This window comes from Bradyrhizobium sp. URHD0069 (assembly GCF_000701345.1).
Taxonomy (GTDB): Bacteria; Pseudomonadota; Alphaproteobacteria; order Rhizobiales; family Xanthobacteraceae; genus Bradyrhizobium.
This window is the reverse complement of record NZ_JNIJ01000029.1, coordinates 1-57671: the sequence shown is the minus strand read 5'-3', so window position 1 is coordinate 57671 and position 57671 is coordinate 1. Positions and strand designations below refer to the sequence as shown.

The window sequence follows — 57671 nt, the reverse complement described above, 5'->3', positions numbered from 1 at the left end:
GGTGAAGCGCGTGCCTTCCGCCGTGCGGTCGATGAATTGGTGCACCCATGGGCCGGCTCGAAGATCGACAAGGTCGCGGGTATCGAGGCGCGGGGCTTTATTATCGGCGGCGCGGTGGCGCACCAGGTCTCCGCCGGCTTCGTGCCGATCCGTAAAAAAGGCAAGCTGCCGCATACCACCGTGCGCATCGCTTACTCGCTGGAATACGGCCTCGACGAAATGGAGATGCACGCCGACGCCATTCATCCCGGCGAGCGGGTGATCCTGGTTGACGACCTGATCGCCACCGGCGGCACCGCGGAAGGCGCGGTCAAGCTGATGCGTCAGATCGGCGCCGATGTGGTTGCGGCCTGCTTCATCATCGACCTGCCGGACCTCGGCGGCGCGGCCAAATTGCGAGCCATGGATGTGCCGGTGCGCACCCTGATGGCGTTCGAGGGGCATTGAGGGCCGCGTCGTCGCTCTCTCTGTTCGTCGTCCCGGCGAACTTGTCCAGGACGATGATCAAATATTTTGCCTTCACGACCTCTGCAACATCAAATCCAACTCCAGCTCGCGAAAACTGAAGTAGTTCTTGCGGACCCATTGATGCAGTTCCGTCGATGAATCCCTCTCGTTGCGCAGATAGTCGGTGAACGAGAACGTCAGCCGGTCGATATAGGTCTTCAAAAACACCGGCAGCGCGGCGATGCGAAGGACCCGGCTGGACGCCATCGCCTCCGGCAACTCGCCGCGCAGCACATATTCGTTGTCGATGGTCACAAGGGCGGCTGGCGCAAGCTGCTGCTGCAGCATGGCATAGCCGCGGGCCGAGGTACGGTCGGTATCCGCGACGAACAGGATGATCGGCGAGACGCCGCGCCGCGCCGCTTCCTTCATGAATCCGATCTCATCGGACATCTTGAAGAACTCGTCGAAGGCGTGAAAGCCGAGATCGATCACCTTGGCGACCGCGTCGTTGACGATCAGGCGATCCATCAGCGCCATCTTCCCAAAGGTATCACCGACCTCGGCGGTCTCGGTGACCCTCGGCAGGAACTCGAGCAGCGACGGCTCTTTCAAATTGATGTCGAATGCCGCGACCTTGCCGTCCTTCAGCAACAGGAGCTCGCTCAACAGCCGCGCGATCAGCGTCTTGCCGACCAGCGGGCGGGGCGAGCAGATGATGTAGACGGGCGTGCGGCGCATCGGCGCTATATCAGGCGAATTATCCGCCTAATCCAGCCAAAACGCATTCCATAGACAAATTATTTTTATTTTTCGCCAACGCGCGCGCTCGATTTGCCGGAGCCGACGAGGTCGGTCAGCTTGATGCGGTCGAACTCGCTCCAGACATTGGCCAGCCAGTGCCGGACATAGCCGCGCAGCACGAACGAATAATTCGCCGCATCGTCATTCAAGCCCTTGTTGGCGACGAATTTGAGGAACGGCACGGAGGCGACCTCGACCTGCTCGAAGGCCATTTCGTTGAGTTTGGGAATGGTGAGCTCGGTGGCGTCCTTGATACGGTGGAAATAGGAATTGTAGGTCGCCTGGTCCCATTCGAAGAAGCTGGTGTTGTTGATGAAGTTCTTCACCAAATAATATTTCGCGCCCTGCATGAAATTCGCGGTCTCCGCGATTTCGTCCAGCGAGGCGATCGAGGGGCCGAGAATATGGAACACGGCAAACGTGATCTGTCCCGACTTGGCGGCGTCGAGAAAGCCGATATCGCGCAATGAGGCCAGCGATGGCGATAGCAGGCCGGCGCGGACGTCGATCACGGTGACGGAAGGGCTTACGGCATTCAACGTATCGAAGATTTTCATCTGATCCGACGTCGTCGTCATATCGACGATCTCGGTGAGATCAGGATGGAACCGCTTCAGTGTGCCGCGCGGGGATTCGGTATCGAAGGCGCGGGTGGGTACGCTGTTAGCGCTGAAATAATCAAGCAACGTGCGCGAGACCGTGGTCTTGCCGACCCCGCCCTTATCAGCGCCTACCACGATCACTACCGGCTTCGCCATGAGCTTCCCTTACGCACCATTTCTGATTGAAGCATGATTCAAGGTCAAACCTGGCCGTCTTCTGCTGAAAACGGCCTCAGCCCCGGATCATGCCGTTGAATCCACCATCGAGGTGGTCGGAACGTCCCCATCCCTGCTTTGGGCGCGAACATGGCAGAAACAAGGGATAATTCAATTCATTCGACGCTCCTTAGGCCTAATCCTGCCCATGTCGTTAACGAAGAAGCGGGCGAATCAACGTTCCCGGCAGCGCGCCGGGCGGCGCGCCAACCAGCTATCATACCCGGCGAAAGTGGGTATCCGGTAGGCTACGGCCTCGCGGATTGTCATGGGCGCTCTGGAATAACCGATTCGCGGGCGAGCACGCAGCCACATGGAAGCGCGGGGCCGATGCCTCAGGAGCGGCCCGGCGGACCGGGGGGATTGACCCAGGGGACGCTCGGCGAAGCCTCGACAGGCTCTTTAGCATCGCTCCATGGGCCATGGGGCAGTGCCGGCGGGGCCGCCGGTTCTCGCGGCCGGTCGTCGGGCTCGTCGGCTGTATCGGAAGGCAGAGCCAGCCGTCCGGGATCGTGTCCGCCGGCGAATTTCACCAGCGCCTGCACCCGGCCATCCACCGACGGATGGGTGGCAAACAGGTCGGCAAAACCCTCGCGCGGGTTGTCGACGCACAATTCCATCACCGCCGAGGTCGCGCCGGGGAGCTCGCCGCGATTCTCGATCTTGCGCAGCGCCGAGATCATGGCATCCGGGTTCTTCGTCAACTCGACCGATCCGGCGTCGGCGAGCAGTTCGCGCGATCGCGACAGCGCCAGCCGAACCACCTGCGACAACAGCCAGGCCAGCGCGATCAGCGCGACCGCGATAATGGCGGCGACGATCGCACCGCCGGCTCCAGACCCTTTGCTGTCCCTGTCCGACGACGACGAAGAAGAGGATGACGAAGACGACGATCCACCGCCGGTGGAATTCCACTGAAGATTGGAGAAGGTCCTGAAGAACAATTCGGCGAAGAAACCGACCACGCCGGCGATGATCACCGCGATCACCATCAGCTGCACGTCGCCGTTGCGGATGTGGGTGAGCTCGTGGCCCAGCACCGCCTCGATCTCCTGATCGTTGAGCCCTCTTCAACAGGCCCGTGGTGACCGTGACGGCATATTGCCGCCGGTTGAGCCCGGTCGCGAATGCGTTCAGCGCATCGCTTTGCATTATTTTCAGCTTCGGCATCGGGATGCCGCGAGAGATGCAGAGATTTTCCAGCAGATTATAGAGCCGGGGCTGCTGTCGCCGCGTCACGTCCTCGCCGCCGGTAACGGCATCGACGATCGATTGATGAAAAAAATAAGCGATCACGATCCACAGCGCCGCCGCTCCCGTCGCATAGGGAAAAGCCGCAATCAGGTCGCGCGACGCCGCCATCAGGTAGTAGTCGACCGATCGGTCGCTATCGATCACGACTTCGGCGATCAGTGCGCCGGCATAGACCATGACGTAGATCAGGAGGAATAGCCCACCGAGCAGCAGCATCGAACGAAACTTGTTCGATGCGATGTGCGTGTAAAGACCATACGCGGCCATGATGCGGGATTCCGCTACACAGAGTCATTCCGGGGCGTCGCGAAGCGGCGAACCCGGAATCTCGAGATTCCGGGTCTGGTCCTTCGGACCATCCCGGAATGACGGAGACAGGTGGTGGTCACTTCAGAACTTGACCGTCGGCACCGCTTCGACTTCGGTGCGGGTGGCGCCGAGATCGAAGAAATCCCTGCGGGTGAAGCCGAACGTGCCGGCGAACAGCGCGGCCGGCATCTGCTGGATGCCGGTGTTGTATTCCTGAACCGCGTTGTTGAAGAAGCGGCGGCTGGCGGCGATCTTGTTCTCGAGATCGGACAATTCGGCGGCCAGCTGCTGGAAATTGGCGTTGGCCTTGAGGTCCGGATAGGCTTCCGACAGCGCGATCAACCTGCCGAGCGCGCCGCTCAGCTGGTTCTCGGCAGCCGCAACCTGTCCCGGTCCCTGCGCCGACATCGCGGTGTTGCGGGCTTTTATCACGTCGTCGAGCGTACCGCGCTCGTGCGCGGCATAGCCCTTCACGCTCTCGACCAGATTCGGGATCAGGTCGTGGCGTTGCTTGAGCTGCACGTCAATGTCGGCAAAGGCCTGATTGACGCGCTGACTGAGGGTGACGAGGCGGTTGTAGGCCGCAAAAGCGAAAAAAACGAAAATGACAATAATACCGAAAACAATCCAACCCGATGACATGACCGCTGACTCTCGATGAGACGACCGACGCGGACAGCCTAGACAAAAGATCGGCGCGCGTCAGGGCCCCGATAGGGCCGCCTGAGTAAGTCGCTACGGGAGCGGGGAAGTTCAGCGTTTCAAGTCGAAAACTGTCCTGCCGCATGGTTTGAGGCGCGCGCGCGCGGGCACCCTTGGCCATACGGCAGGATCTGTCCTAGCGGATCACGAATCCGCTCTAGTTACGGCTTTGCCATGTGCCAGGCCCCGTTCAGGAAACCATCGCCATTGGTCTCGCCGGCAGCCGTGTCTTTCTTGAAGGTGTAGAGCGGCTTACCTTTATAGGCCCACATCTTCTTGCCATCGTCTCGAACCACAATGGTCATATCGGCGGTCGGCTTGGCGTCGTCGCTGGCCAGCAAGGGCGGCCAGTTCTCGGCGCAGGGTCCATTGCACATGGATTTACCGCCGGCGTCCTTGTCGAACGTATAAAGGGTCATACCCTTGGCATCGACGAACGTCTTGCCCTTTGTCGTGTCGGCTGTCTTCAGCGTCTGCGCCGATGCCGCCGATGACGCGAGAATGAAAGTCAAGGCCGCTACTGCGGCGAATGTCCTGGACATTGCAGCTTTACTCCTGATGGAAATAATGAGGACGCGGATGCGTCACCAAGATAAACGCCGGCGCCGGGGAATTATTCCGCGGATGTTGCGTCGGCCTCGAAAACGCCGTCACCCCAGTTGTATTTTCTGAAGCGCGCATAGTCGATCTTGTTGCGGCGCGGAGCGGCTGTCTCCACGACGCCATGATCGGTGCAGAGTTTTGCGGTGACGGCGACCTTGGTGATTGCCGGCTGAGCCAGCACCCGCGCCGGCCGTCGCGCGACCGGTGCCCGCGTCAGTGCCACGTAAATAAATTTTTCGTCCTCATAGGGAAGTTCTGCGGATTTGAGTTGTTTGTGCGCGCGTGAGCGGGGCAGGCGCTGCGTGAAATGACACCAGTCCGGCGCTGCGAGAGGACACGTGCCGTCATGCGGGCAGGGGGCTGCGACATGCGCGCCCGCCGCGATCAATTTTTGTCGCGCCGCAAGAATCCGCGCGTAGCCCGCCGGCGTCCCGGGTTCGACGATCAGCAGGGTGTCGCGGGTCTTTGCCCATATCAGCTCGGTGAGCGCGCTTCGTTCAGCGTCATCTATCTCGCCAATCGTGTAACTCGCCACCACAAGGTCGGCGGCTTCAACGTCCGCCAGCGCGACGCGGGCTTCGCCGCGCTCGTATCTCATGTCGCGCAGGCGCACGCTGTCGTGCCCGAGATCCAGCGCCAGCGCGCGTAACGCGCTATTGGCATCGATCAACGTAAGGCTTTGCAGTGACCAAAATGCTTCAGTCGCGGCCCAGCTCGCCGTCCCCGGCCCGGCGCCGACATCGAGCAGGCTTCCCGGCACGAAATCCGGCCTGATCTGGCGGAGTGCGTTCAGGCTTGCGGTTACCGCGGCGTAAGTCGCGGGCATCCGCGCCAGCGCATAAGCCAGCGCATCCGTCTCTGACCTGATCGCGCCGGAGCCGCCGCCGTCGCGATAAGTCTGCGAAATCGCTGCGGCGCGTGCGGCGGCGGCGTTGCGCGACAGGCCTTGCAGCTTGCCGTCAAGCGCTGCTTTCAACTCGGCTGGAAGGTCCGGAGCGGTCATCTATCGCGTCATGCCCCGCGAAGGCGGGCATCCAGTATTCAGTGACGATTGAGAGTCATATAGACGCGGCGGCGTACTGGATCATCCGCTTTCGCGGACCATGACATCAATAATTGCGGCGACGCACTACGCCACATGCTGATCGAGAATCTTTACCGCGTCTTCGAGATCGACCGACACAAGTTGCGACACGCCGCGTTCGGCCATGGTGACGCCGAACAGCCGGTTCATCCGCGCCATCGTGATTGGATTGTGCGTGATGATGATGAAGCGCGTCTCGGTCGAGGCAGTCATCTCGTGCAAAAGGTTGCAGAACCGCTCCACATTGTGATCGTCAAGCGGCGCGTCGACCTCGTCCAGCACGCAGATCGGCGACGGATTGGTGAGGAACACCGCGAAGATCAGTGCCAGCGCGGTCAGCGCCTGCTCGCCGCCGGACAACAGTGACAGCGTCTGCGGCTTCTTGCCGGGCGGCTTGGCGATGATTTCGAGCCCGGCCTCCAGCGGATCGTCGCTTTCGATCAGATGCAGCGCGGCTTCGCCGCCGCCGAACAATTCGACGAACAGCCGCTTGAAATGGCCGTTCACGATTTCGAACGAAGTCAGCAAGCGTTCCCGCGCCTCGCGGTTGAGGCTCTGGATGCCCTGGCGCAAGCGCTTGATGGCTTCCACCAGATCGTCGCGCTCGGTGGTGAGCGAGGTGTGCTGGACTTCGACCTCGCGCAGCTCTTCCTCGGCGCGCAGATTGACCGCGCCGATCCGCTCGCGGTCGCGGCGCAGTTTTTCAAGGCTCTCTTCGATCTCCGCAAGCGGCGGCAATTCCGCGCCTTCCTGGATCTCGGCGAGACCGGCCACGCCTTGCGGCTCGACCTCCAGCATATCGTGGATTTCGCGCTCGACGTCGGCGAGGCGGCGCTTGGCGCCATCCATGCGCTCCTCGGCGCGGGCGGTAGCCTCGCGCGCGCTCGATAGCGCCTCGAGCGAAATCTTGGCGGCGCGGTCGGTTTCCGCCATCACGTTCTCGGCGCTCGCAAGCGCATCGGCAGCAATTCGGCGGGCATTTTCGGCCGATTCGATTTCGCTGATCAGCGCGCGGCGCTTTTCCGCGAATATTGCCGGCGCATTGTCGAGCTCGGCGCGCTCGGCTTTGACCTCGGTGAGGCGGGCTTCGATGGTGGCGATCTGCGAGGCCGCGCTCGCTTTGCGGTTTTGCCATTCGGACCGCTCGGCGAGGATCGCCTGCACGCGGCGGTCCGCCAGTTCAGCTTCGCGCGCCAGTGCCTGCGCTTCGGCGCGTACCTGCGCCGCAAGGCGACGATGACCGTCGATGTCGGAGCGAACCGACGCAAGCCTCGTTTCGGTGTCGAGGCTCGGCGGCAATTCGGCAAGCGCCGCCATAGCGCTTTGATGCGCGCCATCCGCCTCGGCGCGATCGGCATTGAGGCGACTGTGGGCCTCGGTCAGCGCCGATTTCCGCGCGACGTGGCGATTGATCTCGCGCTCGGTATCGGCATGACGCCCGCGCGCGGCGTCGGCCTCGCGCTGCGCAGCACGCCAGGAATCGCGCGCGGCGGTCTCCGCGGCGGATGCGGCCCTCAGTTCGGCTTCGGCCGATTCCAGCGCCTGACGTTTGGCGGCGGCGTCGATGCGAGCCTGCTCAAGTTCGTTTTCGATATCGACCAGCCGCGCGCGCTCGGCAAGACGCCGCGCGGCGCCAGTCGGCGCGTGGGCGGCGGCGACAAATCCGTCCCAGCGCCAGACGTCGCCCTCGCGCGACACCAGCCGCTGGCCGGTTTTCAACTGTGATACCAGCTCCGCGCCGCGCTCCCTGGCGACGACGCCGATCTGCGCGAGGCGGCGCGCCAGCTCGGAGGGTGCATCGACATGCGCCGCGAGTGATTCGACCCCGTCGGGCAAAGTCGGGTCGCCCTCGGTCACGCCGGCATTGGTCCAGCGCATCGGCGCCGACGGATCGACCGGCGCGTCGAGATCGTCGCCGAGTGCGGCGCCGAGCGCCTTCTCATAGCCCTTGGCGACGGTGACGCCGTCGATGATCGGCGGCCAGAGATTCTTGGTCTCGCCATTGACGAGCTTCGAGATGGTGCGGGCCTCGGTCTCGAGCCGCTGCACGCGCTTGTCGGCTTCGTTGAGCGGACCGCGGGACGATTCCAGCTTCTGCCGCGCGGCGGCATGGCCGCCTTCGCTAGTCTGCGCTGCGGTTTCGGACTGCGCAAGATTCTGCTGCGCGGTCTCCATGGCCTCAGCGAGGGCGGCGAGGTCGCCCAGAGCGCTGGTGTCCTGCGCCAGCTTGTGCTCCTCGCTTGCGACATTGGCGATGTCCTGATCGAGCCGCGCCAGCCGATCGCGATGGCTGCGCACGCTCGCCTCAAGCTGATTGCGCTTGGCGGTGAGGTCGGCGAGGACAGTCGTCAGTTCGGCGAACAGCCGTTCGGCGCTCGCCAGCGTTGCCTCGGCCTCTGACACGCGCTCATCGACGCCGCTGCGCTTTTCAACGCGCGATTTGATTTCTTCTTTCAGTTCCGAGTCTTCGGTATCGAGCCGTTGCAGCGCCACCTCGGCATCGGAGGTCTGCTGCTGCTCGCGTGCGATATCGGCCGAAAATTGGGTCAGCCGGCGATCGAGCTCGGCAACACGCTCCTTGGCGCGCTCTTCCTCGCGGTCGAGCGTTTCGCGCGCGTTGGTAAGCCGCTGCAGCCCAGCCGCGGCACGCGCCTCGGCCTCGCGCAGCGCCGGCAGTTCGGAAGCGCGCACCGCCTGGATGCGGGCCGCTTCGGCCTGTTCGCGGGTACGTTCGGCCATCTCGCGGACGCTGAGGTCGTGGGTACGGGCAGCTTCCGCGACGTCGGAATTGGCCTCCAGCCAGCGCAGGTGGAACAGCATGGCCTCGGCCTTGCGCACCTTGGCCGCGACTTCACGGTAGCGGATCGCCTGCCGCGCCTGCTTCTTCAACCCGTCGATCTGTCCGGCCAGTTGCCCGATCACGTCCTCGACGCGGGTGAGATTGGTTTCGGCGGCCTTGAGGCGCAATTCGGCTTCGTGGCGGCGAGCGTGAAGGCCGGCGACGCCGGCGGCATCCTCCAGCACGCGTCGGCGCTGTTCCGGTTTGGCCTGAATGATCTCGCCGATCTTGCCCTGGTGAACCAGCGCCGGCGAGCGCGCACCGGTGGCGGCGTCGGCAAACAGGATCTGCACGTCGCGGGCGCGCACGTCGCGGCCGTTGATGCGGTAGACCGAACCCGCCTCGCGCTCGATCCGACGTGAGATTTCCAGAATCTCCCGGTCGTTCACCGCCGCCGGCGCCGAGCGATCGGAATTGTCGATCGTCATCACCACTTCGGCGTGATTGCGCGATGGGCGATTGCCGGAACCGGCAAAGATCACCGCGTCCATGTCGGCGGCGCGCAGCGATTTGTGCGAGGTCTCGCCCATCGCCCAGCGCAACGCCTCCACCAGATTGGACTTCCCACAGCCGTTCGGTCCGACCACGCCGGTGAGGCCGGGTTCGATCATGAAGTCGGTGGGTTCAACGAACGACTTGAAACCGTGGAGGCGAAGGCGGGTCAGCTTCATGGACACGATTCTCTGTTGGCAGGTCGCGAATCTCCCTGCCGGGACAATACCATAGAAGGCAATGTCGGTGTGTGGGCGAGTCGCTCCTGGCGACTCTCATGGCCGCGACAATGGCGAGGCCGGGGCCGGAGGGCAACTGTCGCCGGGGGCTTTTCCCAAGGCTTTTGCGGGGGTTAGTGGCCCCTATGGTTCCCGGCTCGCCGGGAACCATAGACTCAGCTCTTGAGCAGCGGTTTGATCCGCTTATCGAATTCCTCGAACGAGGTCTCGCCCTTGATCATCTCGCCATTGATGAAAAAGGTCGGCGTCGAGTTGACCTTCAGCACGTCGCTGGCGAATTTTTGGTCGGCGGCGATCTTGTCGAGCAGCGCCTGATCCTTGAGGCAAGTCTCGACCGCCTGCTGGCTGAGCCCGGCCTGTTTGCCAATCCGTATCAGGGTTTCGGTGGTATTTTTCGTCACCCAGTCGTTCTGCTGCCTGAACAACATGTCAATCACGGCGAAATATTTCCCGGCATCGTCCTTGGCGATGCAGCGCGCCAGCATCGAACCCGCCGCAGCCTTGATATCGAGCGGGAATTCGCGGAACACGTAACGCACCTTGCCGGTATCGATATATTCCGACTTGATCTTCGGGAACACGTTTTCATTGAAGGCTGCGCAATGCGGGCAAGTCATCGACGCATATTCGGTGATGGTCACCGGCGCATTGGCTGGACCGAGCGCCATGTCCGGCAGCGACACCGGCTTGGCAACATCGGATGCGCTTTGCGCCATCGCGTCGGGGATCAGACGCAGCGGCGAAAAGCCGGTGAGAGCGGCAAGCCCCGTCAGCGTAAGGGCGGCGGTGAAGGCGCGGCGCGTGATGATCAAAGGCATACTCCAAAACCGGCGCTCTCACGCCCCAACAGACTCGCAAAGAACTATTGTCGCTAGCTTGAAACGGCAATTGTGGCAATGGCAGGCCGCGACTCTCGAACGCGGCGGCAGGCTCAATTTCGCTTGATCTGTGCGCCGAGCCGCGCCAGCGCGGCCCGCAATTCCTCGTCCTCGACGGAGGACAGGCTTTCCGCAACTTTCGCCACCGCCTTCGCGTCGGGGGCGCGCGAGGCCGCAGGCCGATTCCGTCGCGACAACGGCGCCTGCCGCAGCGCCAGCCGCCCCACCGCGCTCCAGCCGAAGAAACGGTTGACCCGCTGCAGGATGACATCGGAGGCGTGCTGGATTTCCAGCGCCATCGGGCCCTCCACCCGCAACACCAGCGTCGCCGGTTCCTGCGGCTGCCCCTCCACAGGCCTCGGCCATTGGATTTTCAGGGGCTCGGAATGGGCTGATATTTCTGGGCCGGCGATTTCAGCCCAGCGCGTGACCAGCTCGCGCGCCGCGAATCCCTGCTTGGCATAGGCGTCGGAAAACACGTCGCCGAGCAGGACGGAAAGCGGTTTCGCGCTGATCGGACCGGGTTTGGACATGGGGTCTTTTCTTCCAGTCATTCCGTCTTCCAGTCATTCCGGGGCGCGTGAAACGCGCGAACCGGAATGCCGAAGTTTTCCTCTTGAGATTTCGGGTCTAGATCTTCGGTCCATCCCGGAATGACGTTATATGGCCGCATGACCTTATCAGGCGCGGCCATCAGGCGAAAGAAAGCTTCATCCTTCGATCATGATGACGCGGCCAGCGCCCGTCCGGCCCTGCTGCTCGCATGGTACGACCGTCATCGCCGCCGGCTACCGTGGCGGCCGCTGCCGGGCGAACCGGCCGATCCCTACCGGGTCTGGCTGTCGGAAATTATGCTGCAGCAGACCGGCGTCAAAACGGTCGGGCCCTATTTCGAAAAATTCATCGCGCGCTGGCCTGATGTCGAGGCGCTTGGCAGAGCATCGCTCGACGATGTGCTGCGGATGTGGGCAGGGCTCGGCTATTATTCGCGGGCTCGGAATTTGCACGCCTGCGCGGTGGCGGTGCGGCGCGACCATGGCGGCGTGTTTCCCGACACAGAGGAAGGCCTGCGATCGCTCCCGGGAATCGGGCCCTATACCGCAGCCGCAATTGCCGCAATCGCCTTCGGCCGCCGGACCATGCCGGTCGACGGCAATATCGAGCGCGTGGTGTCGCGGCTATTCGCCGTCGAGGAGCTGCTGCCGCAAGCCAAGCCGTTGATCCAAAGCCTCGCGACCACGCTGCTTGGCGCGACCCGCGCCGGCGACGCGGGGTCGCGGGCCGGCGATAGCGCGCAGGCGCTGATGGATCTCGGCTCCTCGATCTGCACGCCGAAGAAACCGGCCTGCGCGCTGTGCCCGATCAACGACGACTGCGCGGCGCGTGCGCGCAGCGATCAGGAGGCCTTTCCGCGTAAAGCGCTGAAGAAAACCGGCGCGCTGCGCCGAGGTGCGGCATTCGTGGTCACGCGCGGCAATGAGCTCTTAGTCCGGACCCGTCACGAAAAAGGTCTGCTCGGCGGCATGACCGAAGTGCCGACCTCACACTGGCTGGCCGCGCAGGACGACAAGGCGGCGCTGGAGCAGGCGCCGTCCTTGAAGGACAATACGCGCTGGCATCGCAAGGCGGGCGTCGTCACGCATGTCTTCACGCATTTTCCGCTGGAGCTTGTGGTCTACACGGCGAACGTTCCCACCCGCGCCCGCGCGGCGGAGGGAATGCGCTGGGTGCCGATCTCGACGCTTGGGGATGAAGCGCTGCCGAATGTCATGCGCAAGGTGATCTCGCACGGGCTGGGTGACCGATCGCCGCATGCGGATCGCGAACATGATCGGGACGGTGTTACGTCAGCAGCTCAATCGTAACCGCGACGGTGTTGCCTGGCTCGATCTTCTCTTTCGTCCGAACGGCGGCCTTGAGAGGGAGAAGGTAGGCCCCGCGTTTCTTGTCTGGGAAGATCGATGTTTTCCAACTCGTTCGGCCGATCGTCGCGGTCACGCGGATCGAGCCCCACGCGCTCCTGGAATGTGCTGCAAGACAGGCTATCTCGCTTGATTGTTCGCCTGACAGCGTGATGAAATGCCACGCTCCGGGCCCGTCATAGAGCCAAACCTTGCTTCGTGTCTTGTATCGATGAGGCGTTGGTGCAGGCATTTTCTCGCCTCGAAGCACGAAAACATGTAGGGCGCTAACATCACGCCGCGTTGACCGGATCGATGTCACACGATGCGACATGGCCGCAACGATAGGCTGGCATCGGGGCCGATCGCAAGGCAGGGCTGGACCTCTGAGATCGGTTGCACCCCGTGCCTGCTGACACCACGCTGTCAGCAGGCTTGCAGTAAGGCTTGGCCAAACGGAGCAAGGCCATGATTGGCACCGCACTCGACCGTCTCGAAGCGCCGCCATCTTCCAAATTGCTTGGTTGGCGCTTGCTCGATGCCCGGCACGAACAGGGTTGGGTTCGGATTGGCTTCGACGGCAAGAAAGAGTTCTGCAATCCGGCCGGCTTCGTCCAGGGCGGCATCCTCGCAGCCATGCTCGATGACACTATGGGCCCCGCCGTCTTCGTCATGACCGAAGGAAGGCTCTACACGGCCACCATCACCATCACCGTCAATTTTCTGGCGCCGGCGAAGCCGGGGCCGATCGTCGGTGAGGCGAATGTCACGCAACTTGGCAAGACGATTGCCTTCGTCGAGGGAAGGCTGACGGCTGCGGACGGCGCCGTGCTCGCCACGGCCACCACAAGCGCTCGCCTGGTCGAAACGGCGAAGGCAATTCGATAGTTGAGCTGCGCCGCCTCTAGACCGCGCTGACCCGCGGCGCGCCGGTCGGAATCCGCACAATCGGCGGCTTGGCGTTGAGGGCTTCGACCTGGAAGCCGGCGACGCGCTTGTAGTTGGCGGCGATGTCTTCGAGTTCCTGAAGCGACAGCACGTCCGTGACGACGTTGTACCCGTCGGGTGCGCGTTCCTCGACCAGTTGCATCACCTGCTCCGGCCCGTTGCGCCGGTTGAGCATGACAAGATCAGTAGTGGCGGGCCGGCGCTCCGCTTCATACGCGACCAGCGCAGCGTGGGTCACGCCCTGCGCCAGAATTTCGCGAGTGATGACGCGGGCGTCGAGGATCGCCTGCGACGCGCCGTTGGAGCCGATCGGGTACATCGGATGCGCGGCATCGCCCATCAGGGTGGTGCGGCCGAACGTCCATTGTGGGACAGGATCGCGGTCGACCAACGGATATTCGTATGCGTGCGGGCAATTGCGGATCAGGCCTGCCACGTCCAGCCAGTCGAACCGCCAATCCTTGAACCACGGCAGGAACTCTTCGAGTTTTGCGGTGCGGTTGTAGTCCTCACGGCGCCATTGGTAGGTCGGCTGCATGTGCCGCTCGGCGACCCAATTGATCTGATACTTGCCGTTGGCGTCCGCTTCTTTGGAAATCGGGTAGCAGACGAACTTCAGGATTTCGTGGCCGGCCATGATCATGGTGCGGCCGGAGAGGAACGCATCGCTTGCCGTGATGCCGCGCCAGAGGATGCGCCCGTTCCAGATCGGCGGGCCTTCCTGCGGATAGAGTTTTTCGCGGATCGCGGAATGGATGCCATCGGCCGCGATCAGCAGCACGCCCTCATGGGTGCCCGCCGATTTGCCGGTGGCTTTATCGATGAAATCAGCGCGGACGCCATCCGATGTCTCGGTCCAGCCGCTGAGATGATGGCCGGTGAGAATATTCTCAGCGCCCAATCGTTCGATCGCGGCGTCGAGCAGGATCTGTTGCAGCGTGCCGCGATGGATCGAGAATTGCGGCCATTTGTAACCCGCCTCGATGCCGCGCGGCTCGCTCCAGATCGGCTTGCCGTGCTTGGAAAAATACGCGAGCTCTTTGGTTTGCACGCCTGCTGCGTCAAGCTCGCTAAGCAGGCCCAGTTCGATCAGCTCGCGCACCGCGTGCGGCAGCACGTTGACGCCGAGGCCGAGCGGCTTCAACTCGGATACGCTCTCGAACACTTTGGCGGGAATGCCGATCTGGTGCAGGCTAAGCGCCAGCGTCAGCCCGCCGATGCCGCCGCCGGCGATAAGAACGGTCATGACCAAGCCTCTTCAGCTGAGGCGTCATCGCATGGGAGGGCGGCGGGGGCAACTGCGAAAGGGGAGCGTGCAGGAAGGGGGCAGTGTGCAGGGCGAGCAAAGCGAACCGTGCCCACCATGGCGCAACCGGCGCAAAGCGGTCGGCACGGCGCGAAAAGCGCGCCCTTGTCCAGCCTACGCAGCCTTGCGCTTCGGACGATCAAGCCCGCGGCCGGTTTGCAGCATCAGGTTGCGCAGCCAGATTGATCCGGGATCGAACTGGGCCCGTGTCGGATAGAACATGAACTGTTCGTCGATGCCGGGGTCAAGCGGTGGTGTAACTGCGATCAGCGACAATGGTTTTGCGAGCGCGGCGATCAGCCGGCTTGGGACGAATGCCACGAGATCGGTGCGCGCCACGATATGGAGCGCCTCAATATAGCCGGGCACCACGAGCGCGATCCGGCGCTCGATCCCCTTACTACGCAGCCAGCCGTCGATCAGGTCCTCACTTTCGCCGCGGATAATGACGGCGACATGCCGCGCGTTGAGGAAAACATCACGCCGACCAAGCCTAGTAGCCATGGGATGGCCGCGCCGCACCGCGAGCGCGTCGCGATCGGTATAGAGTAGCTGGCGGTGAAATCCCTTGAAGGCGTCGCCAATGCTGATCACGAGATCGATCGTGCGTGCAAACTCCGCGGTAAAGATCGCAGGACCGCGCCACGGCACGACATCGAGCCGGACGTTCGGAGCGAGCCGCGCAATCTGCTTCATCAGCGGCGGCACCAGAAGCTCTACCGCGAGATCGGGCATCATCAAGCGAAAGTGCCGCTCGCTGCTGCCGGCATCGAAATCATCGGGAATGAAAAGCCCGCGCACCTGGTCGAGCGCCTGCGCCAGTGGCCCGCGCAGCGCCTGAGCCCGTGGCGTCAATTCCATGCGCGCGCCAGTGCGAACCAGCAGGGGGTCGCCGAGCACCTCGCGCAGCCGCTGCAGCGCGTGGCTCGCCGCGGGTTGCGACAGCCCGATCCGCATCGCCGCCCGGCTGACGCTGGCTTCCTTGAGCAGCGCGTCGAGCGCGACCAGCAGGTTGAGGTCAAGTGAATGCAAATTCATGAAGTGAATATATATCATACTCACTATCGATTGGAAGAATGCCGACGGGAGCGCCATTGATTTGCAACAGCCAATCAATGGAGAAGCTCGATGAGCACCGAAGCCAACAAGAAACTCGTGCAGCAGGTCTATACCGACTTCGCCAATCGCAGCGGCACGACGTTCGCCGACAATCTCGCTGAAGATGCCATTTGGATCGTCACCGGCCAGTATTCATGGTCGCATGAGTTCAAAGGCCGGGACGCGATCCAGAACGGCCTGATGGGCCATTTCCGTTCGTTCTTCGCGGTACGGCCGCGCACGGTCGCGTTCAATTTCATCGCCGAGGGTGACTATGTCGTGGTCGAGGCGCGCGGCGACAACGTGACCAAGGCCGGCCTGCGCTACGATCAGCAGTATTGCATGGTGTGGCGGATCGAGGACGGCAGGATCAAGCAGATCAAGGAATATTGCGATTCCACGCTGGTCGAGCGCGTGCTCGGGCCGTTTCCGGAAGAGCGGAAACTCGCGGGCTGACACCTTGAGCAGTGCTTGCGCGGACAATAGCCGTCATCCTCAAGCATCGCTCGCAGCTTCAAGGTTTGCCGCCGGCCGCGCTATCGTCGCGGCCGCTCGGCTGTGGCGGGCGCGCAGCCGCGTCCGCATTCACGTCTTGCGAGCCCGGAAGCAGAAGGGCGTGGATGGCCGGGACAAGCCCGGCCATCGCGGGGGGTTCTCGAGCCCGATCAGGCCGCCTTGGTCTTGAGATGGCGGAACATGATGGCGCGCGCCTCGTCGTCCATTTCGGCCTTGAAGACAAACTTGTCTTTCAGCGCGATCGCCCGCGGCGCGGCCGGTCTCGCCGAGACCTCATCGACCAGACGCTTCACGTTGGAATATTTTGTGAACACGTCGTCGCCGAGCACGAACGGCCCCAGCCGCGCCCAGCCCCAGAACGCCATGTCGACGATGGTGTAGGTATCGCCGACCATGTAGCGGCTGTTGGCGAGATGATCGTCGAGGATCTTGTAATGGCGATGCGCTTCGAACTGATAGCGGTTGTGCGGATATTCGAGGGCCTTTCCGAGGTCTCGCGGCGCGAAGTGCTTGAAATGCACCGCCTGTCCCGAATACGGTCCGAGGCCGGTGGCGATGAACATCAGCCATGACAGCAATTCTGCGCGGTTCTTGGGCGTGGCGGCGGGCAGGAATTTGCCGGTCTTCTCGGCGAGGTAAAGCAGGATCGCGTTAGAGTCGAACACGAACACGCCGTCGTCGTCGATCGCCGGCACCTTGCCATTCGGATTCACTTTGAGGAATTCGGGCTTAAACTGATCGCCCGTGCGGGTATCGACCGGCACCAGCTCATAGGGCAGGCCGGACTCTTCCAGAAACAGCGCGACCTTGTTCGGATTCGGCGCGCCGTTGAAGTAGAATTTGAGCATCAAGATTCTCCCTTGCTTCTGTGTGTTGCCGAGAAAATGAGGTCCGGCGACAAATGCCACAGACGGCATGTCCATGCTGAAATTTTGCCGAATGCGCAAGCGATGACTTTGCAAGTAGCGGTTTCAGGCAAAGCCAACGGGTCGCGTACGCGCGCCCGATGACAAACACCGCGTGCCGACCGATAATTTTTGCACTGCGGTGGCATGGCGGGAACCGCGCGAAGCGCGCCCCCTTGCCCGCCTTACGATACGCTGACTTAAGCCGCAGTCATCACAGAAGCCCGCGACAGAAGCCCGCGCGGCTTGTCGATCAGCCGAAGCAGAAAAACCCGATCACTCCGGCAACCACCAATGCGGCGCCGGTTATGTTCATGATGGTGGCAAAACGAATTTCCGAATGCAAATTCGACGCCTGAATGGCCCGTTCCGATCGCCTCGCGTAGCCGTGGACGATGACCTGCTGATTGAAATTACTATTTGCTTCCAAGGCGTCGTCCAAACCGACACAAATCATCAGCACGCCGAGGATGACGAGGCCGGCAAACCCCAGGAAGCTTAGCAGCAACATCGGGAAGACGCCGAGAAAAAAGATCGGCAATAGCGGTAGCCACAACAACGTTTCGGGTTCTCTTGATCGCATCGGACGATTTCATCGCGACCGCAAATCACGGTCTGCACGGATGGCGAACGCTCAACAATACAGCGAATCCAGCCCGAATGGCGCGCAGTCAGCATGCGCAAATTACAGGGCTGCCATCTCCGAGCGGATTTCGGCGCGCAGCTCGTCGATCAGCCGCAGGCCCTTGTTGGTCTCGATGTGCCAGAAGGTCCAGCCGTTGCAGGCACCTGAGCCTTGCGCCACCGCACCGATGCGGTGAATCGAGCCGACCTTGTCGCCGAGCATGATGGCGCCGTCGGCGCGCACCAGGGCACCGTGGCGCTTCCTGGAATCGACCAAGCGGGTTCCGGGCGAAATCATGCCGCGCTCGATCAGCTCGGAGAACGCCACCCGCGGCGCCTCGCGCGCGGTCATGAACGGTGCCAATGTCGCATCCGGCAGCGGTTCGACCGCAGCGATGCGCGCTTCCGCCGCAGCCGCATAGGTCCGATCGCGTTCGAAGCCGATGTAGCGGCGGCCGAGACGCTTGGCGACGGCGCCTGTGGTGCCGGTGCCGTTGAACGGATCGATCACGAGGTCGCCGGGCTTCGAAGACGACAGCAGCACGCGCGCCAGCAGGCCTTCGGGCTTCTGCGTCGGGTGGACCTTTTTGCCGTCCTCGCCCTTCAAGCGTTCGTCGCCGGTGCATAGCGGAATCAGCCAGTCGGAACGTGCCTGCACGTCCTCGTTGGCGGCCTTCAAGGCCTCGTAGTTGAAAGTATAGCCTTTGGCTTTTTCGTCGCGCGCCGCCCAGATCATGGTTTCATGGGCATTGGTGAAGCGGCGGCCGCGGAAATTCGGCATCGGATTGGTCTTGCGCCAGACGATGTCGTTCAGGACCCAGAAGCCCAGGTCCTGCATGATCGCGCCGACGCGAAAAATGTTGTGGTAGGAGCCGATCACCCACAGCGTCGCCGACGGCTTCATGATCCGGCGGCAGGCGAGCAGCCAGGCGCGGGTGAAATCGTCGTATGCGGCGAAGGATGAAAACTTGTCCCAGTCATTATTGACGGCATCGACATGGGATTCGTCGGGACGCTTGAGATCGCCCTTCAGCTGCAGGTTGTACGGCGGATCTGCGAATACCAGGTCGACGGAGCCTGACGGAAGCTTCGACATCTCGGCGACGCAATCGCCTACGACGATACGGGCATCGAAAGAGGACTCAAATTTAGTGCGGGGCGCCTTTGCAGACGCCCCGCGACGCGACACAACCATGATTCAAATACTCTGACTCAGGCGACGCTGTCGGCGACGCGGGACTAAACAACCGACTGGCGATACATTGACTGCGCAAAGTAAAAATCGACTTAATCGGGCAATTCTTTCACGCTAGGCAATTTTTGCCGGGCGGGTTATTGATTAATGGAATGGAAATTTTACGTTCGTACCGCGTTGGGTATCGGCGAGTGCGCTGCCAGCAAGCCGGATGAGGAAAAACCGCCATGCGTTACGATGACTTCCGCCGCAGCGACGAGATCGAGGACCGTCGCGGCGATGATGGCGGCGGAATGGGTGGTGGCGGCGGCTTTGGTCTTCCGATGGGCGGTGGTGGGCTCGGCATCGGCACCATCATCGTGCTCGGTCTCGTCGGCTATGCCTTCGGCATCGACCCGCGCATCCTGATCGGCGGCGCGGAAATTCTTACCGGCGGCGGACAGGCGCCGAGCTATCAAACCGATCGCAGGTCCGCGCCTGCCAAGACCGGCGCGCCGACCGACGAGATGGGCAGCATGATCGCCGGCATCCTCGGCGAGATTGATGATCGCTGGAGCGAAATCTTCAAGGCCAACGGGCAAAACTATACAGGTCCGAAGATCGTATTGTTTCGCAACGCCACCAATGGCGGACGCTGCGGCATGGCACAGTCCGCGATGGGCCCGTTCTACTGCCCGCCGGATAGAACGATTTTCCTCGACACCAGCTTTTTCCGTCAGGTCGAGACGCGGTTTCGCGGCTGCTCGGGCAATGCCTGCAAGTTCACCACCGCCTATATCATCGCCCATGAAGCAGGGCATCACATCCAGAACCTGCTCGGCATCCTGCCGCGCGTGACACGGCTGCAGCAGCAGGTCGGCAGCAAGGCCGAAGCCAATGCGCTGCAAGTGAAGGTCGAGCTGCAGGCGGATTGTCTGTCGGGCGTCTGGGTCAACCGCGAGGAGAAGAAGCGTCCCGGCTTCCTCGAAGCGGGCGACATCGATGCCGCGCTGAGGACGGCGGCCGCGATCGGCGACGACACGCTGCAGCGGCAAGCTACGGGGCGGGTGGTGCCGGATTCGTTTACCCACGGCTCCGCCGCGCAACGAAAGCAATGGTTCATGACCGGCTATCAGCAGGGCACGGTGCAGGCCTGCAATACGTTCGGCGCGAATTCGCTTTAACGGACCGGCGTCTTCCGGGGCGCGCTGAAAGCGCGAAGCTGGAATCCTGGTGCCGAACTCATGAGATTTCCGGATCAGCGCGCTTCGCGGCCTGGCCGGAATGACAGACAAGGTTTCGCAAATGTCCTCTATCGACAAATTGAAAGAATTCGTGCCGCTCAACATCGCGGTGCTGACGATTTCCGACACGCGCACGCTTGAGGATGACAAGTCCGGCACGACGCTGTCGGAGCGGCTCACCGCGGCCGGTCATATGCTCGCGGCGCGCGAGATCAGCGTCGACGACGTCGATGCGATCCGCACCATCATCAAAAGATGGATCGCCGATCCCGGCGTCGATGCCATCATCACTACAGGCGGCACCGGCTTCACCGGTCGCGACGTGACGCCGGAGGCGATCGAGCCGTTGTTCGAAAAACGGATGGATGGTTTTTCCACCGCATTTCACATGCTGAGCTACGCCAAGATCGGCACCTCGACGATCCAGAGCCGCGCCACTGCGGGTGTCGCGGGCGCCACGTTCATCTTCTGCCTGCCGGGATCGCCGGGCGCCTGTCGCGATGCGTGGGATGGCATTCTCGCGGCCCAGCTTGATTACCGCACGCGGCCCTGCAATTTCGTCGAGATCATGCCGAGGCTCGATGAACATTTGCGGCGGCCGAAGGCGAAGGGTGCGTCGGCGTAACCATCGCGACGCCCGGACTTCACAGTTCGCGCTCCCAGGTCTCGCCGATCAGGCTTTGGCCGAAACTGCGGTGCGGCTCGGTGGCCACCAGCACGAAGCCGGCGTTCTGATAAATCTTCCGTGCGGTGACCAGAATGCTCTGGGTCCATAGCGTGATTTTGCGATAGCCGCATTGCCGCGCGAACGAGATGCATTCGGCGACCAGCCGCTGGCCGAGTCCTTGTCCACGCCCGGCCGGCTCTACCAGCAGTAACCGCAGCTTTGCGATGTTGTCGGTATGCCTGACCAGAAACACCGAGCCCACCTGGGCGCCATCGACCTCGGCGATCCAGCAGCGCTCCCGCGAGGCGTCGAACGAGGTCAGGAATTTTGCGGCGATCTCCGCGACCAGCGCTTCGAATGAGGAGTCGAAGCCGTATTCGCGGGCATAAAACGCACCATGGCTCTGCATCACCCATCCCATGTCGCCCGGACCGGGGTCGCGGAGGATCGCGGGTCGGGGAGAACGCTCTGATGCGCCGAGCAGGCGTTCGATCACCGCCATCGCCGCGGTCAGCCGCCCACCTTCGCCGCGCGGCATCGCGGCGAGCATCGCCCCGATATCGTTGTCCGAACTGCGCTCGAGCTTGGCGAACGCCTGGCGCCCCTTGGCCGTCAGGCCGAGCCGGTATTGCCGCCGGTCCGAGGGCAGGGGTTTGCGGGTGATCAGCCCGCCGTCATCGAATTTCTGGACGATCCGGCTGAGATAGCCGGGATCGAGGCCAAGCTCGATTCCGATCTCCTTGGCGGCCGGATCCTCCCGGTGCGCCAGTTCGTACAGCACCCGCGCCTCGCTCAGCGAGAACGGGCTCTTCAGCAGGTGCTGGTCGAGCACGCCGAGCCTGCTTGTGTAGAAGCGGTTGAAGGCGCGGACCGCTGCGATCTGATCGTCGGCATCGTGAGACATGGCACACTTGCCATTGTCAAATAATTATTTGACTTTGGCAAGTATCTCGGCGGGCGCCTCAGGCCACCATGATCCGGCTGCGCAGCAGCGTGCGCGACGAGCGGCCGAGCTGCCGCAGCAGCCTGGCCTCGGAACGGCGGGCGTCGGGCGCGTAGCCTCCGAGCCGGTCGTAATGGTCCCGCGCGATCAATAGTCCCTGATCCGCCGACGGCCCGACAATCATCCGCGCGAGAAACTTGAAACCGTCACGCAACCGCGTATCGGCGTAGGGCGAGCGGGCGTAGCGGAAGATGCCGGCGCGGGGCCGGCCGCTGCCCGAGACGCCCTGGATGAATTGTACGGTTTCATCGATCCAGCCGCTGTCCAGTACCGCGCCGGCATGCAGGAACATCAGCCAGGGGGAGCGGGCCTGCCGGGCGCCGGTCGCGAGCGCCGCTGCATGCGATCCCTCGAACGGCAAGAAGCGGCAGCCCGCGACGTCGGCGACCCGTTCGATCACGCCGGAGCGGGCCCGGTCGACCAGCAACACCTCGCGCACCAAGCCGGCCGCGGCGCCCGGCACCAAAGCAGCAAGGGTAGCGACGGCGGGCTGTTCGACGCCTTCGGTTGGGATAATGACACTCAGCATTGCCGGTTTTTCGACACCTCAAAGGGGTAGGAAAACGCCGCACTGTTATCACCTTGCCACCATCAAATCAGCCTTCCGGATGCAGCTTTTTGTGGCAACGCAGCGAGCCGCCGGCCATCCGACGGCTTCATCTCTCGATCTGGAAGGGGCGATTTTTATGTTCTTGATTTGTTCTCATCGCATGCTATGTTCTGACCATGAGTCGAGCATCCTCTCATGCCCTCAAGCACCCGCCGGTCACGGCGCCCTCCGAGCCGGCGGGTGCACCTTCGCCTTTTCCCGAACTCGAGGTCGCGATCGAGCGCGAGCGGCGGCGCGGCCGTGGCGCGCAATCCAATGACAGCGGCCGCTTCGAGGCTGAAGCGCGGGTCGCGTTCGATGACGGCTGGCAGAGCCTCGATGAATTGCCGCCGTTCAAGACCACCGTCGCGGTCGATACCGCGCGCAAGGTCATCACCCGCAACGATTCTCCCGATATCGGCTTCGACCGTTCGATCAACCCTTATCGGGGCTGCGAGCATGGCTGCGTCTACTGTTTTGCGCGGCCGACCCATGCCTATCTCGGGCTGTCGCCGGGGCTGGACTTCGAATCCAGGCTGTTCGCCAAGCCCGATGCGCCGGCCCTGCTGGAAAAAGAACTGGCGGCGCAGGATTACGAACCACGGATGATCGCGATCGGCACCAACACCGATCCCTATCAGCCGATCGAGCGCGAGCGGAATATCATGCGCGGCATTCTCGAAGTGCTGGAGCGCGCCGGCCATCCCGTCGGCATAGTTACCAAATCGGCGTTGGTGACGCGCGATATCGATATTCTCGCGCGGATGGCAAAACGCAACCTCGCCAAGGTGGCGATTTCGGTCACGACGCTCGATGCAAAACTTGCACGAACCATGGAGCCGCGCGCTTCGACTCCGCCCAAACGGCTGGAAGCGCTGCGACAACTTTCCGAAGCGGGCATTCCGACCACGGTGATGGTAGCGCCTGTCATCCCGGCGCTGAACGATTCCGAGATCGAGCGCATTCTTGACGCAGCGGCGCATGCCGGTGTCAAGGAGGCAAGCTATGTCCTGCTGCGCCTGCCGCTTGAAGTGCGCGACCTTTTCCGCGAATGGCTGATGGCCAATTATCCGGAGCGCTACCGCCACGTCTTTACGCTGATCCGCGACATGCGTGGCGGGCGCGACTATGACTCCCAGTGGGGAACCCGTATGAAAGGCACCGGACCGATGGCCTGGATGATCGGACGGCGGTTCGAGGTCGCCTGCGAGAAGCTTGGGCTCAACAAGCGGCGTTCGAAATTGACCACCGATCATTTCGCGCGGCCGAAGCGCACCGGGCAGCAACTCAGTTTGTTTTGAGGGTGACAAGATTTCGTTGCCGTCATTGCGAGCGAAGCGAAGCAATCCACGGGGCCGCAAAGCAAGATGGATTGCTTCGTCGCGTTGCTCCTCGCAATGACGGATGGAGAGTAGGATGAGTGGCACGTCATCAGCACCGGTTCCGCGACTTACGGTCATCACGCTCGGCGTCAGCAATCTGCGCGCCAGCATCGCATTTTACGAAGCGCTTGGGTTTGCGCGGAAATTGCGTGCAACCGGCGAGGCCGTTGCGTTCTTCGACACTGGCGGCACAGTACTCGCGCTGTTTCCATGGGATCAGCTGGCGCAAGACGTCACGCTTCCCGAAAACCCGCGACCCCAGGCGTTTCGCGGGATGACGCTTGCCTGGAATTGCCGCACGACGGAGGAGGTCGATGCGGTGCTGGATTTTGCAATCTCAAAGGGCGCGTCGCTGCTGAAGCCTGGGCACAAGACCGAATACGGCGGCTACTCCGGATATTTCGCCGATCCCGATAATCATCCGTGGGAGGTCGTGGTGGCTCCGGGCATCGAGGTGGGCGAAGATCGCCGCGTTCATCTGCAGGACTAAACACCAGGATTGAATAGCGGGAATTGCGCCGAGTTCCCGGTTGCGCCGCTGGGCGCGCTTGCGCACCATCCCGGCATGATTCGCGATAAATCCGAGAAAGATCCCGCCACGCTGCCAAAGGGCGTGATCGCGGTCGCGCCGCCTAACTTTCGCCGCGAGCGCGCGCTGATCAAGCGCGGCGTCTGGCCGGTGGCCGGCTGCGATGAGGCCGGCCGCGGTCCGCTGGCGGGGCCGGTCGTGGCGGCGGCTGTGGTGCTCGATCCCAAGCGGATTCCCAAGGGCATCGACGATTCCAAACGGCTGACGCCGGAGCGCCGCGAGGAACTGTTCGAGGAAATTTGCGCTACCGCCTCGTTTGCCGTCGCATTCGGCTCGCCGGCGCGGATCGATCGCGACAATATCCTGCGTGCGTCGCTGTGGGCGCTGGCGCGCGCGGTGCACGCGCTCCCCGAAATGCCGAAGCATGTGTTCGTCGACGGCCGCGACCGGCTCGATACGCCGTGCGACTGCGACGCCGTGATCGGCGGCGACGGGCTGGTGGTCTCGATCGCGGCGGCGTCGATCATCGCCAAAGTCACGCGCGACCGACTGATGTGCGCCTTGGCGCAGGATTGTCCGGGCTATGGCTTCGAGTCGCACAAGGGCTATGGCGTGCCGGAACATCTCGATGCGCTGCATCGCCTTGGACCCACGGTGCATCACCGCCGTTTCTTCGCACCCGTCGTCGCCGCGCGGGAAAAACATCAGCCGGCGACAATCGAACGCGACCTTATCACGGGGGAAACGCCGCTCGACGCCGAGGTTTCGGCCGCAATTCAACTCTAGTTGCCTCCGCGGCTGACGCGCTTTATCACACGTTCGGGATCGAATAGGGCCGTCTTGCGGGCTGGTTGAGGCATTTCGGACGGTTCATGCGTTTCACCTCCCTGATCATCGAACTGATCCGCGCCCGGCCCCGGCTGGTGGTTTGGCTTGTGGTGATGCTTCAGGCAGCGCTGTGGCTGATCCTGCCGGTTGTGCTGTATCGAAGCCCTCCCGACGACCTTGCTATGCTGCTCGCCTTTGGCCGGGAATACCAGGTGGGGACCGATCTCGGCCCGCCGCTGGCGTTCTGGCTCGCCGACCTCGCGTTCCGCGCCGGGGGCATGTTCGGCGTCTATCTGCTGGCGCAGCTTTGCTCGATCACGACGTTCTCCGCGCTGTATCTGCTGGCGCGCGCCATTGTCGGCGGACAACAGGCGGTGCTCGCGGTCCTGCTGACGATGACGGTCACGGCGTTCAGTTCGCCCGGCGTCGAGTTCGGTCCCCTGGTGCTCGCACGTCCGCTCTGGGCACTGCTGCTGCTGCATTCCTGGCAACTGATCGGCCAGGGCCGCCGCAACGCCTGGTTCGCATGGTCCATCGAAGCCGGACTGTTGTTGCTGACGACCTCCGCCGCAATCGGCCTGTTGCTGCCGATCATCGTATTTGCCCTTGCGACCCCACGCCGACGGCGCTCGCTGATGTCGTTCGATCCGCTGTTTGCGCTGTTGGTGATTGTCGTGCTGGCGCTGCCATATCTGATTTGGTTGATCCGCGCCGACACTTTGGCGCTGCCGCCATGGCCGGCGATTGCGGATTTAAGCGGAAGGGCGCTGCATTGGGCCGCATTGCTCGGCGGCCTGCTGTTCGCGATATCCGGCATCGTGCTGCTGGCGGCGCTCAACTCTGGCTGGTTCGGCCGCAAGCCGGAAGAGGCGCCGATCATCTATCGGTCGAAGCTCGATCCGCTGGCGCGCGATTTCGTTTATTTCTTTGCCGTTGCTCCCGCGCTCGTGGGAAGCGTGATCTCTGGCCTGTTCGATCTTGAGCAGGTCGCGGGCGGGGCGGGCGTCGCGCTGTTGATGTCCGGACTGGCGGTGATCGTCGCGGCCGGCGATCTGATTCATCTGCGGCGTCAGCGGGTGCTTCGCTCGGTCTGGGCGGCAGCCGTCATTGCGCCCGCGCTCCCAGTCATCGCGATCACGGTTTTTCTGCCCTGGACCGCCAGCGGTGAGGTGGCGACGTCGCTGCCTGCGCCTGCGATCGCGCATTTTTTTGGCGACAGTTTTGAGCGGCGCACCAACCAGCCGCTGCCGGCGGTGGCAGGCGATCCGCGGCTGGCGGCTTTGATCTCACTGGGTGCCGGGCGTCCTCATCTGTTTCTCGACGCGGCGCCGGAACGCACGCCGTGGTTTACGCTGGCGAAGTTCAACGAAACCGGCGGCGTCGTGGTCTGGCGCGCCTCCGACACGATCGGTACCCCGCCGGCCGATATTGCAAAGCGGTTTCCCGGCCTGGTCCCGGAAGTGCCGCGGGCGTTCGAACGCCTGATAACCGGACGGCAGCCGCTGTTGCGGATCGGCTGGGCCATCGTGCGGCCGAAGACGCCGTAGTCAGTGCCTCAGGGCGACTTTGCCTGCTCAAGTGCTTTTGCGATCGAGCGCAAGTCTTGCCACGCCATGCGCTTGTAGGAGGGCGAGCGTAACAGATAGGCCGGATGGAAGGTGGCAAGCGCGCGGATCACCCGGGTGCCGGTGTCGTAATCGGACCACCTGCCGCGGGTTTTCATGATGCCCTCGCGCGTCGACAGCAAGGTTTGGGTCGAGGGATTGCCGAGCGTCACCAGCACATCGGGATTCACCAGCTCGATTTGCCGCTGGATGAACGGCAGGCAGATCTGCGTCTCTTGCGGCGTCGGCGTGCGGTTGCCGGGCGGCCGCCACGGAATGACATTGGCGATGTAGGCGCTGGCGCGGTCGAGCCCGATCGCCGCGATCATCCGGTCGAGCAACTTGCCCGAACGACCGACGAACGGCAGTCCCTCGATGTCTTCCTCGCGCCCCGGAGCCTCGCCGACGAACATGATGCGCGCCTGCGGGTTGCCGTCGGCAAACACCAGGCGAGTGGCGGTCGCTTTCAACGCGCAGCCGTCGAAATTTTCCAAAAGCGTACGCAGTGCCTCGAGCGTAGGCGCGGTCCGCGCGGCTTCCCGCGCCGACAGGATCGCCGCCTCGGGCGCTAGCGCCGCCTCCACGCGCACAGGCGGAGTTGCGGCCGCGATCGTCCTGACCGGTTGGGGGGTCGTTGTTTCAGGGGCTGCAGGAATGATGTCGGGATCCGACAGCCGATTGACGGGCTCTTCGGTCAGGGCACAGTCGACCCCGGCCTCCAGATAAAAGGCCAGCAATTGCCGAACGGTTGGGACGGGATCAGGCGTCATGGGACGGTGTCATGGGCATTGTTGCAATCTAGGCCGGATCGGGTCGCAACGAAACGCCTCAAGAATCATTTCCATGGTTGTTCTTCCCTTAAAAATCGGAAACAAACGCCCCCAGGGGCGACCCATAGAAGAGAAGCTTTCCCAACCGGGCCGAGAGCAGATCATGAGCACCGAACCATTGCCGCCGCGCGAATCCATGGAATTCGACGTCGTCATCGTCGGCGCCGGGCCGTCCGGCCTGGCCGCCGCAATCCGGCTGAAGCAGCTCAATGCCGATCTCGGGATTGTGGTGGTGGAGAAGGGGTCCGAGGTCGGCGCGCACATTTTGTCCGGCGCGGTGATCGATCCGGTGGCGCTCGACAAACTTGTTCCGGATTGGCGCGAGGACGCCGACTGTCCACTGAAGACGCGGGTCACGGCGGATAAGTTCTACTGGATGACAGCGGGTACCGCGATCCCGCTGCCGAATATCATGATGCCGCCGCTGATGAATAATCATCATTGCTATGTCGGCTCGCTCGGCAATGTGTGCCGCTGGCTGGCGCGAAAGGCTGAGGCGCTCGGCGTCGAGATTTACCCGGGCTTCGCCGCCACGGAAGTGCTCTACGACGAAAAAGGCGCGGTGCGCGGCATCGCGACCGGCGACATGGGCGTGGCCAAGGATGGCTCGCACAAGTCGTCGTATACGCGCGGTATGGAACTGCTCGGCAAGTACACGCTGTTCGCCGAAGGCGCGCGCGGCAGCCTCACCAAGCAACTGATCGCGAAATTTTCCCTCGACGCCAACTGCGAGCCTGCGAAATTCGGCATCGGCCTCAAGGAGGTCTGGCAGATCGACCCGGCCAAGCACAAAAAGGGTCTGATCCAGCATTCTTTCGGCTGGCCGTTGAACAATTCAACCGGCGGCGGCTCCTTCCTCTACCACTACGACGACAATCTGGTGGCGGTCGGTTTCGTCGTGCATCTCAATTATGACGATCCATATTTGTCGCCGTTCGATGAGTTCCAGCGCTTCAAGACCCATCCCTCGATTAGCGGCCTGTTCGAAGGCGGCAAGCGCCTGGGCTATGGCGCGCGGGCCATCACCGAGGGCGGTTATCAATCGGTTCCGCGCCTGACCTTCGCCGGCGGCGCGCTGATCGGCTGCGCGGCGGGCTTTGTGAATGTGCCGCGCATCAAGGGCGTGCACAATGCGATTGGCAGCGGCACCCTCGCGGCCGAACATGTCGCCGCCGCGCTCGGCGCCGGCCGCGCCAACGATGAACTGGTTGAGTATGAGAATTCGTGGCGCGGTTCGGTGGTCGGCAAGGATTTGTATCCGGTCCGCAATGTCAAACCGTTATGGTCGAAGTTCGGCACCATCATAGGCGTCGCGCTCGGCGGCATCGATATGTGGTGCAATACGCTCGGCTTCTCGCTGTTCGGAACCCAGTCGCATGCCAAGCTCGACCGCGGCACGCTCGACCCGGCGAAAGAGCATGCCCCGATCGTGTATCCGAAACCGGACGGCAAGCTGACTTTCGACAAGCTGTCCTCGGTGTTTCTCTCCAATACCAATCACGAGGAGGACCAGCCGGTCCACCTGAAGGTCGCCGACACGAATCTGCAGAAGACCTCCGAGCACGATGTCTATGCGGGCCCGTCCAACCGTTATTGCCCGGCAGGCGTCTATGAATGGGTCGAGGAGACAACCGGGCCGCGCTTTGTCATCAATGCCCAGAATTGCGTCCACTGCAAAACCTGCGACGTGAAGGATCCGAACGCCAACATCACCTGGGTTCCGCCGGAGGGCGGTGGCGGACCCAATTATGAGGCGATGTGACCACGATCGCGTGAGCCGGCTGGAGCGAAGCGGGTACCGGTTCGCACCAAGAAAGCGCAACAGCAAAGGGATGAGCGGCAGTTCCGATTCAATCGAAACGGCGGTTCTAGCGACCGCTGGCCACGATACCGCCACACTGAAAGCGTCTTCAGGCGGGATTGACGGGTACCGGGGCGTTTCCTGCAATCGATTCGCCAACCCGTATCCTTGCGGTTGAACGCCAAACGCGGCATTGTCGCAGGCCTTGATGCTGCCGCTTGGTTTCGCATCCGAGACGATCCGTAAATCCTGGAGCTAAGGCGAACCGTGATGTTTTCCATTCGTTTCAATCGGCAGACGGTTGCCGCAGTCGCCTTCATCGCGCTGACAGCGCCTGGCTCGCTTTCGGCACAGACGCCTGATCATCCGGCCGGCAACTCGGCGCAATTTCCCTCAAGCCGCGATTTGAAATCGCTGACCACGGCGGGCAGCTATCTGGCCGCCCGCCATGCCAGCGTGGAGCGGGACGCCACTTCGGCGGCGACGTTCTATCGCTCGGCGCTTCGCACCGATCCGAAGAACAACGAATTGCTGGATCGCGCTTTCATTTCATCGCTGGCGGATGGCGACATCGACGAGGCCGTGAAGCTCGCCGACCGCATCTTGACGATGGACAAGTCCAATCGCGTCGCCCGGCTGGTCATCGGCGTGCGCGATCTGAAGGCGAAGAAATATCCGGCCGCGCAACTGAACATCAATCAGTCGATCCGCGGGCCGATCACGGATCTGGTGGCGACGCTGCTGTCGGGCTGGGCCAGCTACGGCGCCGGCGACAGCAAGGCGGCGGTCGCCAATATCGACAAGCTGACCGGTCCGGAATGGTATCCGCTGTTCAAGGATCTGCACGCCGGCATGATCCTCGAGCTCGCGGGCAAGGAAAAGGATGCCGGTGCGCGTCTTGAGCGGGCCTACAAGCTCGATGATTCCATGCTCCGCATCGCCGATGACTATGCGCGCTGGCTGTCGCGCAACAAGGATGCGGCGGCGGCGAGCGCCATTTACGAGGCGTTCGACAAGAAGCTTCCGCGACATCCGCTGGTGCAGGAAGGCCTGCGCGAGACGAGGGCCGGCAAGAAGCTGCCGCCGCTGGTCGATTCGGCGCAAGCCGGCGCGGCCGAGGCGCTTTACGGCATCGGTGCAACGCTGACACGCCGCGGCGGCGAGGACCTCGCGCTGGTCTATTTGCAGCTCTCGCTGTACCTCGCGCCCAATCATCCGCTGGCGCTATTGTCGCTGGCCGACCTCTACGAGTCGGTGAAGAAGCCGGCGATGGCGATCAAGGTGTACGAGCGGATGCCGGCGAATTCGCCGCTGAAGCGCAATGCGCAGATTCAGCTCGCAACCAATCTGGACGCCGCGGACCGCAGCGAGGAGGCGATCAAGCTCTTGAAATCCGTAACGGCCGAGGATTCCAAGGATATCGAAGCCACCATGGCGCTCGGCAATATCGAGCGGGGCCGCAAGAAGTTCGCCGACTGCGCACAAACCTACTCGCAGGGCATCGCTGCATTGCCGGCGGCCAGCGAGAAGACCAGCTGGGTGTATTACTATTACCGCGGCATCTGCGAAGAGCGCTCCAAGCAGTGGAGCAAGGCGGAAGCCGATATGCGCAAGGCGCTTGAGCTGCAGCCCGAGCAACCCCACGTGCTGAACTATCTCGGCTATTCGTGGATCGATCAGGGCGTCAATCTCGACGAAGGCATGAAGATGATCAAGCGGGCCGTCGATCAGCGCCCGGACGACGGCTACATCGTGGATTCGCTGGGCTGGGCCTATTACCGCATCGGCAACTACGAGGACGCGGTGAAAAATCTCGAGCGTGCGATCGATCTCAAGCCCGAGGATCCGACGATCAACGACCATCTCGGTGACGCGTATTGGCGCGTCGGCCGCACGCTGGAAGCAAAATTCCAGTGGGCCCACGCCCGCGATCTGAAACCCGAGCCGGAAGAACTGCCCAAGATCGAAGCCAAGCTCGAAAACGGGCTGCCTGAGGACACTTCGTCCGCAGCTTCCGCGGACAAGAAAAAAGAAGACGGCAAGGGCGGCTGATCAAGGACTGGTCGCCGATGCTAGCGTCCCGGCTCTAACATTCGCATCCGGTTGCGGCTAACTCACTTGCGAATGTTAGAGCCGGGACGCTAGCAAACTATAAATTTCAGTGCGGCTTTGGATTTGACATTTGCTATGGCGACTCGTGGAAATGCTGGAGCGAATGTCCAATCCACCGCACTAGCGCTGATTGAGAACGCGTGTGCCAAGGTCAACCTGACCCTTCGGGTGGTTGGGCGGCGGGTCGATGGCTATCACGATCTTGAAAGCGTGGTTGCGTTCGCCGATTGCGCCGACCACCTGAATCTGACGCCCGGGTCCACACTGACCCTCAAGACCACCGGGCCGCTTGCACCGGACTGCGGCGAGACCGGCGATAACCTCGTGTTCAAGGCCGCGCAATTGCTCGGCGAACGTGTGCCTGGTCTCAAGCTCGGCGATTTCACCCTCGACAAGGTGCTTCCCGTTGCAGCCGGGATCGGCGGCGGTTCGGCTGACGCCGCCGCGGCGTTGCGGTTGCTGGCGCGGGCGAACGGCCTTGCCCTCGACGACAAGCGGCTGATCGAGGTCGCGAAACAGACCGGCGCCGACGTGCCGGTCTGCCTGTCTTCGGGCGCCTGCGTCATGACCGGGGTGGGCGAAACGCTGCTGCCGCTAAGCCTGCCAAAGATGCCGTGCGTGATGGTCAATCCGCGCATTCCCGTGCCGACCAAGGACGTGTTTGAAGCGCTGGGTCTGCGTCACGGGGAATTGCTGGTGGGTGTTACCGACGTGATCCAGGCGACAGCCTGGCCGGGAGACGGGGCGTCGATCGAAGAATGGGTTGAAGCACTCGCTGCTGCTTCTAACGATCTCGAAGCCCCGGCCATGCGCATTCAGCCCGTGATTGGCGAAGTATTGTCGGCGCTCAACGCCACCAATGGGGCGTGGCTGGCGCGGATGTCGGGGTCGGGCGCTACCTGCTTTGCGATCTTTGAGAACACCGCGGAGGCGCAGCGCGCGTCACAGAAAATACAGATCGAGCACCCGCAGTGGTGGGTGCATGCGGGCGTGTTGAGCTAGGCCTCGCTGTCATCGCCCGGCTTGATGTCGCATACTTGGCCGGGCGGCCCAGTACTCCGAGACGTCAGTGATAGAATGGAAAGGCCGCGGTGTACCGGATACCCCGCATGCGGGGTATGACGACGGAGGACCCTCAATAGGACCTTGCCAGGCAGAACGCCACCACCTGCTCAAGTGCGGTCTTCATGGGCGAAGCCGGAAACAGCGCCAGCGCGTCGACGGCCATCGCGCCGTAGTGCTGAGCGCGGTTGAGGGTATCCTCCAGCGCGCGGTGTTTGGTCATCAGGCCGACGGCGTGATCGAGATCACCGTCGGAGATCTCGCCGCGCTCCAGCGCGTTGATCCAGAAGGCGCGCTCGCCGTCATTGCCGCGACGGAAAGCCAGCACCACCGGCAGCGTGATCTTGCCCTCGCGAAAATCGTCGCCGATATTCTTGCCGAGCTTGGCGGCCTTGCCGCCATAGTCCAGCACGTCGTCCACCAGCTGAAACGCGATACCCAGATTCATGCCGACCGAGCGGCACGCGGTCTGCTCGGCCTTCGGCCGATTGGCGATGACGGGTCCGACCTCGCAGGCCGCGGCGAACAGCTCAGCCGTCTTGCCGCGGATCACCGCGAGATATTCATCTTCCGTGGTGGCGGTATTTTTCGCCGCCGCAAGCTGCATCACTTCACCCTCGGCGATGGTTGCCGCGGCGGATGAGAGAATATCGAGGGCGCGTAGCGAGCCGACCTCGACCATCATGCGAAACGCCTGGCCGAGCAGGAAGTCGCCAACCAGAACGCTGGCCTCGTTGCCCCACAGCATCCGCGCGGACAGCTTGCCGCGGCGCAATTCACTTTCGTCGACCACGTCGTCATGCAGCAAGGTCGCGGTATGCATGAACTCGACCGAGGCCGCGAGCTTGATATGGCCGTCGCCGGAATAGCCGGTGAGATTTGCCATGGCGAGCGTCAGCATCGGGCGCAGCCGCTTCCCCCCTGAGGAAATCAGATGATTGGCGACCTCGGGGATCATGGTAACTTCCGAGCCGGTCCGCGACAGAATGGTGCTGTTGACGCGCTCCATATCGGCGGCGACCAGCGCGACCAGCTCATCTATCGATGTGTTCGAGGGACTCTCGAAGGGTACAATAACCGCCACGCCGGTCTCCAGATTTGCCCAATTCACTCTATCCTCAGGTATAACAATAGAAACTGCCAGGGAACGCGGCAAGGGCATCAGGCGGCTGACACGGCTGGCGCTGCCGTCACGTCGGGTCGGCGAAGGAGAGCCAAAGTTGCGGGAATTGGTACGGACCAACGATATGGTGCTGGTTTCGGCCATCGGCGCGCTGCTCGATGGTGCGAACATCCACCATCTGGTGCTGGACCAGAACATGAGCATTATCGAAGGCTCGCTCGGAGTCCTACCGCGCCGGATCCTGGTCCATGAGGACGACAACCGCGAGGCCCGCCAGGTTCTGATCGATGCCGGCTTGGCCCACGAACTGCGACCCGATGACTGACCCCGGCGAACTTACCGAGGATGCGTTTTTCGGTGGACAATTGCGCCTGCGGCAACCGAAATCGGGCCATCGCGCCGGCCATGACGCCCTGCTGTTGGCTGCGGCGACGCCGGCCCGTTCAGGCGATCGCGTGGTTGACTTGGGCGCCGGGGTCGGCGCCGCCGGCCTTGCCGTCGCCAAACGTGTGGCCGGCATAGAACTTTTCCTCGTTGAGATCGATGCGGCGCTGGCGCTTCTCGCGCGCGGCAACGCTGCCGCAAATGCCATCTCGGCTGAGGTCATCGTGCTCGACGTCGCATCTGCCGCCGAGACGTTTGCGACGGCTGGCCTGTCTCCCGACAGTGTCGATGTCGTCCTGATGAACCCGCCGTTCAATGATCCCGCGCGGCACCGCGCCTCGCCGGATAAGGCCCGCGAAATCGCTCATGTCTCGACGGCTGCGACGCTCGAGACATGGGTTCACGCGGCGCGACGGATTTTGAAATCCGGCGGCGTCCTCAGTTTGATCTGGCGTGCTGACGGTCTCGTCGAGGTGCTGATCGCGCTCGCGCGCGGTTTTGGCAGCCTGGCAATTCTGCCTGTTCACGGGGATGGAAAGAGGCCTGCGATTCGCGTGCTGATTCGTGCCGTCAAGGGCGGGAAGGCACCTGTTGAATTGCACGCCGCGCTGATGCTCAATGATGAGTCAGCGGTGCCTAATAAACAGGTGCAGGACATTCTGGCCGGGAAGGGGGTATTGCCGCTAGCAATACCCTGAAGCTTTGCTCCATCGCCTAAGCTATTGGGAAGGCGACTTCGATCGCTGCTCTGGCGCGGAAGTGAAGTGAATCGCGGTCAAAAGTGTACCGATCAGCACCATCAGCAGATAGATTTTCATGCTTTTTCCCCGCTGCGCCGTTACGGCCCTTACAACGGCCTCAATGCAAAAGACGTTCCAATCGATTCAATGACAGCCGCGTGATAAAAATTGGTTAATTTCGAGGTAACCGCATGACCGAACAAACAGCTGATCGCTTGAGATGGCCGGGCCTGATCGACAGACTTACGGAATGGCTTCCGGCGCGTCTGCGGCGTGGAGTTGCCGTGGTGCCGGTGGTCCGGCTGTCGGGCTTGATCGGTGCGGTGACGCCGCTGCGGCCAGGCATGTCGCTCGCCGGTGTCGCCAGGACGCTCGAGCGCGCTTTCTCGATGAAGAATGCAAAAGCCGTGGCGCTGATGATCAATTCGCCCGGCGGTTCGCCGGTGCAGTCGCGCCAGATCTACTTGCGCATCAGGCAACTCGCCGCGGAAAAGAAACTGCCCGTGCTGGTATTCGTCGAGGATGTCGCGGCATCCGGCGGCTACATGATCGCCTGCGCCGGCGACGAGATTTTTTGCGATCCATCCTCGATCCTGGGCTCGATCGGCGTGGTCGGCGGCACTTTCGGGTTTCAGGAACTGATCAAGAAGATCGGCGTCGAACGGCGGCTGTATACCGCCGGCACGCGCAAGGCGATGCTCGACCCGTTTCTTCCCGAAAACCCCGATGATGTCGCGCACGTCAAAGCGCTTCAGCGCGAGATCCACGCCATCTTCATTGCGCTGGTGAAACAGAGCCGGGGCGCTCGCCTGAAGGGCGCCGACGACGTGCTGTTCACCGGCGAATATTGGGCCGGAGAAACCTCCGTTTCGCTGGGACTTGCGGATGCGATCGGCGATCTGCGCTCGACGCTGCGCACGCGCTACGGTGACAAGGTACTGACGCCGCTTATCGCGCCCTCGACAGGGCTGTTGTCCAGCCTGCTGGGCCGCAAATCGGCAGGCGCGGAAACGCTAACCCAACGGGACGGTATCGCGGGCCTGCCGGACGAATTGATTTCGGCGCTGGAGAGCAGGGCAATTTGGGCCAAATTCGGGTTTTGACGGCCGATTGGCGCGCGCTATTTAGTGATGACAATGCGATTGCAGGCGGAAACAGCTTGGGCAACAATGCCAATCGGGGGGCCGACGAATGAACGACAAGGATCGACCGATGCCGCCGCTGATCGCTTTCGCGGGCGCCCTGGGTGGGCTAGCCGTGGTCCGCTGGGCCTACCGCACAGCCATGAGGGTCAACAGGGAATTGGAAGAGGCGCGCCTCGCCCGGCTCGCCGAAGCTGCCAAGTCGAATGATATTCCAACCCTGCGGCGGGATCCCAACACCGGCGCCTATCGGCCGGGGTGATCTTAAGGCGATTTGCCCTCTAAAAGCACTTGCGCCGGCCTCGGGGCGGGGCACCACCCGTGAGAACCGGCGAGCAAGGCTTGGAGCGACTGCAATTCTCTTACCGAACACCGGCGCCTGCGTGGCTCACAATTCCATCGAGAGCGATCACGAAATCCGGCGCGCCGATCCAGAGCGTTTTCGAGCGAAGTGGATACCGGTTCGCGTGAAGAAAACGCGTCAAAACAAGAATCCAGAGCTTCGGTTCTGATTCAATCAGAACCGGTCATGCTCTCGGGCTTTCTCACGGCAAAATCCCGCCGGACTTCGCCTTGATTCCCCGCCTCCCCGCCGATACGGTCCCGCGCGCTTGCCGGCCCCCCAGCGAAGACCGAATCGGACGATGGACTCACTACCTCCGCACATGCGCCCGGAACGCTCGTTCCAGGGACTGATCCTGACGCTGCAGCGTTATTGGGCGGATTACGGCTGCGTGATCCTGCAGCCCTATGACATGGAAGTGGGGGCGGGCACCTTTCACCCGGCGACCACGCTGCGCGCGCTCGGGCCGAAACGCTGGAATGCCGCCTATGTGCAGCCGTCGCGGCGGCCCAAGGACGGCCGCTACGGCGAAAATCCCAACCGGCTGCAGCATTATTACCAGTTCCAGGTGATCCTGAAACCGTCGCCGCCGGACATTCAGGAACTCTATCTGAAGTCGCTCGCCGCGATCGGCGTCGATTCACATCTGCATGATATCCGCTTTGTCGAGGACGATTGGGAAAGCCCGACGCTTGGCGCATGGGGATTGGGCTGGGAATGCTGGTGCGACGGCATGGAGGTGTCGCAATTCACTTACTTCCAGCAGGTCGCGGGCGTCGAATGCGCGCCGGTTTCCGGCGAACTCACCTATGGGCTCGAGCGCCTTGCGATGTATGTGCAGGGCGTCGACCGCGTCTACGATCTCAATTTCAACGGCCGCGACGGCGCCGAGCGCGTTACTTACGGCGACGTGTTCCTGCAGGCCGAGCAGGAATATTCGCGGCACAATTTCGAACACTCCGACGCCGACATGCTGTTCAAGCAATTCGCCATGGCCGAGGAGGCCTGCAAGAAATATCTTGAGGCGGGCTGGGTGAGCGGTCACAATCAGAAAAAACATTTGATGGCGCTGCCGGCCTATGACCAGTGCATCAAGGCAAGCCACGTCTTCAATCTGCTCGACGCCCGCGGCGTGATCTCGGTGACCGAGCGGCAGAGCTACATCATGCGTGTGCGCGAGTTGGCGAGGGCCTGCGGCGAAGCCTGGTTGCATACCGAAGCGGGCGGGGCGACCTAGATGCCCGATCTGCTTCTCGAACTTTTCTCCGAAGAGATCCCTGCCCGGATGCAGGCGAAGGCGGCCGATGATCTGCGCCGTATGGTGACCGACAAACTCGTCGCCGAGGGCCTGGTTTATGAAGGTGCGAAGGCCTTTGCGACACCGCGGCGGCTGACGCTGACCGTGCATGGCATTCCGGCGCGGCAATCCGACCTGAAGGAAGAGCGCAGGGGACCGCGCGTCGGCGGGCCGGATGCTGCGATCCAGGGGTTTCTCAAGGCGACGGGATTGGCCTCGCTCGATGAGGCAAAGATCCAGCGCGATCCGAAGAAGGGCGACTTTTATATCGCGCTGATCGAAAAGCCCGGCCGCGCCACGCTCGACGTGCTCGCCGACATGCTGCCGGTCATCATCAGAACATTTCCATGGCCGAAATCGATGCGCTGGGGCGAACGCTCGGCGAGGCCCGGCGCGCTGCAATGGGTGCGGCCGCTGCATGCCATCGTCGCCACTTTCGGCATGGAGACCGAAGAACCCGACGTCGTGAAATTCGCCGTCGACGGCATCGAGGCCGGCCAGACTACCTATGGCCATCGCTTCATGGCGCCGGCGCCGATTTCCGTGCGCCGCTTCGAGGATTATCAGGCAAAGCTCCACGCCGCGAAGGTCGTGCTCGATCCGCAGGGCCGCAAGGACATCATTCTCGCCGAAGCCAGGACCTTGGCGCAGGCGCAGAATTACGAATTGATCGAGGACCAGGGGCTGCTCGATGAAGTGGCGGGACTGGTCGAATGGCCCGTGGTGCTGATGGGATCGTTCGACCAGGAATTCCTGTCGATCCCGGGCGAGGTGATCCGCGCGACGATCCGGAATAACCAGAAGTGTTTTGTGGTCAGCGATCCCAAAACGACAAAACTCATCAACAAATTCGTCCTCACCGCCAACATCGAAGCGTCCGATGGCGGCAAGGCCATCATCGCCGGCAACGAGCGCGTCATCCGCGCGCGCTTGAGCGATGCGAAGTTCTTTTACGAGACCGACCTGAAGACGAAACTTGAAGAGCGGCTAGCGAAATTCGACAGCATCGTGTTTCACGAGAAGTTGGGCACGCAAGGCGAGCGCATCAAGCGGATCGAACGGCTGGCGGCGGAGATCGCGCCACTGGTCGGCGCCGACGTCGAAAAGACCAAGCGCGCGGCGCGTCTGGCGAAAACCGATCTGCTGACCGAAGTGGTCGGCGAATTCCCGGAGCTGCAGGGCTTGATGGGAAAATACTACGCGCTGGCGCAGGGCGAGGACGCTTCCGTCGCCGCCGCGAGCGAAGAGCATTACAAGCCGCAGGGGCCTGCGGATCGGGTGCCGACCGATCCCGTGAGTGTTGCAGTGGCGCTTGCGGACAAGATCGACACGCTGGTCGGCTTCTGGGCGATCGATGAAAAGCCGACGGGATCGAAAGATCCCTATGCGTTGCGTAGAGCGGCGCTAGGGGTAATTCGGCTGCTGGTTGAAAACCGGCATAAGATAAATTTGATAAGTGTGTTCGATAAACACGCCGAAGCCTTCAAGGTAACCGGCGCGGCAATGGTCAGATGGGCTGGTCGTCAAGTTCGAAACAACAGCGTTGATCTTCTCGCCTTTTTCGCCGACCGCCTGAAAGTCCAGCTCCGCGAGCAGGGCGCGCGATACGATCTCGTCGACGCCGTGTTCGCGCTGGAAGGACAGGACGATCTCTTGATGGTGGTCCGCCGTGTCGAAGCGCTCGGAAAATTCCTCGATACCGACGACGGCAAGAACCTGCTTGCCGGCACCAAGCGTGCCGCCAACATTTTGCGGATCGAGGAGAAGAAGGACGGCAAGGCCTACGAGGGCGCGCCCGATGCCGCGCTTTACAGTCTCGATGAAGAAAAGACGCTGGCGAAGGCCATCGACCAGGTGAAAGCCGATGCCAGCGCAGCCGCGGCAAAAGAAGACTTCGCGAGCGCGATGAGCGCAATGGCAAAACTGCGTCCGGCGGTCGATGCTTTCTTCGACAAGGTGAAGGTCAACGATGACGACGCGAAGGTGCGCGAAAATCGCTTGAAGCTTTTGAATGAAATCCGCGATGCCACCCGCGCGGTTGCCGATTTTTCCAAGATACAGGATTAGCGCTCGTTAGGTTGCCCCGCTCTCTAGGCCATGAACCCCTAAATGCGCCGATCAGATTGTCTGCCCGAGTCTGCTTTGCGTCGGCGCATCTTCCTCGACAAAGCCTCTTGGCTTTATGAGCAAAGGGCCAGCGCGGCTCTCGTCATCTTCTTACAGCCATAATATAGCACCGATCGTCAGACGTTCGCTTTTTTAGCGTCTGTTTTTGGATTGACGGGAGCCAGAGCAAACGTAACCTGATCAATGTACTAAGCAGTCCTCCTGGCAGGAGGCCGTCGTGAACGGGCTCTCGGGCTACGCATTCTCGCCGTTGAGAGAGGGAGACATCGCTCTCTACCGGGGCTCCGGCAACGGTTTGGCTCCGGTCCTGCTTGTTGCCGCGGCAGAAACCTCGCTCGGTTGCGTCGAGCGGCTTCAACACGAATATGCGCTCAAAGCCGAACTTGACGCTGACTGGGCGGCGCGACCCGTCGCGCTTACGCGCTACGACGGCCGCATGACGCTGGTGCTTGAGGATCCCGGCGGTGCGCCGGTTGATCGATTGCTTGGCCGGCCGCTGGACACATCGCATTTCCTGCGCATTGCGATCTCTGTCGCGGGGGCGCTTCGCCGAGTCCATGAGCGAGGCCTTATTCATAAGGACATCAAGCCGGCAAATATCCTGGTCGACACGGCAAGCGGCGGCGTGTGGCTGACGGGGTTCGGCATTGCCTCGCGTCTGCCGCGCGAGCACCAGGCCCCCGCGCCGCCGGAGGTGATCGCCGGGACGCTGGCCTACATGGCGCCGGAACAAACCGGCCGGATGAACCGCTCGGTGGACTCCCGCAGCGATCTCTATGCACTCGGTGTCACCTTCTACGAAATGCTGACGGGGCAACTCCCTTTCACCGCCGCCGATCCGATGGAGTGGGTGCACTGCCATATCGCGCGGCAAGCGATGGCGCCCGACGAGCGAGTCGCCGGCATCCCGGAGCCGCTCTCGGCCATCGTGATGAAGCTCCTCGCCAAGACCCCCGAGGCGCGCTACCAGACCGCCGCGGGTGTCGAAGCCGATCTGCGGCGCGGCCTGGCGGAATGGGAGTCGCATGGCCGTATCGGGCCATTTCCGCTGGGCACGCACGACGTTTCGGACCGGCTGCTGATTCCGGAGAAGCTTTACGGCCGGGAGCGCGAGATCGAGACGCTGCTCGCTTCCTTCGACCGAGTGGTGGCGAACGGCACCGTGGAACTCGTGCTCGTCTCCGGATATTCCGGGATTGGCAAGTCCTCGGTGGTGAATGAGTTGCACAAGGTGCTCGTCCCGTCGCGTGGCTTGTTCGCCTCCGGCAAGTTCGACCAGTACAAGCGCGACATCCCTTACGCCACCCTGGGCCAAGCCTTCCAGACCCTCGTCCGCTCGCTTCTCAGCCAGAGCGAGGCCGAGCTTGGCCGGTGGCGGGACTCCCTGAGCGAGGCGCTCGGCCCGAACGGACAGCTCATCGTGAACCTCGTTCCCGAGCTGGAGCTCGTGATTGGGAAACAGCCGCCGGTCGCGGACCAGCCGCCGCGGGACGCGCAGAACCGCTTCCAGATGGTTTTCCGGCGCTTCCTCGGGGTGTTCGCGAGCAAGGAGCACCCGCTCGCGCTGTTCGTCGACGATTTGCAATGGCTTGATGCAGCAACGCTCGACCTACTTGAGCATCTGGTTACGCACCCGGAAGTGCGGCACCTGCTGCTGGTCGGCGCCTACCGGGACAACGAGATCGGTCCTTCTCATCCGCTTCTTCGCACGCTCGATGCTATCCGCAAGGCGGGACCGTTCGTGCAGGAGATTAGTCTTGCGCCGCTCGCCCATGAGCACCTCGGGCAGTTGATTGCGGACACGCTTCGCTGCGAGCCGGAAAGCGTCGCCCTGCTGGCGCAACTGGTGCACCAAAAGACGGATGGCAACCCGTTTTTCGCCATTCAATTCATTTCCGCACTCGCCGAAGAAGGGCTGCTCCGCTTCTATCATGACGTGGCTGGCTGGCGCTGGGATATCGATCGTCTTCACGCCAAGGGATACACCGACAATGTGGTCGACCTCATGGTTGGGAAGTTAACCCGCCTGCCCATCCAGACCCAGGCTGCGTTGCAGTACTTCGCCTGCCTCGGCAACATCGCCGGGACCACAATGCTTTCGATTGTCCTGCAGTCGTCGCAGGAGCAGGTCGACGCGGCTTTATGGCCCGCAGTCCGCCTCGGTCTGGTCGAGCGACCGGCGGAGGCCTACAAGTTCGCGCACGACCGAATGCAGGAAGCCGCCTATTCCCTGCTCTCGGACGAATTGCGCGCCGAATTCCATCTTCTGATTGGCCGGCTCCTCCTGGCTCAGACGTTACCAGAGCAGCGGGAGGAGCTGATCTTCGAAATCGTCAATCAGCTCAACCGCGGCACCGCCCTGATCACCTCACGCGACGAGCGTGAAGAGCTCGCCGAACTCAACCTGCTAGCGGGCCGGCGCGCCAAGGCCAGTACCGCCTACGCCTCCGCGCTCACTTATCTCAGCGCCGGTGCGGCCCTGTTGCCGGAAGACTCGTGGGAGCACCGGCACGGACTCATCTTTGCGCTGGAGCTGCACCGGGCCGAATGCGAGTTCCTCACCGGCGCGCTGGCGGAAGCGGAACAGCGCCTGGCGGCGCTGTCGGCGCGCGCCGTAACGACAGTCGAACGCGCCAGCGTCGCCTGCCTGCGGGCGGATCTGTACACGACCCTCGATCAGGGCAGCCGCGCGATCGCCGTCGGTCTCGACTATCTCCGGCGTCTGGGCATCGACTGGTCGCCGCACCCGACGGAAGATGAGGCGCGGCGCGAGTATGAGCGGATCTGGTCCCAGGTCGGCTCCCGCACGATCGAGAGGCTCATTGATCTGCCCTTAATGAGCGATGCAGCATCGCTCGCGACCCTTGATGTCCTGACCAAGCTCGGGCCGCCTGCCTGGCATACGGATACGAACCTACTTTCCCTGGTCATCTGTCGGGCCGTCAATCTCAGCCTCGAGGGCGGCAACTGTGACGGCTCGTGCTTCGCCTATGTAGTGCTTGGCTTACTCGCCGGACCGCGCTTCGGCGACTACCAGGCCGGATTTCGATTCGGCCGGCTCGGCTATGAACTGGTCGAACAGCGCGGGCTCAAGCGCTTCCAGGCCAGGATCTATCTGAATTTTGGAAGTATAGTCACGCCCTGGACGAGACATGTCCGGACTGGCCGCGATTTGCTGCGTCGGGGATTCGAGGCTGCAAACAGGAACGGTGACCTCACTTTTGCGGCGTACTGCTGCAGCCACCTGAACACGAACCTTCTTGCGGCGGGCGATCCACTCGATGAGGTGCAAGGCGAAGCCGAGCGCGGTCTCGCGTTTGCGCAGAAGATGCGGTTCGGTCTTGCCATTGACTCCATCGCCGCGCAGCTCGGGCTCATTCGGACGCTCCGCGGTTCGACGCCGAATTTCGGTTGCTTTGACGATGAGCAGTTTGACGAGCTTCGGATGGAGCGTCGTTTCTCCGGTAACCCGGATCTGGCGCTGGCCGAGGGCTGGTACTGGATCCGCAAGCTGCAAGCTCGCTTCTTTGCCGGGGACTATGCTTCGGCCCTCGAGGCCTCATCGAAGGCGCAACGGCTGCTGTGGACATCGCCGTCGATGTTCGAAACGGCAGAGTGTCATTTCTACGGTGCACTCTCGCAAGCGGCATCCTGCGAGTCAGCAGCGGCCGACCGGCGACAACAGCATGTCGAGGCTCTGGTCGCGCACCACCGACAGCTTGAAATCTGGGCGGCGAATTGCCCGGACAATTTCGAGAACCGCGCCGCGCTGGTCGGCGCCGAGATCGCGCGGATCGAAGGCCGGGAACTCGATGCCGAGCGCCTCTACGAACAGGCCATCCGTTCGGCTCGCACAAACGGCTTTATTCACAATGAGGCGCTCGCCAATGAATTGGCTTCCCGCTTCTATGCGGCGCGTGGCTTCGAGAAGATTGCCCGCGTGTATTTGCAGGACGCCCGCTACGGCTATCTGCGCTGGGGAGCCGATGGCAAGGTGCGGCAACTCGAACAGCTTCATCGGCATCTCCGCGACGCACCCGTCTCTGCATCTCCCACCACTACGATTGGCGCGCCCGTCGGGCGGCTGGATGTCGGGACGGTGGTCAAGGCTTCGCAGGCTGTGTCCGGCGAAATCGTCCTCGGTGAGCTCATCAAGACGCTGCTGCGGATCGCGGTCGAACATGCCGGCGCCGAGCGCGGCCTGCTCATCCTGTTTGAAGGCGACGAGCCACGGATCGCGGCGGAAGCGACGGCCGGCCGAGGCCAGGTTGAGGTCACGCTGCGCCAGACGGCCGTGTCACCGGCCGAGCTCCCCGAATCCGTGCTCCACACCGTGATCCACACGCGGGAAAGCGTGATCCTCGACGACGCCTCAGCGCAGAATCCGTTTCTGGCTGATGAGTACATCTGCCAGAAGCGTGCCCGGTCGATCCTCTGTCTGCCCCTGGTGAAGCAGGCCAAGCTGATCGGAGTGCTCTATCTCGAGAACAACCTGGCATCGCACGTGTTCACGCCCTCCCGGATCTCGGTACTGGAATTGCTGGCATCTCAAGCGGCGATCTCGCTGGAGAACGCCCGTCTGTACAGCGATCTCCAGGAACGGGAGGCCAGGATTCGCCACCTGGTCGATTCGAATATCATCGGGATCGCGATCTGGGATGTTCAGGGCCGGATCATCGATGCAAACGAAGCGTTTCTCGACACGCTGGGCTACAGCCGTGAAGAGCTTATCTCGGGTCGAATACGGTGGCTGGAGCTGACACCCGCCGAGTGGGCCCCCGCCGACCAAGATGCGTTGACCCAGCTGAGCGCGACCGGGACCTGCAAGCCTTTCGAGAAGGAATATTTCCGCAAGGATGGCAGCCGCGTGCCGGTTCTGATCGCCGCCGCGCTGTTCGAATGGAAACGAGACGAAGGGGTTGCCTTTGTCATCGACATGACCGACCGCAAGCAGGCAGAAGAGAAGCTGCGCGCCAGCGAGCAGCGCCTCCTCGATGCCCAAATGGAGCTCGCGCACGTCAATCGCGTTACTACGATCGGGCAGCTGGCAGCCTCGATCGCCCACGAAGTAAACCAGCCGCTCGCCGGCGTCGTCGCCAACGCCGAGGCCTGTTTGCGCTGGCTCGACCGCGGAATTCCCGACCTGGATGCAGCGCACCGCTCGGTGGAATGGATCATCGACGACGGCAATCGGGCGAGCGAGGTGATCCGGCGCGTCCGGGCGCTCGCCAACAAGGCCGATATTGAGAGAGTGCCGCTCGACGTCAATGACGTCGTGAGGGAGACCATCCCGTTGGTGCAGCGTGAGCTGATCAGCCATCAGGTATTGTTGGGAATGGAGTTGGCACCGGCTCTACCCATGATCCTTGGTGATCGGGTCCAACTGCAGCAGGTGATCATCAACCTGGTGATGAATGGCATTGAAGCGATGCAACCGGTCACGGATCGGCCGCGCGAACTGGTGATCCGATCAGGCCAGCACGAGACAAAAGAAGTGCTCGTAAGTGTGACCGATTGCGGCGTCGGGATCTCCGCCGAAAACGCGGACCGGCTATTCGATGCCTTCTTCACCACCAAAGCCAGCGGCATGGGCATGGGCCTCTCGATCTGCCGTTCGATCATCGAGACCCACAGTGGTCGGCTATGGGCCACGGCAAACCTACCCCACGGTGCCACGTTTCAGTTCACCCTGCCGGTGGACGCAGAAACTATATCGTGAGGTTGCGCACGCAATCCGTCAAAGGAACGGGCGGCGGCGCGCCCGGGCAGCGTCGCTGGGATATCGATGCCGAGTGCCTCGGCGGTCTTCAGGTCGATGGCCGGCCCGATGCGATCAGGCTTGATGTCTCAGTTAAGTCAAGCGCCACCGCTTGCTCGCCGCCGATGAAAGCTACTGTTGTCCGGGCCGTAACTGCACTGGCGCCCGCGTTTGCGCTCTGGCTTGCGTCGTCGGAGGCGTCGATGCGGGCTTACGCGTGGGGGTGGCAATCGGCGGTGGCGGAGCCGCTGATGTCCTGGGCCGCTGGTTCTGCTCGGAGGCGTTGGCGATCGCGCGCGCCATTTGCTCCTGGCTCGCCTTGAGCTGCTCGGCGGTCCTGGCATTTTCGCGGGCCAATTCTTCCTGGCTGGTCTTGAGCTGCTCGATCCCTTGCTGCACGTTTGCGAGATCACGCGCCATCGTCTGGAGCAACTGCGTCAGCTCGGGAGGGATCGGGGCGGCTGCCGGCGCCACGTCTTGCGGTGCGGTCTGAGCCGGAGGTGGCAATTGCGAAAGTGCTGCATCCGCCGCAGCCACCTGAACAGTAGGCGGGCTCGGCTGGGCGGCGAGCTCCGGTTTTTCCAGCGGCAACGACGAAGCCGAGATCAGTTGCGGTGCCCACCGGGAGATCATCAGCCTGGCCGTCTCGCCAGAGGACTGCGAAGCGAAGGCAGCGACACAGATGCACGCTGTCAACAGCAGGCCGATGAAGCCGCGTAGCGCCGGCCTGCCACGCGATGGCCGACGAACCGTGTCCTCGGGCTTCTTCGGATCCGAAGAATGGCTCGCGGCATCGTGCTCTAGCTTGGAAATCTGTTCAGTGACACGCGCGAGCTGTTCATCGGCGCGCGCGATCTGTTCATAAGCATGCGCGAGCCGTTCATCGGCGCGCGCCACCAGCTCTACCTCTTGCGTGGACAGTCCCGGACTAACATCGTGTGGATCAGTTTGCTTGGTGTCCGCCGCGGAATCCATGGGCGCCTCCTGCCCAGTTTGCTGCCAACTGAATGGGGCGGTGGTGGGACTTCCGCCCAGGTAGACACTCCCCAATGCCGTTTTGACCAAAGCAAGGCTGGAGGATGGAAAGTATAGGGCCGATTTTGGGCGATAGCCCTTCAGGCATCGCCGAAAGTACCGATGCGCCAGGCAGGGGCGGTGAGGGGAATTCGCTCAAAACCGGTAACCTCCCTGTCAGTGCCGGCGTTAGATTGCCGCCTCAGTCTTCGCGTCAAAAACGTGCAGCCTGGAAGGGCGCATGGCGACGCGCAGCTTGTCGCGCACCTTCACCCGCGCGGTCGGCTCGATGCTCGCCACCATGACACCCTCGCCGACCTTCATATCGAGCAGGATTTCCGAGCCGAGTTGCTCGACCACCTCGATCACAGCATCGAAGCACGGGTGGTCAAGATCGGCGGTGTCCGCCACGGTGAGGTCCTCCGGGCGCACGCCGAGCGTGACCTCGCGGCCGACATGGCCGCGCAGGCGCTGCGCGGTCTCGTCCGGCAGCTTAATGCGCAAGCCGGAGTTTTCGGCGATCAGCGATCCGTTCGCTTCGGTCACTGTAACGGTGGCGAAATTCATGGCCGGGGAGCCGATGAAGCCGGCGACGAACTTGTTGGCGGGCTGATTGTACAGCTCGAGCGGCTCCCCCACCTGCTGCACCACGCCGTCCTTCATGACGACGACCCGGTCACCCAGCGTCATGGCCTCGACCTGATCGTGGGTGACGTAAATGGCGGTGGTACCGAGACGCAGATGCAGCTTCTTGAGCTCAACGCGCATCTGCACCCGCAGCTTGGCATCGAGGTTCGACAGCGGCTCGTCGAACAGGAACACGCGGGGGTGGCGCACGATGGCACGGCCTAACGCCACGCGCTGGCGCTGGCCGCCGGAGAGCTGGCGCGGCTTGCGCTTCAGCAATTCGCCGATGCCGAGGATGTCGGCGGCCTCGCGCACGCGCTTGTCAATTTCGGGCTTTTCGAATTTGCGCATCTTCAGGCCGAACGCCATGTTGTCGTACACGCTCATGTGCGGGTAGAGCGCATAGTTCTGGAACACCATGGCGATGTCGCGGTCCATGGGCGCCAGTGCATTGATCACGTTGCCGTCGATTGAAATATCGCCGGAGCTGATCGCCTCTAGCCCGGCGATCATCCTGAGCGTCGTGGTCTTGCCGCAGCCGGACGGTCCGACGAACACCACGAACTCCTTGTCGCGGATCTGCAGATTGACGTCTTTGACAGCGTGCACACTCTCGTAGAACTTGTTGATCCCCTTGAGGACGACCTGTCCCATTCGATCTCACCCGCCTCCCGACCCCTGTGCGCATTGCATGCGCGCTTTCCAATCCCGATGATCCCGGGTGCTGTCAGCCCTTCACCGATCCGGTCAATCCCGCGACGTAGTGCTCGACGAAAAGCGAATAGGCGATCGCAACCGGGATCGATCCGAGCAGGGCGCCAGCCATCAGCGGTCCCCAGAAGAATACATCGCCGCGGATCAGCTCCGATGTGACGCCCACCGGCACGGTCTTCTGCTCAGGCGAGGACAGGAAGACAAGTGCATAGATGAACTCGTTCCACGACAGCGTGAAAGCGAAGATGCCGGCCGAGAGGATGCCCGGGATCGCCACCGGAATGACGATGTAGAGCATGGCCTGCCAGCGCGAGGCGCCGTCAATGCGCGCGCATTCCTCGAGCTCCTTGGGCACTGCCTTGAAGTAACCCATCATGAGCCAGGTGCAGAACGGAATCAGAAAGGTCGGATAGGTCAGAATCAGTGACCAGGGCGTGTCACCCAGCCGATAGTTGCGGATGATCTCGGCCAGCGGAATGAACAGCAGCGTCTGGGGCACCAGATAGGTGATGAAGATGCCGGTGCCCAGGCTGCCGGCAAATGGAAAGTTCAGCCGCGACAGAGCATAGCCGGCGAACACGCCACACACGAGCGAGATAGCGGTTGACGCGAGCGCGATGAACGTCGTGTTCCACAGCCACGATGCAAACAGCGTCTCCTCGAACAGGTATCTGACGTGGTCCAAGGTCGGTTTCCAGGTCCAGAACGGATTGTAGTTGATCGAATTCCAGGGTCGGTAAAGCTCGCCATCCGGCCGCACCGAAGTGATCACCATCCAGTAGAACGGGAACAGCAGGAAAAGCAGGAACAGCGCCATCGGGACGTAGAAGAACACCCACTTTCGCCAGATTGCACCTTCGATCATGGCTCAGCGGACCTCTACGCGACGGATGTAGAGAAGTTGGATGATGACGACCAGAAACAGGATCGGAAACATGGCGAGCGCGATCGCGGCGCCCTCGCTCAAAATGCCGGTGCCGATGCCGATCTGATAGGCGTAGGTGGCGAACAGGTGCGTTGCGTTGGCTGGTCCGCCGCCTGTCATCACATAGACGATCTGGAAGTCGGCGAACGTCTGAATCACCGAGAACAACACCACGACCATGGTCACGGGCAGCAGCAGCGGCCAGGTGACGTGCCAGAACCGCTGCCACGGCTTGGCGCCGTCGATGGCGGCGGCCTCGTTGAGTTCGGGACTGATGGTCTGCAGGCCGGCAAGCAGGCTGATGGCGAAGAACGGCACCCCGCGCCAGATGTTGACGATGATGATCGAGATCATGGCGAGGTCTGGATCGCCCAGCCAATTGATCCGACTGGTGATCAGGCCGAGATGATAGAGGAGCCAATTGAGCACGCTAAATGTCGGGTCGAACATCCACTTCCAGGCGAAAGTCGAAAGCACGGTCGGGATGATGAAGGGCAGCAGGATGAAAGCACGGGTGAAAGCCTTGCCGCGGAAATTACGGTTGAGCAGCATGGCCAGCCACAATCCGAGCGCCAGCTTGAAGACGGTGGTCACACCCGTATAGACGAAGGTGTTGTAGGCCGAGGTGCGAAAGATCCCGTCATTGAAGATCTTGTAGAAGTTGGCGAGGCCGACGAAGTCGCCGGGCACACCCACGCGCGCACTGCTCACCGACAGCAGGATGCCGCGCACGAACGGATAGGCGATGAACATACCGAGCAGCACCAGGGTCGGCACCAGCAGCACGAATGCGAGCCAACGCTCGTCCTCGAGCAGCCGGAGCCTGGGCCGCGGCGCCTGTGGCAGGTAAACTTGGGTTTCAGCGATCGCCATTTCGCTTCACCTCGATGCGCGCTCAAACTGGACTGAGCGCGCCGCCTCCCGGCTCGACCGCTCAAGCCCGATGCGCCCGGCATGTTGGCAGCCACTTCGCAGCCGTACAAACCGGGTGAGAGCATACTTTCAAGTATAGACCTTCGTGAGTTCGCCTTGCGCCCACATCACGGCATCCTCCGCCGTGCCGCCCTGGATTGCTTTGGCGTACATGTCGGTGATGATGTATTTGGTGAGCACTTCGGCGGGCTTCTTGCCTGATGAGGGCAGGGGATAGCCAGGCGTCTGGCCGAGGAGGCCGGCGACCTTGAAGGGCGCCATGACCTTGTCTTCGTCCCACAATTTGTGCTTCTCCCACTCGCGGGTCGGCGGCGTCGCGAAGCCCTTCTGGGAGACGAACCACGGCTCGTAGTTCGCCGTTGTGTGGATCCACTTCAGAAACTCCTTCGCGCCGGCTTGATTCTTCGAGTAGTTCGGAATGACGTGCGAGAAGAAGGTGTGCATGGCGAATTGCCCGGCCGGGCCCTTAGGCAACGGCGAATGCTGGATGTCGGTTTTCAGCTGCGCGCCTTTCTCAGTGATGTACTTGTCGGGGTTGCGCAGTGACTCGATGTAGATCGAAGCGCCGTTGAGTGTGGCGCAGATCGTTTGCGACAAGAACGCGCGGTTGTTGTTGGTGTCGTCCCAGGCCAGGCCGCCCTCGTCATGGGCTTCTTTCCAGAAGGCCGTCATGAACTTGACCGATTCGATGACCTCTTTCTTGTTGAGGTTGACAGTCTTGCCGTCCTTCTCAATCTCGGTGCCGCCCCACGACCACATGTAGGGGTAGCTGAACGTCGGCGCGTCGCCGAACGTGTGGCCGAGCGTCTGACCGATCGGCCGGCCGTTGGCTTTGAGCTTCTTGCCAACCTCGCGATACTTCTCCCAAGTGTCGGGGAAGGTCGGAGAGCCGACCTCATCGAACCATGATTTGCGGTAGGCGATCATGGCGCCGACGATAGCCCATGGCTGGGCGATCCACTTCTGGCCATCCGCCGTGTTCGATTTGCACAGATCGTAGTAACCGCCTTCGGCCTTGCTCACACTATTTGTGAGGTCGGACAGGTCGATGACGCTCTCCGAATAGATCTGCGGGTGGTTGTTGAAGAGCATGATGACATCGGGGCCTGAGCCCGACTGAATCGCCGAGGTGATACGCGGCTGCAGGTCGTTGCCATTCACGGTCTCGAAATTAATCTTGATTCCCAGCGCTTTCTCGGCAGCAGGCAGCAGCTCCTTGCGCAGCAGTTGATCGGAAGCCGGCACGAAGTCGTTCCAACGCAGCCAGTGTACCGTCGTGCCCTGCGCAAAAGCCGGCGCGCGACCAGTGGCCAGGATGCCGGCCATGCCGCCCATGAGCGCGGTACCGCTCTTGAGGACGTTACGTCGGGTTACTGTCGTCATGCATTCCTCCTCTGGTAATGCCCTTCGGCCGGTCTGACGCCGGCTTGGAATCCCTTTCAGGCTATCGCGCCTCCGTGGTTCAGCGCGTGCGCACGCCCTCGCGTGCGCAACACGTTGTCTCGACGATCATTTGTTGGTGTTCCCACTCTTCCGGCGTCGATGACGATCTCGGCGCGAAGCAGGGTGAATTTTTCGCAGAGCAGCGGCGCGATGACATCGTTCCCAATCGTTATGGCGATGCCATCGGCGGCTAGTATCGTGTCGGCCAGTATCGTGTCGGCGCACTGCAGCCAGCGCGTGAACCATACCGCCATACCGGTTCCCTCCCACGCAGCAATGGTATTGCCGTCGCCGAGCGAGTTTTCCCCGTCTTATAGAAAGGCTGGTACCGGAATGCTGCGCGACGTCATTGTCGCCGGTCGCAGCAGGAAATCAAGTGCTAGCTTTGGTACGCCGGCCATTGCCGCCGTTTACCGTAAGTACCGAACCGGTTAGGTAAGAGGCTTCATCTGAGGCGAGCCACGGAATCGGATAGGCATCGGATAGGCGACTTCCCGCGCATCTGCCCATCAGCCGGGCGGGCACATTTTCGCGCCTCTTCGTTCGAGAGCTTCGCTGAGTCTATCCTCAGGCGCCCATGCCGCCGTCGATGGTGTGCATCGCGCCGGTCATCATTGCGCCGTGCGGACCCGCGATATAGGCGGCGAGTTCGGCAATCTCATCCGTGCGAATGTGGCGCTTGATTGCCATGAAGCTGCGCATGAACTCCGCCATCGGTCCGTTAGCCGGATTCATGTCGCTGTCAGTCGGCCCAGGCTGGATGCAGTTGACGGTAATTGCGCGATCGCCGAAATCGCGCGCGAGCCCACGGACCATGCCCTGCACCGCCGATTTGGTGAGCGCATACGCGGCTCCGCCCGGAAAAGGCATGAAGTCGCCATTGACCGAGCCGATCACGATGATGCGGCCATTGTCGGGCATCTTGCGCGCAGCCTCAACCGCGGCGTGATAAGGGGCGCGGACATTTACGTCGATCATGTGGTCGATGGCGTCGGCCTCAAGCGTCAACGGATCGCCCATCACGAGCGTGCCTGCATTGGCGACGAGTACGTCGAGAGCGCCGCGGGACGCGACGGTCGCAATTAGCGCATCACGATCGGCGCTGTCGGTGCGGATCGCTTCGGCGCGTGTCTCACCCGTGAGCGCCTCCGCGGCGTCCTTCGATCCGGCATAGGTGAAGGCGACTTTGCCGCCACCCTTCGCGAAACGGCGGACAATCGCCGCGCCAATACCTCGGCTACCACCGAGAACGAGGATGTTCTTACCAGTGAAGTCATCCATGACTACCTCCTTGCGGTTATCGGGAGCGTCTTCTCAGAGTATGGCCGGAATGCATGCAACAAAATAACGGATTTTGAGACCGTCATTGCGAGCGTAGCGAAGCAATCCAGAGGATTTAGTATGGCTGTTACTGGATTGCTTCGTCGCTTCGCTCCTCGCAATCACGAGAAGTGGCCTATTCTACTGGCCGCTTTTTGAGTCAGGCTCTCAGGATCTTCGTCAAGGCATCGGAGATTCCGGGATCAGGGATCACGAATGATGTCATTGCCCTGCCACTTCGCGGGCACATCATCCGCGATCTGCAATCTCGAAATGCAAATCGCCCGACTCGCGCTCAAAATAATTTCATTTCCGCGTCTGTCTCTGTTCCCAGTATACCTCGCAACGGGTCGAAGAAAAAAGGACAGTCGCCGCGCTCGTAGATTGAGGAGAAGGGGATGCCTCTTGCTCTCTATGTTCTCGCCGTTGCGACCTTCGCAATCGGCACGACCGAGTTCGTTGTCGTGGGTCTTCTTTCGGGCATCTCAGCCGATCTGAGCGTGTCGATCCCAACCGCCGGCCTCCTCGTCAGCCTCTACGCCCTGTCGATCATGCTGGTAGGCCAATCTTTCTGTTTCGGAGTTCCAAGAGAAGCTGTTCGTGAAAACTGTCCGTTGCTGCATTGGCGAAGTCCATTGTGAGGAAAGCCCCCAACCAGGAGGGTCGATGATGCAAGACGCAGAGAATCGCTCGAATAATTTGACTCGGCGCGGCGCCATGACAGTTGCCGGGGCAGCAATCACCGTTGCGGCGATTCACACAACAGGAGGCGCGCTGGCTCAATTCACGGAACAAGGCGCGGCGCCTCAACAGGAAACTCGAAATGCGTCCGCGGCCAAGAACTCCGTCAAATTAACGCATAAACGTGCCAAGACGAACGGCGTTAATCTTCATTACGTCACGGCAGGCCGTGGTCCCGCCGTTCTGTGCATGCATGGTTGGCCGCAAAACCACCGTGAGTTTCTTCCAGTCATTGAGCGGCTTGCTGATGAGTATACGTTTGTTGCGCCAGATCTTCGGGGATTCGCCGATAGCGACAAGCCCTACGATGGTTATGAGCCGAAATCCATCGCGCAGGACATGCTCGGCTTGCTGGAAGCCGAGAACGTTACGCGCTTTCATATCCTCAGCCATGATTTAGGCGGACCGGCTGCTGTGGCACTCGCATACTTGGCGTCCAACCGCGCGATGTCGCTGGCCACAATAGAAACTCCATTCTTCGGACTAAGCTTTCCTGGTTATGTGGACCCGCGTGTGCCGTATTGGCATTTGGGCATGCACATGAACATGGATGTCACCAGGTTCTTGGTGGAAGGGCGTGAAGATCAATATCTTCGCCATTTTTTCAGGGATTTTGCATATGATCCGAATGCGATTTCTGAAGAGGAAGTTCAGCTCTATGTCATGCAAATGCGGCAGCCGGGGAACCTTCGAGCGAGTCTGAATCTTTATGGCTACATTCCACAGATGGCCGAACAGACGAAAGAACTGACCCGCAGCAAGCTAACCGTACCCATGTTGGCCTGGGGTGGTCGAAGATCCTTCGGTGATCACTGCTTCGATTGTGCCAAGGCAATAGCCAACAGTGCGGAAGGTGGCGTCATTGAGGAATGCGGCCACTGGGTCTTTGAAGAAAAGCCGGATTTTATTGTTGGTCAGCTGAGCCAATTCTGGCCACGATATGGCTGATCCTCGTGGGGGGTGGGAGACGATAGTAACGGAGGTCACTGCACGGAAGTGGCCTCTAACTTTGCCGGTTGAAACGGTTCGGGGGTGACGCCTCTGCTGCAGCACGACCGACTGCCCGCAAACCGTCTATCGGCAAAAAAAGAGACACGCATCGGTGGCTGACTGACTAGTCCGGGAGGCAATTGAGCATGCCCGCTGCTGCTGTGAGAGCCGTAGCCTTTTGGCTTGGATCGTTCGGCTTTGCCGTGCTGCCTTTCAGTCCTGCTGCGGCGCAGTCTTCAAGCGGATCGCCGCTCGGGGAATGGCTCAAACAGGAAACGATGACGGGAAACTGGGGCGGCAATCGGACCCGCCTCGAACAGGCCGGCATCAGCGTGCGAGGAGGTTACACAACAGAATCCGCATACAACCCGATCGGCGGCCAATTCTCAGCGGTTCGCTATACGCAACAGTTCGACCTCGGTGCCGACTTTGATCTGGACCGGCTTGCGGGAATCCCCGGCGCAAAGGTCGTGACCACCCTTACGGATCGCAAGGGACGCAGTCTCTCGGCAGATGCGCTTGGCAACAATCGTTACGCGGTTCAGGAAGTCTTCGGAGGAGGCCCGATCACCCGGCTGGTGGAATTGCACTACCAGCAGGAATTGTTCGACAAGAAGCTTCTGTTCGACATCGGCTGGGAGCCATTGGGAATGTATTTCGCAATGTCCCCGCTCTGGTGCAGTTTTTTTCAGACCCTGGCCACCTGCGGCACGGTATCGATCAACAGCACCAGCAGTTGGCAAGACTGGCCCTTTGGCCAATGGGGGGCCAGGGTAAAGTTTCAGCCCAGTTCGGAGTACTACGTTTCCACCGGCGTTTATCAGGTGAATCCTGCAAACGCTACTCAGGGCTTCGATCTCAGCTTCGCGGGCACCGGCGTTATCGTGCCGTTCGAGTTCGGCTGGTTGCCGGGCCAAGGCGGCCGCGGACTGCAGGGCGAGTACAAGCTTGGCGGATATTTTGATTCTTCCCCCACACCGGATGTTCTGCTTGACGTCAATGGGCTTTCCGCCGGCCTGACGGGCGGCCCGTTTGCTCAGCACAATGGGCGATGGGGGGTCTATGCCCAAGCGAGCCAGATGGTCTACCGCGAGGCTCCCGGAAGCAAGCGCGGTCTAACCCTGTTTGGCATGGCCACACTGTCCGACCCGGAGACAGCGACACTTCGCTACTCCCTCACAGGGGGTGCTGTTTACCAGGGCACTTTCCCGACGCGCGATGCCGACTTCGTCTCGCTGGTGTTTGCGTACGGGCGCTACAACAGCCGGCTGACCCAGTTTCAGAAAGATCTCAACATCGTCACCCCCGGTGTGGTCGGCATTCAGACATTCGAAAGTGTGGTGGAAGTGGATTACGGGATCGCGGTCACGCCATGGCTGCAAGTGCGGCCCAACCTACAGTACGTCATCCGCCCCAGAGGAACCGGTCAGATTCAAGACGCTTTTGTCATCGGTCTGTTTACCAGGATGACGTTCTGATTCCTGCCTGACTTCCTGAGAGACGCCACGGCTCGCAAGACTAGAGGAGAAAGGTAACCGATGACTCTCTCCAGATTGTTGGTCGGCGTTGCTGTTGCACTTCCCACAATGGCTGCCTCTGCGCAGCACGCCAGCCCCAAGCTTCCTGATTGCGCGATGACACTTTCCAAATTGTCCGCTGTCCAGCCGACCGGTGGTGCGGGTAGATCCGGCAATGCCAAAGCCCGAGTGGTCAAAGACCGACTTCTTGGTGAAGCAGCTCCGCCTCGTGAGGGCCAAAGTGCAGGCGTCAGGAACGCAGTTACAGAGTCAGTGGCTGCTGCAAGCAAGGATGCGTTCAGGATCAAGAGTGTCGACCATACCGGCTTCACTGTCTCCTCGTTGGAGAACTCGCTGGAATTCTGGGTCGATGTGCTGGGCTTCAAGCACCTGTACACTTGGACCTTCGAAACCGGGCCATTCATCGAGGAGGTGGCCGGTGTCCCGGGTGCAGCCGTGCGGCTCGCGATGGTTGAAGGGCCTGGCCACATGATCGAGCTGCTCGAGTACACTTCACCTCCTGACCGGCAGACCTACAAGCCACGATCATCCGACGTGGGCTCTGTCCATATAGCCTTCTATGTCGAGAACATAGATGCGCTGCTTGCACGTACCGCAAGCTTCGGTTGGCTGCCGGTCGGCAATGTTCAGACCGTTGAATCCGGCGAGCGCAAAGGGCTTCGCCTGATCTACGTTAGGGGGCCTGACGGGATTACGGTTGAGTTCCTCCAGCTTCCGGAGGACGCGCCGAAATAGGCACCGCAACACGGTGTCGTGGAAGCAGGAGCGACAGTGGAGCTCCACTCGGTTCAAGACCAGAGCAGAAAGGATGACCCATGACTATCTCCCGACTATTGACCAGCATGGCTGTTGCACTTTCCACAACGGCTGCCTCAGCGCAGAATGCCAAGCTTCCGGATTACGCGAAGACACCTGCTGAACTGTCCGCTGTCCAGCCGACCGGTGGTGCGGGTGGATCCGGCAATCCCAAGGTCCAAGTGGTCACGATCCTTGGCGATGCCTCCAAGCCGGGAGTCTATGCACAGCTGCTCAAGGTCGGGGCGGAAGCGCAAATCCCAGCGCACCATCATGCTGGTGACCGGGTCGGGACCGTGATCCAGGGCACTTGGCACTTCGGCTATGGCGTGCAGTTCGACAAGGCCAAGCTCAAGACGCTGCCCGTCGGTTCAGTCTACACCGAACCTTCGAACGCGCCGCACTTCGCGATGACCAGCAACGAGCCCGTGGTCGTCCTGATCACCGGTACCGGGCCTACCGACACGATTTACGAAAATCCGGCCGACGATCCGACGCGGAAGCCCTGAGAGCGTGGTTCAAAATGCAGGCAGCAAAATAAGCCGCCTCCGTCCAAGTTCGCCATGCCCGGCCTTGCGCCGGGCATCATGTCTTGTCTGTCTTCAATTGAGAAAGACAGCGCGAGTGTGCAGGCAGCAACGCGAGTGAACGCCGAGCAATCCTCGAAAAGGACAATGCGGCTGTGTTCGGTTCTGCTCAGCTCATTGCTTCCACAAACGATGTTACTCGCGGATCGTGGATACGACGCGGGCTGGATCAGGGAGGCCAACTGTCTGGCCTTCATCAAACTCGCATCGATACGCTTCCGGCTACGTGCCAACGAGTGCCCACCCGGCTTGGGTGGGGTCATCCTTCGAGCCGCGCGGCGGTGCGAATTTGTTGAACGGGATCAATCTGATTTGGGTAGTCCAGCCCTGTTTGCAAAAATATTCCGCTTCCCGTTTTACCCAAATCAAATCTATAAGCCTCGCCGTCTCACCCCATGAGAGGGGCGTATCGCGATCGTCACGGACGCGGGGTGGGATGCGGTGGACGCGACAGCGTCGGGCGCGCATTTCGCAATCGCAGGGCGGGTTGAACCTCGTGAGCGATTTGCGGCGCGCAGACGAACGGCGCTGATGCGTA

General features: G+C 62.0%; 49 protein-coding genes and 2 pseudogenes (1 of these 51 running past the window's edge). 25 read left to right on the top strand and 26 right to left on the bottom strand.

The features are described from left to right. A protein-coding gene (locus N554_RS0118595; protein WP_029584841.1) for an adenine phosphoribosyltransferase crosses the window boundary here: on the top strand, positions 1-447 show its 3' portion. It extends 93 nt beyond the left edge of the window; only the last 447 of its 540 coding nucleotides appear in the window; its start codon lies beyond the left edge, outside the window; its stop codon occupies positions 445-447. Positions 448-519: 72 nt separating this feature from the next. Here the strand turns inward: N554_RS0118595 and N554_RS0118590 are convergent, their stop codons facing one another. The 9 genes and pseudogenes from N554_RS0118590 to N554_RS0118550 form a co-directional block, all read right to left on the bottom strand. After that, a complete protein-coding gene (locus N554_RS0118590) occupies positions 520-1188 on the bottom strand; it encodes a hypothetical protein (RefSeq protein WP_029584840.1) in 669 nt (222 codons plus the stop codon). 65 nt (positions 1189-1253) lie between these two features. Then, complete coding sequence (locus N554_RS0118585; RefSeq protein ID WP_029584839.1) at positions 1254-2009, bottom strand: P-loop NTPase family protein; 756 nt, start codon at positions 2007-2009, stop codon at positions 1254-1256. Positions 2010-2404: 395 nt separating this feature from the next. After that, positions 2405-3590, bottom strand: a pseudogene (locus N554_RS36030) (M48 family metallopeptidase). 123 nt (positions 3591-3713) lie between these two features. After that, positions 3714-4274, bottom strand: coding sequence for a LemA family protein (locus N554_RS0118575; protein WP_029584838.1), 561 nt, complete (start codon positions 4272-4274; stop codon positions 3714-3716). 221 nt (positions 4275-4495) lie between these two features. Further along, positions 4496-4876, bottom strand: a complete 381-nt coding sequence (locus N554_RS0118570) for a COG4315 family predicted lipoprotein (RefSeq protein WP_029584837.1) — start codon at positions 4874-4876, stop codon at positions 4496-4498. 71 nt (positions 4877-4947) lie between these two features. Then, on the bottom strand, positions 4948-5940 hold the full coding sequence (locus N554_RS0118565; RefSeq protein ID WP_029584836.1) for a small ribosomal subunit Rsm22 family protein: 993 nt from the start codon (positions 5938-5940) through the stop codon (positions 4948-4950). A gap of 126 nt (positions 5941-6066) precedes the next feature. Further along, the gene (gene smc / locus N554_RS0118560) at positions 6067-9531 is read right to left on the bottom strand and encodes a chromosome segregation protein SMC (protein ID WP_029584835.1); all 3465 of its coding nucleotides are present in this window, start codon (positions 9529-9531) and stop codon (positions 6067-6069) included. Positions 9532-9746: 215 nt separating this feature from the next. Continuing rightward, positions 9747-10403, bottom strand: coding sequence for a DsbA family protein (locus N554_RS0118555; protein WP_029584834.1), 657 nt, complete (start codon positions 10401-10403; stop codon positions 9747-9749). A 119-nt stretch (positions 10404-10522) separates the two neighbouring features. Next, positions 10523-11002 (bottom strand): DUF721 domain-containing protein, encoded by a 480-nt coding sequence (locus tag N554_RS0118550; RefSeq protein WP_029584833.1) that lies wholly within the window; start codon positions 11000-11002, stop codon positions 10523-10525. A 138-nt stretch (positions 11003-11140) separates the two neighbouring features. Between N554_RS0118550 and N554_RS0118545 the strand changes: the two genes are divergently transcribed. Continuing rightward, on the top strand, positions 11141-12334 hold the full coding sequence (locus N554_RS0118545) for an A/G-specific adenine glycosylase (RefSeq protein WP_081851311.1): 1194 nt from the start codon (positions 11141-11143) through the stop codon (positions 12332-12334). On the opposite strand, the gene N554_RS40065 is transcribed toward N554_RS0118545, so the two are convergent. Beyond that, a complete protein-coding gene (locus tag N554_RS40065) occupies positions 12312-12623 on the bottom strand; it encodes a DUF1905 domain-containing protein (protein ID WP_156041978.1) in 312 nt (103 codons plus the stop codon). The two genes, N554_RS0118545 and N554_RS40065, sit on opposite strands and share 23 nt — an antisense overlap. 215 nt (positions 12624-12838) lie before the next feature. On the opposite strand from N554_RS40065, the gene N554_RS0118535 reads away from it, so the two are divergent. After that, on the top strand, positions 12839-13258 hold the full coding sequence (locus N554_RS0118535; RefSeq protein WP_029584831.1) for a PaaI family thioesterase: 420 nt from the start codon (positions 12839-12841) through the stop codon (positions 13256-13258). A gap of 16 nt (positions 13259-13274) precedes the next feature. Here N554_RS0118535 and N554_RS0118530 read toward each other — a convergent pair whose 3' ends face one another. After that, the gene (locus tag N554_RS0118530; protein WP_029584830.1) at positions 13275-14564 is read right to left on the bottom strand and encodes a flavin-dependent oxidoreductase; all 1290 of its coding nucleotides are present in this window, start codon (positions 14562-14564) and stop codon (positions 13275-13277) included. A 174-nt stretch (positions 14565-14738) separates the two neighbouring features. Then, entirely contained in the window at positions 14739-15662 is a 924-nt protein-coding gene (locus tag N554_RS0118525) for a LysR family transcriptional regulator (RefSeq protein ID WP_029584829.1), read from the bottom strand. A gap of 90 nt (positions 15663-15752) precedes the next feature. On the opposite strand from N554_RS0118525, the gene N554_RS0118520 reads away from it, so the two are divergent. Then, entirely contained in the window at positions 15753-16178 is a 426-nt protein-coding gene (locus tag N554_RS0118520) for a nuclear transport factor 2 family protein (protein WP_029584828.1), read from the top strand. Between the two features lie 209 nt (positions 16179-16387). On the opposite strand, the gene N554_RS0118510 is transcribed toward N554_RS0118520, so the two are convergent. From N554_RS0118510 to N554_RS0118500, 3 genes are all read right to left on the bottom strand, one after another. Next, entirely contained in the window at positions 16388-17086 is a 699-nt protein-coding gene (locus N554_RS0118510; protein WP_029584827.1) for a glutathione S-transferase family protein, read from the bottom strand. A 310-nt stretch (positions 17087-17396) separates the two neighbouring features. Beyond that, entirely contained in the window at positions 17397-17726 is a 330-nt protein-coding gene (locus N554_RS0118505; RefSeq protein ID WP_029584826.1) for a hypothetical protein, read from the bottom strand. Between the two features lie 102 nt (positions 17727-17828). Beyond that, positions 17829-18962 (bottom strand): site-specific DNA-methyltransferase, encoded by a 1134-nt coding sequence (locus N554_RS0118500; RefSeq protein WP_029584825.1) that lies wholly within the window; start codon positions 18960-18962, stop codon positions 17829-17831. 227 nt (positions 18963-19189) lie between these two features. Here N554_RS0118500 and N554_RS0118495 point away from each other — a divergent pair, with 227 nt between their 5' ends. Both N554_RS0118495 and moaB read left to right on the top strand, forming a co-directional pair. Next, entirely contained in the window at positions 19190-20125 is a 936-nt protein-coding gene (locus N554_RS0118495) for a KPN_02809 family neutral zinc metallopeptidase (RefSeq protein WP_029584824.1), read from the top strand. Positions 20126-20246: 121 nt separating this feature from the next. After that, positions 20247-20810: a molybdenum cofactor biosynthesis protein B gene (gene moaB / locus N554_RS0118490; RefSeq protein WP_029584823.1), complete on the top strand. Its 564-nt coding sequence runs from the start codon at positions 20247-20249 to the stop codon at positions 20808-20810. Positions 20811-20829: 19 nt separating this feature from the next. On the opposite strand, the gene N554_RS0118485 is transcribed toward moaB, so the two are convergent. Both N554_RS0118485 and N554_RS0118480 read right to left on the bottom strand, forming a co-directional pair. After that, entirely contained in the window at positions 20830-21756 is a 927-nt protein-coding gene (locus N554_RS0118485) for a bifunctional helix-turn-helix transcriptional regulator/GNAT family N-acetyltransferase (protein ID WP_029584822.1), read from the bottom strand. 58 nt (positions 21757-21814) lie between these two features. Then, the gene (locus tag N554_RS0118480) at positions 21815-22384 is read right to left on the bottom strand and encodes a glycosyltransferase family protein (protein WP_029584821.1); all 570 of its coding nucleotides are present in this window, start codon (positions 22382-22384) and stop codon (positions 21815-21817) included. A gap of 197 nt (positions 22385-22581) precedes the next feature. Here N554_RS0118480 and N554_RS0118475 point away from each other — a divergent pair, with 197 nt between their 5' ends. The 4 genes from N554_RS0118475 to N554_RS0118460 all read left to right on the top strand — a co-directional run bounded on the left by N554_RS0118475 (position 22582) and on the right by N554_RS0118460 (position 26730). Next, on the top strand, positions 22582-23745 hold the full coding sequence (locus N554_RS0118475) for a PA0069 family radical SAM protein (RefSeq protein WP_029584820.1): 1164 nt from the start codon (positions 22582-22584) through the stop codon (positions 23743-23745). Positions 23746-23860: 115 nt separating this feature from the next. Then, positions 23861-24316, top strand: a complete 456-nt coding sequence (locus N554_RS0118470; RefSeq protein WP_029584819.1) for a VOC family protein — start codon at positions 23861-23863, stop codon at positions 24314-24316. A gap of 75 nt (positions 24317-24391) precedes the next feature. Then, positions 24392-25141, top strand: coding sequence for a ribonuclease HII (locus N554_RS0118465; protein WP_029584818.1), 750 nt, complete (start codon positions 24392-24394; stop codon positions 25139-25141). Between the two features lie 86 nt (positions 25142-25227). Further along, positions 25228-26730 (top strand): glycosyltransferase family 39 protein, encoded by a 1503-nt coding sequence (locus N554_RS0118460; protein WP_029584817.1) that lies wholly within the window; start codon positions 25228-25230, stop codon positions 26728-26730. A gap of 8 nt (positions 26731-26738) precedes the next feature. Here the strand turns inward: N554_RS0118460 and N554_RS0118455 are convergent, their stop codons facing one another. Next, entirely contained in the window at positions 26739-27557 is an 819-nt protein-coding gene (locus N554_RS0118455) for a uracil-DNA glycosylase (RefSeq protein WP_029584816.1), read from the bottom strand. Between the two features lie 163 nt (positions 27558-27720). Here N554_RS0118455 and N554_RS0118450 point away from each other — a divergent pair, with 163 nt between their 5' ends. The 3 genes from N554_RS0118450 to N554_RS0118440 all read left to right on the top strand — a co-directional run bounded on the left by N554_RS0118450 (position 27721) and on the right by N554_RS0118440 (position 32532). Further along, positions 27721-29379 carry an electron transfer flavoprotein-ubiquinone oxidoreductase gene (locus N554_RS0118450; RefSeq protein ID WP_029584815.1) on the top strand — a complete coding sequence of 553 codons (1659 nt, stop codon included), beginning with the start codon at positions 27721-27723 and terminating at the stop codon, positions 29377-29379. Positions 29380-29688: 309 nt separating this feature from the next. Then, a complete protein-coding gene (locus tag N554_RS0118445; RefSeq protein ID WP_029584814.1) occupies positions 29689-31470 on the top strand; it encodes a tetratricopeptide repeat protein in 1782 nt (593 codons plus the stop codon). A 135-nt stretch (positions 31471-31605) separates the two neighbouring features. Further along, the gene (locus N554_RS0118440; RefSeq protein ID WP_051677556.1) at positions 31606-32532 is read left to right on the top strand and encodes a 4-(cytidine 5'-diphospho)-2-C-methyl-D-erythritol kinase; all 927 of its coding nucleotides are present in this window, start codon (positions 31606-31608) and stop codon (positions 32530-32532) included. A gap of 133 nt (positions 32533-32665) precedes the next feature. Here N554_RS0118440 and N554_RS0118435 read toward each other — a convergent pair whose 3' ends face one another. Then, positions 32666-33676 carry a polyprenyl synthetase family protein gene (locus tag N554_RS0118435; protein WP_029584812.1) on the bottom strand — a complete coding sequence of 337 codons (1011 nt, stop codon included), beginning with the start codon at positions 33674-33676 and terminating at the stop codon, positions 32666-32668. A gap of 136 nt (positions 33677-33812) precedes the next feature. On the opposite strand from N554_RS0118435, the gene N554_RS0118430 reads away from it, so the two are divergent. The 7 genes from N554_RS0118430 (at position 33813) to N554_RS0118385 (ending at position 45467) form a co-directional block, all read left to right on the top strand. Next, positions 33813-34040 carry a putative signal transducing protein gene (locus tag N554_RS0118430; protein WP_029584811.1) on the top strand — a complete coding sequence of 76 codons (228 nt, stop codon included), beginning with the start codon at positions 33813-33815 and terminating at the stop codon, positions 34038-34040. Then, positions 34033-34797, top strand: a complete 765-nt coding sequence (locus N554_RS0118425) for a tRNA1(Val) (adenine(37)-N6)-methyltransferase (protein ID WP_029584810.1) — start codon at positions 34033-34035, stop codon at positions 34795-34797. The genes N554_RS0118430 and N554_RS0118425 overlap by 8 nt, the downstream gene beginning before the upstream one ends. Before the next feature lie 233 nt (positions 34798-35030). Continuing rightward, entirely contained in the window at positions 35031-35942 is a 912-nt protein-coding gene (locus N554_RS0118415; protein WP_029584809.1) for a S49 family peptidase, read from the top strand. 109 nt (positions 35943-36051) lie between these two features. Further along, positions 36052-36243, top strand: a complete 192-nt coding sequence (locus N554_RS0118405; RefSeq protein WP_029584808.1) for a hypothetical protein — start codon at positions 36052-36054, stop codon at positions 36241-36243. A 382-nt stretch (positions 36244-36625) separates the two neighbouring features. Next, a complete protein-coding gene (locus N554_RS0118395; RefSeq protein ID WP_029584807.1) occupies positions 36626-37561 on the top strand; it encodes a glycine--tRNA ligase subunit alpha in 936 nt (311 codons plus the stop codon). Beyond that, complete coding sequence (glyS, locus tag N554_RS0118390) at positions 37562-39688, top strand: glycine--tRNA ligase subunit beta (protein ID WP_029584806.1); 2127 nt, start codon at positions 37562-37564, stop codon at positions 39686-39688. Between the two features lie 310 nt (positions 39689-39998). Further along, positions 39999-45467 (top strand): AAA family ATPase, encoded by a 5469-nt coding sequence (locus N554_RS0118385; RefSeq protein ID WP_051677557.1) that lies wholly within the window; start codon positions 39999-40001, stop codon positions 45465-45467. Between the two features lie 171 nt (positions 45468-45638). On the opposite strand, the gene N554_RS0118380 is transcribed toward N554_RS0118385, so the two are convergent. The 7 genes from N554_RS0118380 to bdcA all read right to left on the bottom strand — a co-directional run bounded on the left by N554_RS0118380 (position 45639) and on the right by bdcA (position 52443). Further along, a complete protein-coding gene (locus tag N554_RS0118380) occupies positions 45639-46481 on the bottom strand; it encodes a hypothetical protein (protein WP_051677554.1) in 843 nt (280 codons plus the stop codon). Positions 46482-46709: 228 nt separating this feature from the next. Beyond that, positions 46710-47801 (bottom strand): ABC transporter ATP-binding protein, encoded by a 1092-nt coding sequence (locus N554_RS0118375; RefSeq protein WP_029584803.1) that lies wholly within the window; start codon positions 47799-47801, stop codon positions 46710-46712. A gap of 73 nt (positions 47802-47874) precedes the next feature. Then, positions 47875-48726: a carbohydrate ABC transporter permease gene (locus tag N554_RS0118370; protein WP_029584802.1), complete on the bottom strand. Its 852-nt coding sequence runs from the start codon at positions 48724-48726 to the stop codon at positions 47875-47877. Positions 48727-48729: 3 nt separating this feature from the next. Beyond that, positions 48730-49659, bottom strand: a complete 930-nt coding sequence (locus N554_RS0118365; protein WP_029584801.1) for a carbohydrate ABC transporter permease — start codon at positions 49657-49659, stop codon at positions 48730-48732. A gap of 129 nt (positions 49660-49788) precedes the next feature. Then, a complete protein-coding gene (locus tag N554_RS0118360) occupies positions 49789-51102 on the bottom strand; it encodes an ABC transporter substrate-binding protein (protein WP_029584800.1) in 1314 nt (437 codons plus the stop codon). A gap of 56 nt (positions 51103-51158) precedes the next feature. Continuing rightward, positions 51159-51416, bottom strand: coding sequence for a hypothetical protein (locus N554_RS0118355; RefSeq protein WP_029584799.1), 258 nt, complete (start codon positions 51414-51416; stop codon positions 51159-51161). A gap of 313 nt (positions 51417-51729) precedes the next feature. After that, complete coding sequence (gene bdcA / locus N554_RS0118350) at positions 51730-52443, bottom strand: SDR family oxidoreductase (protein WP_029584798.1); 714 nt, start codon at positions 52441-52443, stop codon at positions 51730-51732. A gap of 437 nt (positions 52444-52880) precedes the next feature. Here bdcA and N554_RS0118345 point away from each other — a divergent pair. The 5 genes and pseudogenes from N554_RS0118345 to N554_RS0118325 form a co-directional block, all read left to right on the top strand. Further along, a pseudogene (locus N554_RS0118345) lies at positions 52881-53039 on the top strand (MFS sugar transporter); the annotation flags it as partial. Between the two features lie 109 nt (positions 53040-53148). Continuing rightward, positions 53149-54171 carry an alpha/beta fold hydrolase gene (locus N554_RS0118340; protein ID WP_051677553.1) on the top strand — a complete coding sequence of 341 codons (1023 nt, stop codon included), beginning with the start codon at positions 53149-53151 and terminating at the stop codon, positions 54169-54171. A gap of 188 nt (positions 54172-54359) precedes the next feature. Beyond that, entirely contained in the window at positions 54360-55691 is a 1332-nt protein-coding gene (locus N554_RS0118335; RefSeq protein ID WP_029584795.1) for a carbohydrate porin, read from the top strand. A 60-nt stretch (positions 55692-55751) separates the two neighbouring features. Next, positions 55752-56486, top strand: a complete 735-nt coding sequence (locus N554_RS0118330; protein ID WP_081851308.1) for a VOC family protein — start codon at positions 55752-55754, stop codon at positions 56484-56486. 80 nt (positions 56487-56566) lie between these two features. Further along, entirely contained in the window at positions 56567-57055 is a 489-nt protein-coding gene (locus N554_RS0118325; protein WP_029584793.1) for a cupin domain-containing protein, read from the top strand. Positions 57056-57671 lie beyond the last annotated feature (616 nt).

Excerpts from the sequence above, each read along its gene's own strand:
- N554_RS0118590 (WP_029584840.1), bottom strand. The coding sequence starts at position 1,188 with ATGCGCCGCACGCCCGTCTACATCATCTGCTCGCCCCGCCCGCTGGTC.
- N554_RS0118585 (WP_029584839.1), bottom strand. The coding sequence starts at position 2,009 with ATGGCGAAGCCGGTAGTGATCGTGGTAGGCGCTGATAAGGGCGGGGTC.
- N554_RS0118575 (WP_029584838.1), bottom strand. The coding sequence starts at position 4,274 with ATGTCATCGGGTTGGATTGTTTTCGGTATTATTGTCATTTTCGTTTTT.
- N554_RS0118570 (WP_029584837.1), bottom strand. The coding sequence starts at position 4,876 with ATGTCCAGGACATTCGCCGCAGTAGCGGCCTTGACTTTCATTCTCGCG.
- N554_RS0118565 (WP_029584836.1), bottom strand. The coding sequence starts at position 5,940 with ATGACCGCTCCGGACCTTCCAGCCGAGTTGAAAGCAGCGCTTGACGGC.
- smc (WP_029584835.1), bottom strand. The coding sequence starts at position 9,531 with ATGAAGCTGACCCGCCTTCGCCTCCACGGTTTCAAGTCGTTCGTTGAA.
- N554_RS0118550 (WP_029584833.1), bottom strand. The coding sequence starts at position 11,002 with ATGTCCAAACCCGGTCCGATCAGCGCGAAACCGCTTTCCGTCCTGCTC.
- N554_RS0118545 (WP_081851311.1), top strand. The coding sequence starts at position 11,141 with ATGACCTTATCAGGCGCGGCCATCAGGCGAAAGAAAGCTTCATCCTTC.
- N554_RS40065 (WP_156041978.1), bottom strand. The coding sequence starts at position 12,623 with ATGCCTGCACCAACGCCTCATCGATACAAGACACGAAGCAAGGTTTGG.
- N554_RS0118535 (WP_029584831.1), top strand. The coding sequence starts at position 12,839 with ATGATTGGCACCGCACTCGACCGTCTCGAAGCGCCGCCATCTTCCAAA.
- N554_RS0118530 (WP_029584830.1), bottom strand. The coding sequence starts at position 14,564 with ATGACCGTTCTTATCGCCGGCGGCGGCATCGGCGGGCTGACGCTGGCG.
- N554_RS0118525 (WP_029584829.1), bottom strand. The coding sequence starts at position 15,662 with ATGAATTTGCATTCACTTGACCTCAACCTGCTGGTCGCGCTCGACGCG.
- N554_RS0118520 (WP_029584828.1), top strand. The coding sequence starts at position 15,753 with ATGAGCACCGAAGCCAACAAGAAACTCGTGCAGCAGGTCTATACCGAC.
- N554_RS0118510 (WP_029584827.1), bottom strand. The coding sequence starts at position 17,086 with ATGCTCAAATTCTACTTCAACGGCGCGCCGAATCCGAACAAGGTCGCG.
- N554_RS0118505 (WP_029584826.1), bottom strand. The coding sequence starts at position 17,726 with ATGCGATCAAGAGAACCCGAAACGTTGTTGTGGCTACCGCTATTGCCG.
- N554_RS0118500 (WP_029584825.1), bottom strand. The coding sequence starts at position 18,962 with ATGGTTGTGTCGCGTCGCGGGGCGTCTGCAAAGGCGCCCCGCACTAAA.
- N554_RS0118495 (WP_029584824.1), top strand. The coding sequence starts at position 19,190 with ATGCGTTACGATGACTTCCGCCGCAGCGACGAGATCGAGGACCGTCGC.
- moaB (WP_029584823.1), top strand. The coding sequence starts at position 20,247 with ATGTCCTCTATCGACAAATTGAAAGAATTCGTGCCGCTCAACATCGCG.
- N554_RS0118485 (WP_029584822.1), bottom strand. The coding sequence starts at position 21,756 with ATGTCTCACGATGCCGACGATCAGATCGCAGCGGTCCGCGCCTTCAAC.
- N554_RS0118480 (WP_029584821.1), bottom strand. The coding sequence starts at position 22,384 with ATGCTGAGTGTCATTATCCCAACCGAAGGCGTCGAACAGCCCGCCGTC.
- N554_RS0118475 (WP_029584820.1), top strand. The coding sequence starts at position 22,582 with ATGAGTCGAGCATCCTCTCATGCCCTCAAGCACCCGCCGGTCACGGCG.
- N554_RS0118470 (WP_029584819.1), top strand. The coding sequence starts at position 23,861 with ATGAGTGGCACGTCATCAGCACCGGTTCCGCGACTTACGGTCATCACG.
- N554_RS0118465 (WP_029584818.1), top strand. The coding sequence starts at position 24,392 with ATGATTCGCGATAAATCCGAGAAAGATCCCGCCACGCTGCCAAAGGGC.
- N554_RS0118460 (WP_029584817.1), top strand. The coding sequence starts at position 25,228 with ATGCGTTTCACCTCCCTGATCATCGAACTGATCCGCGCCCGGCCCCGG.
- N554_RS0118455 (WP_029584816.1), bottom strand. The coding sequence starts at position 27,557 with ATGACGCCTGATCCCGTCCCAACCGTTCGGCAATTGCTGGCCTTTTAT.
- N554_RS0118450 (WP_029584815.1), top strand. The coding sequence starts at position 27,721 with ATGAGCACCGAACCATTGCCGCCGCGCGAATCCATGGAATTCGACGTC.
- N554_RS0118445 (WP_029584814.1), top strand. The coding sequence starts at position 29,689 with ATGTTTTCCATTCGTTTCAATCGGCAGACGGTTGCCGCAGTCGCCTTC.
- N554_RS0118440 (WP_051677556.1), top strand. The coding sequence starts at position 31,606 with ATGGCGACTCGTGGAAATGCTGGAGCGAATGTCCAATCCACCGCACTA.
- N554_RS0118425 (WP_029584810.1), top strand. The coding sequence starts at position 34,033 with ATGACTGACCCCGGCGAACTTACCGAGGATGCGTTTTTCGGTGGACAA.
- N554_RS0118415 (WP_029584809.1), top strand. The coding sequence starts at position 35,031 with ATGACCGAACAAACAGCTGATCGCTTGAGATGGCCGGGCCTGATCGAC.
- N554_RS0118405 (WP_029584808.1), top strand. The coding sequence starts at position 36,052 with ATGCCGCCGCTGATCGCTTTCGCGGGCGCCCTGGGTGGGCTAGCCGTG.
- N554_RS0118395 (WP_029584807.1), top strand. The coding sequence starts at position 36,626 with ATGGACTCACTACCTCCGCACATGCGCCCGGAACGCTCGTTCCAGGGA.
- glyS (WP_029584806.1), top strand. The coding sequence starts at position 37,562 with ATGCCCGATCTGCTTCTCGAACTTTTCTCCGAAGAGATCCCTGCCCGG.
- N554_RS0118380 (WP_051677554.1), bottom strand. The coding sequence starts at position 46,481 with ATGGATTCCGCGGCGGACACCAAGCAAACTGATCCACACGATGTTAGT.
- N554_RS0118375 (WP_029584803.1), bottom strand. The coding sequence starts at position 47,801 with ATGGGACAGGTCGTCCTCAAGGGGATCAACAAGTTCTACGAGAGTGTG.
- N554_RS0118370 (WP_029584802.1), bottom strand. The coding sequence starts at position 48,726 with ATGATCGAAGGTGCAATCTGGCGAAAGTGGGTGTTCTTCTACGTCCCG.
- N554_RS0118365 (WP_029584801.1), bottom strand. The coding sequence starts at position 49,659 with ATGGCGATCGCTGAAACCCAAGTTTACCTGCCACAGGCGCCGCGGCCC.
- N554_RS0118360 (WP_029584800.1), bottom strand. The coding sequence starts at position 51,102 with ATGACGACAGTAACCCGACGTAACGTCCTCAAGAGCGGTACCGCGCTC.
- N554_RS0118355 (WP_029584799.1), bottom strand. The coding sequence starts at position 51,416 with ATGGCGGTATGGTTCACGCGCTGGCTGCAGTGCGCCGACACGATACTG.
- bdcA (WP_029584798.1), bottom strand. The coding sequence starts at position 52,443 with ATGGATGACTTCACTGGTAAGAACATCCTCGTTCTCGGTGGTAGCCGA.
- N554_RS0118340 (WP_051677553.1), top strand. The coding sequence starts at position 53,149 with ATGATGCAAGACGCAGAGAATCGCTCGAATAATTTGACTCGGCGCGGC.
- N554_RS0118335 (WP_029584795.1), top strand. The coding sequence starts at position 54,360 with ATGCCCGCTGCTGCTGTGAGAGCCGTAGCCTTTTGGCTTGGATCGTTC.
- N554_RS0118330 (WP_081851308.1), top strand. The coding sequence starts at position 55,752 with ATGACTCTCTCCAGATTGTTGGTCGGCGTTGCTGTTGCACTTCCCACA.
- N554_RS0118325 (WP_029584793.1), top strand. The coding sequence starts at position 56,567 with ATGACTATCTCCCGACTATTGACCAGCATGGCTGTTGCACTTTCCACA.